General features: G+C 32.0%; 65 protein-coding genes and 2 tRNA genes (2 of these 67 only partly in view). 44 read left to right on the top strand and 23 right to left on the bottom strand.

Annotation, left to right across the window (positions count from 1 at the left end; translation table 11 throughout):
- Positions 1-1,999 carry the 3' portion of a hypothetical protein gene (locus V9L05_RS18275; RefSeq protein ID WP_338813296.1) on the top strand. The gene continues 1,682 nt to the left of window position 1, outside the view, so 1,999 of the gene's 3,681 nt are visible here — the last part of the coding sequence; the start codon falls outside the window, past its left edge; it ends in the stop codon at positions 1,997-1,999.
- A 22-nt stretch (positions 2,000-2,021) separates the two neighbouring features.
- Here the strand turns inward: V9L05_RS18275 and V9L05_RS18270 are convergent, their stop codons facing one another.
- The 7 genes from V9L05_RS18270 to V9L05_RS18240 all read right to left on the bottom strand — a co-directional run bounded on the left by V9L05_RS18270 (position 2,022) and on the right by V9L05_RS18240 (position 13,787).
- Positions 2,022-3,095: a reverse transcriptase family protein gene (locus V9L05_RS18270; protein WP_338813295.1), complete on the bottom strand. Its 1,074-nt coding sequence runs from the start codon at positions 3,093-3,095 to the stop codon at positions 2,022-2,024.
- Positions 3,096-3,287: 192 nt separating this feature from the next.
- Positions 3,288-3,602: a hypothetical protein gene (locus V9L05_RS18265; protein WP_338813293.1), complete on the bottom strand. Its 315-nt coding sequence runs from the start codon at positions 3,600-3,602 to the stop codon at positions 3,288-3,290.
- Complete coding sequence (locus tag V9L05_RS18260; RefSeq protein WP_338813291.1) at positions 3,599-4,531, bottom strand: hypothetical protein; 933 nt, start codon at positions 4,529-4,531, stop codon at positions 3,599-3,601. The genes V9L05_RS18265 and V9L05_RS18260 overlap by 4 nt, the downstream gene beginning before the upstream one ends.
- Positions 4,532-4,671: 140 nt before the next feature.
- Positions 4,672-4,929, bottom strand: coding sequence for a hypothetical protein (locus tag V9L05_RS18255; RefSeq protein WP_338813290.1), 258 nt, complete (start codon positions 4,927-4,929; stop codon positions 4,672-4,674).
- Positions 4,930-4,980: 51 nt separating this feature from the next.
- Entirely contained in the window at positions 4,981-5,202 is a 222-nt protein-coding gene (locus tag V9L05_RS18250) for a hypothetical protein (protein WP_338813288.1), read from the bottom strand.
- A gap of 143 nt (positions 5,203-5,345) precedes the next feature.
- On the bottom strand, positions 5,346-9,137 hold the full coding sequence (locus V9L05_RS18245; RefSeq protein ID WP_338813286.1) for an ATP-binding protein: 3,792 nt from the start codon (positions 9,135-9,137) through the stop codon (positions 5,346-5,348).
- Between the two features lie 405 nt (positions 9,138-9,542).
- A complete protein-coding gene (locus V9L05_RS18240; protein ID WP_338813285.1) occupies positions 9,543-13,787 on the bottom strand; it encodes a hypothetical protein in 4,245 nt (1,414 codons plus the stop codon).
- Positions 13,788-13,934: 147 nt separating this feature from the next.
- Between V9L05_RS18240 and V9L05_RS18235 the strand changes: the two genes are divergently transcribed.
- The 4 genes from V9L05_RS18235 to V9L05_RS18220 all read left to right on the top strand — a co-directional run bounded on the left by V9L05_RS18235 (position 13,935) and on the right by V9L05_RS18220 (position 18,500).
- A complete protein-coding gene (locus tag V9L05_RS18235) occupies positions 13,935-14,993 on the top strand; it encodes a hypothetical protein (protein ID WP_338813284.1) in 1,059 nt (352 codons plus the stop codon).
- Positions 14,994-15,045: 52 nt separating this feature from the next.
- Positions 15,046-15,243 carry an OmpA family protein gene (locus tag V9L05_RS18230; protein WP_338813283.1) on the top strand — a complete coding sequence of 66 codons (198 nt, stop codon included), beginning with the start codon at positions 15,046-15,048 and terminating at the stop codon, positions 15,241-15,243.
- A gap of 211 nt (positions 15,244-15,454) precedes the next feature.
- On the top strand, positions 15,455-15,988 hold the full coding sequence (locus V9L05_RS18225) for a hypothetical protein (RefSeq protein WP_338813282.1): 534 nt from the start codon (positions 15,455-15,457) through the stop codon (positions 15,986-15,988).
- Between the two features lie 10 nt (positions 15,989-15,998).
- Positions 15,999-18,500, top strand: coding sequence for an ATP-binding protein (locus V9L05_RS18220; protein ID WP_338813281.1), 2,502 nt, complete (start codon positions 15,999-16,001; stop codon positions 18,498-18,500).
- Positions 18,501-18,608: 108 nt separating this feature from the next.
- On the opposite strand, the gene V9L05_RS18215 is transcribed toward V9L05_RS18220, so the two are convergent.
- The 7 genes from V9L05_RS18215 to V9L05_RS18185 form a co-directional block, all read right to left on the bottom strand.
- Positions 18,609-21,602: a DEAD/DEAH box helicase family protein gene (locus V9L05_RS18215; protein ID WP_338813280.1), complete on the bottom strand. Its 2,994-nt coding sequence runs from the start codon at positions 21,600-21,602 to the stop codon at positions 18,609-18,611.
- A gap of 10 nt (positions 21,603-21,612) precedes the next feature.
- Positions 21,613-23,298: a DUF262 domain-containing HNH endonuclease family protein gene (locus V9L05_RS18210; RefSeq protein WP_338813279.1), complete on the bottom strand. Its 1,686-nt coding sequence runs from the start codon at positions 23,296-23,298 to the stop codon at positions 21,613-21,615.
- Positions 23,295-24,551 (bottom strand): restriction endonuclease subunit S, encoded by a 1,257-nt coding sequence (locus V9L05_RS18205; RefSeq protein WP_338813278.1) that lies wholly within the window; start codon positions 24,549-24,551, stop codon positions 23,295-23,297. The genes V9L05_RS18210 and V9L05_RS18205 overlap by 4 nt, the downstream gene beginning before the upstream one ends.
- Positions 24,551-26,350, bottom strand: a complete 1,800-nt coding sequence (locus tag V9L05_RS18200; protein ID WP_338813277.1) for a class I SAM-dependent DNA methyltransferase — start codon at positions 26,348-26,350, stop codon at positions 24,551-24,553. The genes V9L05_RS18205 and V9L05_RS18200 overlap by 1 nt, the downstream gene beginning before the upstream one ends.
- 322 nt (positions 26,351-26,672) lie before the next feature.
- Complete coding sequence (locus V9L05_RS18195; protein WP_338813276.1) at positions 26,673-27,467, bottom strand: cation transporter; 795 nt, start codon at positions 27,465-27,467, stop codon at positions 26,673-26,675.
- 449 nt (positions 27,468-27,916) lie between these two features.
- On the bottom strand, positions 27,917-28,588 hold the full coding sequence (locus V9L05_RS18190; RefSeq protein ID WP_338813275.1) for a DUF4145 domain-containing protein: 672 nt from the start codon (positions 28,586-28,588) through the stop codon (positions 27,917-27,919).
- A gap of 214 nt (positions 28,589-28,802) precedes the next feature.
- Positions 28,803-29,225, bottom strand: a complete 423-nt coding sequence (locus tag V9L05_RS18185; protein WP_338813274.1) for a hypothetical protein — start codon at positions 29,223-29,225, stop codon at positions 28,803-28,805.
- A gap of 149 nt (positions 29,226-29,374) precedes the next feature.
- On the opposite strand from V9L05_RS18185, the gene V9L05_RS18180 reads away from it, so the two are divergent.
- The 34 genes from V9L05_RS18180 (at position 29,375) to V9L05_RS18015 (ending at position 49,516) form a co-directional block, all read left to right on the top strand.
- Positions 29,375-29,872 (top strand): hypothetical protein, encoded by a 498-nt coding sequence (locus V9L05_RS18180; RefSeq protein ID WP_338813273.1) that lies wholly within the window; start codon positions 29,375-29,377, stop codon positions 29,870-29,872.
- Positions 29,859-30,050 carry a hypothetical protein gene (locus tag V9L05_RS18175; protein ID WP_338813272.1) on the top strand — a complete coding sequence of 64 codons (192 nt, stop codon included), beginning with the start codon at positions 29,859-29,861 and terminating at the stop codon, positions 30,048-30,050. Before V9L05_RS18180 ends, V9L05_RS18175 begins: the two co-directional genes overlap by 14 nt.
- 13 nt (positions 30,051-30,063) lie before the next feature.
- Positions 30,064-30,570: a hypothetical protein gene (locus V9L05_RS18170; RefSeq protein WP_338813271.1), complete on the top strand. Its 507-nt coding sequence runs from the start codon at positions 30,064-30,066 to the stop codon at positions 30,568-30,570.
- 209 nt (positions 30,571-30,779) lie between these two features.
- Positions 30,780-31,010 (top strand): hypothetical protein, encoded by a 231-nt coding sequence (locus V9L05_RS18165; protein WP_338813270.1) that lies wholly within the window; start codon positions 30,780-30,782, stop codon positions 31,008-31,010.
- Between the two features lie 73 nt (positions 31,011-31,083).
- The gene (locus V9L05_RS18160; RefSeq protein ID WP_338813269.1) at positions 31,084-31,461 is read left to right on the top strand and encodes a hypothetical protein; all 378 of its coding nucleotides are present in this window, start codon (positions 31,084-31,086) and stop codon (positions 31,459-31,461) included.
- 85 nt (positions 31,462-31,546) lie between these two features.
- Positions 31,547-31,620: transfer RNA gene (locus tag V9L05_RS18155), tRNA-Arg, on the top strand.
- 123 nt (positions 31,621-31,743) lie between these two features.
- A tRNA-Met gene (locus V9L05_RS18150) sits at positions 31,744-31,817 on the top strand.
- Between the two features lie 38 nt (positions 31,818-31,855).
- Positions 31,856-32,140: a hypothetical protein gene (locus tag V9L05_RS18145; RefSeq protein ID WP_338813268.1), complete on the top strand. Its 285-nt coding sequence runs from the start codon at positions 31,856-31,858 to the stop codon at positions 32,138-32,140.
- Between the two features lie 127 nt (positions 32,141-32,267).
- On the top strand, positions 32,268-32,558 hold the full coding sequence (locus V9L05_RS18140) for a hypothetical protein (protein ID WP_338813267.1): 291 nt from the start codon (positions 32,268-32,270) through the stop codon (positions 32,556-32,558).
- On the top strand, positions 32,533-32,823 hold the full coding sequence (locus V9L05_RS18135; protein WP_338813266.1) for a hypothetical protein: 291 nt from the start codon (positions 32,533-32,535) through the stop codon (positions 32,821-32,823). The genes V9L05_RS18140 and V9L05_RS18135 overlap by 26 nt, the downstream gene beginning before the upstream one ends.
- A 71-nt stretch (positions 32,824-32,894) precedes the next feature.
- Positions 32,895-33,545, top strand: a complete 651-nt coding sequence (locus tag V9L05_RS18130; RefSeq protein ID WP_338813265.1) for a hypothetical protein — start codon at positions 32,895-32,897, stop codon at positions 33,543-33,545.
- Between the two features lie 142 nt (positions 33,546-33,687).
- Entirely contained in the window at positions 33,688-34,230 is a 543-nt protein-coding gene (locus V9L05_RS18125; RefSeq protein WP_338813264.1) for a hypothetical protein, read from the top strand.
- Positions 34,231-34,252: 22 nt separating this feature from the next.
- Complete coding sequence (locus V9L05_RS18120) at positions 34,253-35,173, top strand: PD-(D/E)XK nuclease-like domain-containing protein (RefSeq protein WP_338813262.1); 921 nt, start codon at positions 34,253-34,255, stop codon at positions 35,171-35,173.
- Between the two features lie 67 nt (positions 35,174-35,240).
- Positions 35,241-35,543 (top strand): hypothetical protein, encoded by a 303-nt coding sequence (locus V9L05_RS18115; protein ID WP_338813261.1) that lies wholly within the window; start codon positions 35,241-35,243, stop codon positions 35,541-35,543.
- Positions 35,544-35,643: 100 nt separating this feature from the next.
- Complete coding sequence (locus V9L05_RS18110) at positions 35,644-36,567, top strand: hypothetical protein (RefSeq protein WP_338813260.1); 924 nt, start codon at positions 35,644-35,646, stop codon at positions 36,565-36,567.
- Positions 36,568-36,859: 292 nt separating this feature from the next.
- A complete protein-coding gene (locus tag V9L05_RS18105) occupies positions 36,860-37,594 on the top strand; it encodes a hypothetical protein (protein ID WP_338813258.1) in 735 nt (244 codons plus the stop codon).
- A gap of 337 nt (positions 37,595-37,931) precedes the next feature.
- A complete protein-coding gene (locus tag V9L05_RS18100) occupies positions 37,932-38,375 on the top strand; it encodes a hypothetical protein (protein ID WP_338813256.1) in 444 nt (147 codons plus the stop codon).
- 77 nt (positions 38,376-38,452) lie between these two features.
- Entirely contained in the window at positions 38,453-38,725 is a 273-nt protein-coding gene (locus tag V9L05_RS18095; protein WP_338813254.1) for a hypothetical protein, read from the top strand.
- 53 nt (positions 38,726-38,778) lie between these two features.
- A complete protein-coding gene (locus V9L05_RS18090) occupies positions 38,779-39,462 on the top strand; it encodes a hypothetical protein (protein ID WP_338813253.1) in 684 nt (227 codons plus the stop codon).
- Positions 39,463-39,543: 81 nt separating this feature from the next.
- On the top strand, positions 39,544-40,194 hold the full coding sequence (locus tag V9L05_RS18085; RefSeq protein ID WP_338813252.1) for a hypothetical protein: 651 nt from the start codon (positions 39,544-39,546) through the stop codon (positions 40,192-40,194).
- 97 nt (positions 40,195-40,291) lie between these two features.
- A complete protein-coding gene (locus V9L05_RS18080) occupies positions 40,292-40,930 on the top strand; it encodes a hypothetical protein (RefSeq protein ID WP_338813251.1) in 639 nt (212 codons plus the stop codon).
- 38 nt (positions 40,931-40,968) lie between these two features.
- Entirely contained in the window at positions 40,969-41,475 is a 507-nt protein-coding gene (locus V9L05_RS18075) for a hypothetical protein (RefSeq protein ID WP_338813250.1), read from the top strand.
- Between the two features lie 11 nt (positions 41,476-41,486).
- On the top strand, positions 41,487-42,146 hold the full coding sequence (locus V9L05_RS18070) for a hypothetical protein (protein WP_338813249.1): 660 nt from the start codon (positions 41,487-41,489) through the stop codon (positions 42,144-42,146).
- 34 nt (positions 42,147-42,180) lie between these two features.
- Entirely contained in the window at positions 42,181-42,810 is a 630-nt protein-coding gene (locus V9L05_RS18065) for a hypothetical protein (RefSeq protein ID WP_338813246.1), read from the top strand.
- 18 nt (positions 42,811-42,828) lie between these two features.
- The gene (locus V9L05_RS18060) at positions 42,829-43,224 is read left to right on the top strand and encodes a hypothetical protein (RefSeq protein WP_338813245.1); all 396 of its coding nucleotides are present in this window, start codon (positions 42,829-42,831) and stop codon (positions 43,222-43,224) included.
- A 29-nt stretch (positions 43,225-43,253) separates the two neighbouring features.
- Positions 43,254-43,535, top strand: a complete 282-nt coding sequence (locus V9L05_RS18055; protein ID WP_338813244.1) for a hypothetical protein — start codon at positions 43,254-43,256, stop codon at positions 43,533-43,535.
- 105 nt (positions 43,536-43,640) lie between these two features.
- Positions 43,641-43,784, top strand: coding sequence for a hypothetical protein (locus V9L05_RS18050; protein WP_338813242.1), 144 nt, complete (start codon positions 43,641-43,643; stop codon positions 43,782-43,784).
- 4 nt (positions 43,785-43,788) lie between these two features.
- A complete protein-coding gene (locus V9L05_RS18045) occupies positions 43,789-44,097 on the top strand; it encodes a hypothetical protein (protein ID WP_338813241.1) in 309 nt (102 codons plus the stop codon).
- Positions 44,094-44,513 (top strand): hypothetical protein, encoded by a 420-nt coding sequence (locus V9L05_RS18040; RefSeq protein ID WP_338813240.1) that lies wholly within the window; start codon positions 44,094-44,096, stop codon positions 44,511-44,513. Before V9L05_RS18045 ends, V9L05_RS18040 begins: the two co-directional genes overlap by 4 nt.
- A gap of 6 nt (positions 44,514-44,519) precedes the next feature.
- The gene (locus V9L05_RS18035) at positions 44,520-44,969 is read left to right on the top strand and encodes a hypothetical protein (protein ID WP_338813239.1); all 450 of its coding nucleotides are present in this window, start codon (positions 44,520-44,522) and stop codon (positions 44,967-44,969) included.
- A 229-nt stretch (positions 44,970-45,198) separates the two neighbouring features.
- Complete coding sequence (tssD, locus tag V9L05_RS18030) at positions 45,199-47,508, top strand: type VI secretion system tube protein TssD (RefSeq protein WP_338813238.1); 2,310 nt, start codon at positions 45,199-45,201, stop codon at positions 47,506-47,508.
- Between the two features lie 6 nt (positions 47,509-47,514).
- On the top strand, positions 47,515-48,111 hold the full coding sequence (locus V9L05_RS18025) for a hypothetical protein (RefSeq protein WP_338813237.1): 597 nt from the start codon (positions 47,515-47,517) through the stop codon (positions 48,109-48,111).
- Positions 48,112-48,213: 102 nt separating this feature from the next.
- Entirely contained in the window at positions 48,214-48,810 is a 597-nt protein-coding gene (locus V9L05_RS18020; RefSeq protein ID WP_338813236.1) for a hypothetical protein, read from the top strand.
- Positions 48,811-48,919: 109 nt separating this feature from the next.
- Positions 48,920-49,516 (top strand): hypothetical protein, encoded by a 597-nt coding sequence (locus V9L05_RS18015; RefSeq protein WP_338813235.1) that lies wholly within the window; start codon positions 48,920-48,922, stop codon positions 49,514-49,516.
- A 46-nt stretch (positions 49,517-49,562) separates the two neighbouring features.
- Here the strand turns inward: V9L05_RS18015 and V9L05_RS18010 are convergent, their stop codons facing one another.
- Genes V9L05_RS18010 through V9L05_RS17995 form a run of 4 tightly spaced genes read right to left on the bottom strand, consistent with a single transcriptional unit; the run spans position 49,563 to position 50,779 of the window.
- On the bottom strand, positions 49,563-49,757 hold the full coding sequence (locus V9L05_RS18010) for a hypothetical protein (RefSeq protein ID WP_338813234.1): 195 nt from the start codon (positions 49,755-49,757) through the stop codon (positions 49,563-49,565).
- Between the two features lie 5 nt (positions 49,758-49,762).
- A complete protein-coding gene (locus tag V9L05_RS18005) occupies positions 49,763-50,101 on the bottom strand; it encodes a hypothetical protein (RefSeq protein WP_338813232.1) in 339 nt (112 codons plus the stop codon).
- An 8-nt stretch (positions 50,102-50,109) separates the two neighbouring features.
- Positions 50,110-50,571, bottom strand: a complete 462-nt coding sequence (locus V9L05_RS18000) for a GIY-YIG nuclease family protein (RefSeq protein ID WP_338813231.1) — start codon at positions 50,569-50,571, stop codon at positions 50,110-50,112.
- Positions 50,555-50,779, bottom strand: coding sequence for a hypothetical protein (locus tag V9L05_RS17995; RefSeq protein WP_338813230.1), 225 nt, complete (start codon positions 50,777-50,779; stop codon positions 50,555-50,557). The genes V9L05_RS18000 and V9L05_RS17995 overlap by 17 nt, the downstream gene beginning before the upstream one ends.
- A 191-nt stretch (positions 50,780-50,970) precedes the next feature.
- Between V9L05_RS17995 and V9L05_RS17990 the strand changes: the two genes are divergently transcribed.
- From V9L05_RS17990 to V9L05_RS17970, 5 genes are all read left to right on the top strand, one after another.
- Positions 50,971-51,654 (top strand): hypothetical protein, encoded by a 684-nt coding sequence (locus V9L05_RS17990; protein WP_338813229.1) that lies wholly within the window; start codon positions 50,971-50,973, stop codon positions 51,652-51,654.
- A 37-nt stretch (positions 51,655-51,691) separates the two neighbouring features.
- Positions 51,692-52,429, top strand: a complete 738-nt coding sequence (locus tag V9L05_RS17985; protein ID WP_338813228.1) for a hypothetical protein — start codon at positions 51,692-51,694, stop codon at positions 52,427-52,429.
- A gap of 75 nt (positions 52,430-52,504) precedes the next feature.
- Positions 52,505-52,828 (top strand): hypothetical protein, encoded by a 324-nt coding sequence (locus V9L05_RS17980; RefSeq protein WP_338813227.1) that lies wholly within the window; start codon positions 52,505-52,507, stop codon positions 52,826-52,828.
- 1 nt (position 52,829) lies between these two features.
- Positions 52,830-53,201: a hypothetical protein gene (locus V9L05_RS17975; RefSeq protein WP_338813226.1), complete on the top strand. Its 372-nt coding sequence runs from the start codon at positions 52,830-52,832 to the stop codon at positions 53,199-53,201.
- A gap of 18 nt (positions 53,202-53,219) precedes the next feature.
- Complete coding sequence (locus V9L05_RS17970; protein ID WP_338813224.1) at positions 53,220-53,801, top strand: 3'-5' exonuclease; 582 nt, start codon at positions 53,220-53,222, stop codon at positions 53,799-53,801.
- A 60-nt stretch (positions 53,802-53,861) separates the two neighbouring features.
- Here the strand turns inward: V9L05_RS17970 and V9L05_RS17965 are convergent, their stop codons facing one another.
- The 5 genes in view from V9L05_RS17965 to V9L05_RS17945 are tightly spaced (at most 38 nt apart) and all read right to left on the bottom strand, a layout consistent with a single transcriptional unit that may run on beyond the window.
- Positions 53,862-55,280, bottom strand: coding sequence for a hypothetical protein (locus V9L05_RS17965; RefSeq protein WP_338813223.1), 1,419 nt, complete (start codon positions 55,278-55,280; stop codon positions 53,862-53,864).
- Between the two features lie 35 nt (positions 55,281-55,315).
- On the bottom strand, positions 55,316-55,711 hold the full coding sequence (locus tag V9L05_RS17960; protein WP_338813222.1) for a hypothetical protein: 396 nt from the start codon (positions 55,709-55,711) through the stop codon (positions 55,316-55,318).
- Between the two features lie 12 nt (positions 55,712-55,723).
- Positions 55,724-56,770: a hypothetical protein gene (locus V9L05_RS17955; RefSeq protein WP_338813221.1), complete on the bottom strand. Its 1,047-nt coding sequence runs from the start codon at positions 56,768-56,770 to the stop codon at positions 55,724-55,726.
- Positions 56,771-56,808: 38 nt separating this feature from the next.
- Complete coding sequence (locus tag V9L05_RS17950; RefSeq protein WP_338813220.1) at positions 56,809-57,579, bottom strand: hypothetical protein; 771 nt, start codon at positions 57,577-57,579, stop codon at positions 56,809-56,811.
- Positions 57,579-57,671: the 3' portion of a baseplate J/gp47 family protein gene (locus V9L05_RS17945; protein ID WP_338813219.1), read on the bottom strand. It continues 1,566 nt past the right edge of the window; 93 of the gene's 1,659 nt are visible here — the last part of the coding sequence; its start codon lies beyond the right edge, outside the window — the gene reads right to left on this strand; it ends in the stop codon at positions 57,579-57,581. Before V9L05_RS17945 ends, V9L05_RS17950 begins: the two co-directional genes overlap by 1 nt.

The raw sequence follows: 57,671 nt of genomic DNA, 5'->3' as shown, positions 1-57,671 counted from the left end.
TAAAAAAGTGCTATTCAAACACCCAAATTACTATGAAGCAGGAAGATATTTGTTCTTTTCTAAAAGCGAAAGTAAGCAAGAAAGACAACTAAAAATATTAAAGAAATGTGTATCTTCTTTAAACCCAACAGCTTCTAGAATAGCATCAAAAAACTATTCCTTTATTTACAGCAAAATCAAATCTAATCTACAACAACAACTATTAAAGACAGCTTTTGAAAGTCTGTATTCTATTTTTCCTGCTGTGGTAGATAATTCCTTAATGTTTATCATAGACAATAATCAAAAATTAAATGATTCACAGAATGAAAGACTTCAAACTACAATAAGGAAAGAATCTAATAGAAATTCAAAAATAAGTTGGGAGAATCAGACTATCCCCTTTCATGCAAAAATAGGTACTGTATCTTTCTTTCAACCTAAGATTGATGGGCAAGCTGCTCAGAAAGCAAAAGATATTTTAAATATAGACAAACTGCCTAGCATGTATGACGCTTGGATGTACGTTTTGAAATCAAAACGTAATGCTGTTCCAGAAAAGCATTTTAGAATATTATTACATTATTCAGAAACTTTTTTCAGAACCAAATTAGTCTATTCTATTATACAGCAACACCCTAAAATAGCTCTTGATTTATTTAAAGATGAGAATCCAACTGTTATATTTCATATTATACGAGCCAGTTTAATTAATTGGATAAAATTAGAGCCAAAAATTAAATCTAAAATAAAAAAACTAGTTAGTTTATCGCTTACAAAAGAGCATATAGCTATAAGAAGTTTCAATTTTCTATTCACACTTGCCACTGAACATAATTACGAGTCGATGGACTGGGATGAAGTAGTAGAAGAAGAAAAAAAAGAAATTTGGCAGGTATGGTCAGAATGGTTTATTATAATATCTAATAGCTTGCCTCTTAGTATATTTGGAAATCTTAATACAGCAAGATTTGGGAACTCAATGAATGTAGCTTTCAACTATTTAGATATAAAACAAGGGGTAAAAGTAATAAATATTTGGTATGACAATATCATGTGGCGTTTAAAAAATGGATATGTACTGGATTCGTGGGAACTTGGAATAGCTGATAATCTTATGCAGCTTACAAAAAAAGATTGGAAAAGTAGAAAAAGTATATTTCCAAAATTAATAAGTAGTAAGAATACAAGCTTTCTGCTTTCAAATTTGCGATGGATACTATCTTACTGGGAGGATTTAGACACCTCTGAAAAGGATAAAATATTGGCTTTAATTAAAGAAGAAAGAATAGATAGTAGATGGATAAAAAGTTTAGCACTAACATGTTATACACCTCCTAAAGAAATTGTAAACACTATATTGGGAGATGAAAATATATTTGAGACTGATATTGAAATATTCTTATCTAAATTTTCAGATAGGTTACTAAGAGATTGTCTAATTACTTATTGTGGTTTCTCAAATATAATCTCATATTTAGGAATAGGTCATCAGAATAGAAAGTTTTGGAATGAGGTAATCCTCTATATAATACAGCATAGACATGTTGTTGCCTTTGATATCTGTTTACAATATTTTGTTAATGGTGGTGTTAATGGTTTTTCATCCTTTGATTTTAATTATGAAAAGGTATATAAAATTTGGAAAACAGTTTGTAAATCTTCTGTTGATAATAGGGATTTGGCAATGTCATTAATTAATAATACTACAGACTGCACTTGTGTTATTTCCACTACTGCCAACTTATGGGATATTTTGATTTATAGTTATAAAGAGGTAGATAAGTCTAATGAATTAATTAAAATTCTACAAGAAAATTTACAGTTTATGTGCTTTAATAACCCTGATGACACTATATTAGTAATAATGCGATTTGATGAAATACTAAATAAAAATAAAGAAGAAGATAGTCAAATTTTCTTTTCAAGGTGGGTTAGTGAAGAAAGACTAGAAAAAAGATTAAAAAAGACATGGCACCTGTTTGACTCTGAAGTGCAAGACTGGGGTGATGAAGTATAGGTACTCTTTAAAAAGTGTAAGGCTAACCTTCTACTGAATATTCCTTCTCTATCTCATACAAATGATCCTTGTATCCAATAAACTCTTCATCTTTTGGATTGATGGTTAGTACATAATTTACTCTTCCTAATAAATGCTTGAGATATTTGTAGGAGTCTATTTGAGTTTCATCTCTTTGATTTCTGCGTTGTACGTGTTCTTGTAAGCCAAATTTTTTGACATAGAACATTTCATTTCTAATATCATTTCGTTTTTTTCTGGGAACTTGTGCCTTTTGGTTAACTACAATTCCTGTAACTATTTGTTGGGTTTGATTAGTTTGTACTTTGGTTTTAGCAGGGTTTATTTTCAGGCTTACTTTATTTACCTCACTATCTATAAAAAGTAATAACTTTTCATACTCAAAACGAGCATCATTTGAAGAGAATGTTAAATCATCAGCATATCTAGTATATGCGAGATTATTAATTTTGCAATATTCTCCAACTTTATTATCAAAATCAGAAAGAAAAATATTAGATAAATACGGACTAGTTGGAGAGCCTTGAGGAAGCCTGTTATATAAGCAACATATTTTTGCAAATAAATTAGATAATAAATTAGAATAACCTAAGTTTTTGAATATTGCTTCTACGCTTTCAAGACGTATAGAATCAAAAAAATTCTCTAAATCAATAGATATAACAAGTTTCTTTTTAGAGTGAATTTTTACATTTTGTAGAATACTAACACCTCGTAAATATGCAGTAGCATATACACTAACTTGAACATTTTCAAGGATGTTTTTTAATATCCAAAATTGAATTTCTTTTAAGCTAGGTAAAGGCTCGTGGATTATACGACCTGCACCATTTTTTTTAGGAATACTAAATCGTCTATAAAAATAAGGAATTGAAGAGCTGTGACGACTTACTCTTTTTAGATAACTTTTGCGATAACCTACAAGTCCAGAAAAATGAGTTGTATTATAAATAACAGGCACTTGATTAGCAAATAACTTTTCTGAATAGGAAAGGCATCTACTTATATCAGTTTCTGAGTAATTATTTTCCTTTGCTTTTTCTACAAAAATCTTTTTGTATTCTTCAAAATTCATTACTAGTAAATATCTTTAATTGGGTGTAAAGAATAAAACCTCACACCCAAATTAGGAATAAAGCAGTTATCAAGATTTCTTCACCCCAAGTGAAAAGAAATCTTGATAACTGCTTCAGCTTGAAATAATATTCACTTACGCAATGATGACTCATCATTTCGCCAACCGAAGTTGGAATATCTTTCAAATAAGCTAAAAGAATAACTCTCTTTGTGAAGGTAAATATACAAAATCTATATCTATTTTATCTATTTGACTAGCAATTTCTGGCTCTATCCATTTATTAATTCCTTTTCTACCTTGTTTATCGATTATTTCCTTAATATTATTCTCACCTTGAGAAGTAATAAAAATCTTATCATCTTTTTCAATGGCATTACCTTTTTCTACCTCATTTAAGAGCAGTTCTAGTATTTGTGTATAAGAATAACCAAGCTCTAAAAGAGGATTTAGATCTCCATTGAATTTAATTATTTTTAAGATTATAATTTGTATATCGTTGTTCATTTTTTTAAGTATAATGAATATCTAGGAAAAGGAGCTGGTTTTTCATTAGTTTCCCACCAGTATACAGGGAAAGTATTATTTGGAGGACGATGTGCCAAAACGATTAATGACTCAGTTTTTTTATATCCCATAGCATAACTATTAGGAACTTTCAATGCAAGTTCCATATCTTTCATTAATTCAAGTTTTATATCTAAATTTTCCCCTTCATATTTGTCACTTATTCCTTTTTTTAAAACTATATCAGCAAAGGTTACTATACCTATTTCATCTTGAATAAATTTTAAACCTTGTTCTTGAGCAGCAATACAAACTATTTTGATATTTTTGTCCAGTATCTTTTTATTATTTGCTATTGCATTTTTTGGGTCTTGAAAATAACTAATTATCTCTCTACAAGTTTTAATTGCTGTGTCTCCAGAGCCTATAAAATCATCTATTAGAAGTAAGAAATCTTTAGTATTATCAAACTTGCTCATAATTACTTTAAAGTTATCTTCAATCTCTAATGAAACCTTATCACTAATAAATGAACAATCAAATCTCTTTAAGGCTCCATGTAAATACTCAGAGCTTTTAGAACCTGAACGTATTTCATAGTATTTATCTCCAACTTTTGCAAAGGGACTAATTAAAGGATAAATGTAAATATTACTGGCATCTGATACATCTACCTTTTCTAGAAAATTCATTATTGAGTAACAAATCAGCTCTTCAAACTCTTTAGCATCTATAATGCGTATGTCCTCCGAAAGCTCTAGAAAAAAATCTATTTGTTGTTTTTGTTTTAGAGTAGCAATCCTTGTACAAAATCTATCAAAACGTGTTGGCTTTTTATAATCAGAACTTTCTTTTGTCGCCCAATTCTTTGAATTAAAGAGTTTCTTTACTCTAAACAAGCTACTTATATCTTCTAGTCGTTCATACATTTTTAAATACGCTGTTAATTAAAGTATTAAAAACAAATCAATAGTACAGACTTGTACTCTTTTGAAAATTAATATTTACTTCCCCATAGCCTTCTCCAAAAGCCCCTGCGTAAATTCCAACTGCTTTTTCAAAAACTCATTTACTTATAAATTATAACAACAGTCGTATTAGGCTCATCTACATCAAACTCTTCATAATCCATTTCGTAATGCCCTATCGGTGCGTTTGATATGATAGTAGTTTCTTTTATTATATCGTAAAATTTATCATCTAAAAAAATGGTTGTGTTGCCATGAATAACAAACTCTAAGACAGGAATACTGATAGATTTTTGATAACCAAAACAAGCAGTTGTAATTGCTAGTACAATAATGAAAGTGATAAGGTATTTTTTCATTGGGTGTAAATTAGTGAGGTTTGTTAGTCAGAAAGAAACTAAATATACCAATTATTTTTTCAAAAAATCATAAAGAACCAAAGTTTCATTCTGCGTAAATTCCTTATGAACAGCCACAATGTCTTGAAGTTCTTTATTAAACTCAATAGAGCTTTTACCTTCTAGTTTCGTGAGAATACGGACTTGTAACTCAAGACTAGTTCTTAACAGAGTTTGATTCATTTTTAATAATTCAACAATGAGTTGGTTTGCGTCTACTTCTTTTTCAGGCATAGGTGGATTAAATAATAATGTGTCTATATAGTAAACTAACAAGTAACGAATTTGTGAAGTGCTACGCAAATTATTTTTTGATGTAAAAAAACACTAACTTTTTTTGGGTTGGTGGTTTTGGTATAAATTAGTTGATTTTTTCTCTAGTTTCTCTCACTAATTGCGTACTCTTGTAACCTCATAAATTCAATACTAGGTTTTTCACTTGATACTTCATAGACTCTAGCAATAAGAAATGTATTTGCTTTTTCCATTAAGTCTAATTCGTTTCCGTGTAAGGAAATATTTTGATTAGTCTTACTGTTATTTGTTGTTTTGCTACGTATAAAAGTATTTTTATTTGACTCCATAACTTTAAAATCGTGATTGAATGTAGTATCTTCATTGATATTTCTCCAAATGACTTCTACATCAGCACCTACTTTGAATCCTTCTTTGGTTTCTTCTAATACACTTTGATTGTATTTTTCTGAATATATTTCTTTTAGCTTTTTGAATACTTCTAATTCTCCCTTCTTTTTCAAGTCTTCTTCTGAAATTTTTGATGTAGATCTTGTAGGAAGATTTTCAAATTCAGGTGTTGATGGATTTAAAATCTCATCAGGAATCAATGAAGTATCAAATCCTTGCTCTTTAAGGTATTCAAGTCCTTCATTGAAGGATTCAATCAGTAATACCATCAAAATACGTTCTGTATATCGAATACCTAAAAATGTAACCAATAGTTCTACTAAGCTATCTAAGACTCTAGAACTACTCCATCTTCCAACATAGTAAAATATATCACCTTCTGCCCAAGAGCTGCGTTTTTGAATATCACCTTCATCTCCATAGGACAAAGAAATTGCGGTGGTTTCAAAAAAACGAATAGTTGAAAGTTTTTGAGTTATTGCTTCATACTCGCTCTTCCATTCTTTACGATTTTTTGATTTCACTACAGACACCAATGTAATTAAAGGTGAAATATGTTGTAGTTTCTTTTTGAGGTCTGTTAATTCAACTTTACTATTAGAAATAATAGGAATAACCTTATCAATAATTTTAACACCTAAAAGACTCAAAAAATCGATAGTTTTAGTATCTTCTGTTTGTGGATAAACTAACTTATCACTTTTAAATCCTTTGATAGAAACTAATTGCAGTTCGTGAGGTGGATAGAAATTACCATCTCTAGCAAGTATTTTATTTGATTTACTCCATTCTTTTATCTCCTCTTGATCATCACTATGTAAGCTCATTGAGGCTAGAGTATCATAAATTAATTTTATACGGTCTTGATTTTCTGCTTTATCAGCTTTTGTATCTTTCCAAATTTTAGAAAGAATTTGTAAGTAATCATCTAGCTCTAATTTATCTTTAATTTTTAGATATTGCTGCCAATCAGAAGGAACTGTTACTTCAGAGGTAAATACAGGCAAGTACTTACCTGCCAAAATTGAAATATTTGGTATTGAATTACTATAAACTTTTGACGCTCGTAAACAAGTCTTCTGGTTTGTTGGGATACAATTATAGTCTTCAATAAACCACTCAGAATAACTTGGTAAAGCATTTCCTGTTCTTGCTCCAGAAGAACCTTCAAACCCCCAAAAACCTCTTGCTTGTATATTAATTTGGTTTGGCGAATATTTACTAAAAACTTTTTTCCAAAAGATAGCAGCAAAGGTGTAATTTTGAGTAAGCTCAATGAACGTAATTTTTGTAAGTTTATACTCATAAAAACGCCAATTTGGATAACCCTTAGGGTTTTCATAATCATAAAAATAATTAATTGCAAACTGGTGTACATGAACTAGATCCTCTTTATTACTTTTAAGATTAACAATTGAGATATCTTCATTTACTTTAATTTTAATGAAAAACGTTTTCCACTCACTTTTCAAATCTCTGCCTTCAAAGTAATCTTCTGAAACATAAAAATCATGTTGGTAGTCATTCTCTAGCTTTAATTCAGGATCATAAAAATCAGATAGGTACGCACTACTAGCAGGAATTAATGTTTTTTTCTTTGTCAATAATTTTAGACTCTGCAATTTATCATAATGCCATTGCTTTAATAACCCTTTTTTATGAGCATTAAATATATACTTAACTACTTTAAGACTATTTTTTTCAGTTACAAAATCATCTTGTGCAATGATTGTATTTTCTATAAAACTCAAGTCTGAAGGCTCTTTAACACCTAATTGCTCAATCCACTTCTTAATATTTGCATCAGCATTGATTTGAGAAACAACACTTTCGTGGATGATACTCATGTCTGCCGAAAACTCACTTGAAAACTCAACAGCAGGAAAATAAATATGGACAGGCTTTCTTAGCTCCTCCTTTTCATCAAAAATAAAATTAGTTTGTTCTAGTGTTTTATTCCAAATATTATCTCTGTCAGTTCCATGACTATTTTGGACTTTCTCATATAGGAAAGAAATTAACTTAAAGTTCTCACTTACTTTGTGTTCTTCTTTAAAAATTGATGAATTAAAAAAGTCTGTCAAATCATCTATACTAAACATTTCAACGCCTAACTTACTTAAAACGGAAATTGGCTCAAGATAAGGTACAAAAGAAGATATAGAAAAACTTGTGTTTTTCCTATGATTAAGATAATTGACAACTGTTTGAGGATTAATACACTCCGAAATATCAGTTTTGTCTAATACAGCTTCTTTTACTTTTAATAAATCTCCATTTATATTTGGAATAAAGGCTGTACTTTGGAGAGCAGTACTAAAACCTTTGTTAAAACTTTGTTCTAATAATGAACTACCAAGCTGATGTGGTAAAATCGTTAGAACCTGTTTTTTATATTTACTATTTTTATGAGCAAGTGTAGCCACCCAAGAAAGAAATTTAATTGGAATTTGCTCAAAAAGCCATTGATTCCAAAATGTGTCTTGATGTAAATGTTCCCTTCCTGCATCTGTTAAAAAACTTGCATTTACCAAAAAAGGTAAGTCGTAATTTATAGACGTTGGTAAGTAAGTAAATATTAACCTGTTTGCTTTATCAATACTTTTTAATGTGCCGTTTTCAATTTGTAGTGCAAAAGAAATTTCTGTTTTTTGTGCTTCTTTTAGTTTTTTTGGTGATTTATCATCGCTGTTTATTTTAACTCGCACATCTTTTGGTATTGAAAACTGTTCAGTTTTAATCAACCAATCACTAAGTTTTTTTCCATTTAGTTTTAAGGTAGTAACCTCTCCTATTATATCTTTTTCAAGTATAGTTTTTTTATCAGTATTGATAGAAATCATAACCTTCTTGCTACGTAAGAATAATGCGATCTGACTTTGTGAAAATAAATCATTTAAAGCATTTTTTAATAATTCTATGTTGGTGTAACGTATAATTGTCGATACGCTATATTCTTGAAAAATAGATAGGTTTTGTAGCTCTTTTGGTAAATCTGCCCAAAGTGGAATGATTTGCCAAGGCATTTTTAGATTTGTATCTTTCTTTTTGAATTTTCTTTCTTCTTGCCATTCGCTGTGAACACTCCAAGACTTATTCCAGTGGTTATCCCAGTGTTGTTTATCAAATTTAAAACAAAACTCTCCACTTTTAATCATCACAAAATTTGAGTGAGAAAAAACAGACTTAAAACCAATTCCTTTGAATCCAGTCTTATTGTTGTCTTCTGATTTTGTTCCATCTCCAGCACTTGATATACTTTCGATATCAATTTCTGAGAATGGTTCTCCTTTATGAGATACAATAATGTAGTCATCGATAAAATCTATATTAATATCAAGTTCACCACTTGCACTACTCGCATCATCAGCATTTTGCAAAAGTTCATAAACGAATCTTTTCTCATCAGTATAAATGTCTTTTGATAATAAGTCAAGAGAATTAGCTTGACTAATAGCCTGCTCTGGAGTCAAATAATTTGTATTACTCTGAGAGAGTTTTTCTATAAATAGTTGAGCTTTCATTTTTTTAGGGTGTTTTCGTCAAAATATCACATGATTTATCAAGTATATCTATGTTTTTTGCCAATAAAGAAGAAAAATATTATTCATAAACTTCTCCTTTCTCCTTAATGTCAAAAAACACCAAAATATGACACGATTTGCGTAAAAAAAGTTAATTAATTTTTAAGTGATTGACTTTTAGTGAGTTGTAAAATTAAGTTTTTGATATTTTTGTTAAAAATTATTAATAATAAAACAATCTATTATATTTATATAATTAAACAAACAATACATTTGGATTCCCATAAACATGCATTGCTGCCCATCCTGTGGGAGTATAAAAACCATAGTGTTCATTGTACCCATTCTGTGAAACATGAACATTTGCATTATATAAAGACTTTATAATGTTTAAGTGTAAACATTTTATCCTGTTATGACTTTTTGAAAAACTTGATAATTTCTCTCAAATGAGTTTTCTTCAAAAAACTCTTCTCTTGCTTCGTCTGTCTGAAATCGCACATTTCTTTCACCCCAAATGACTTGAACAAGCTTCATTTTATGCTTTTTAGTAAATTTATCTATCAAATCTTTGCGTATATAGGTAAAATTATGAGTATCTTTTTTATCAGAATAATGTATATTTTTAGATGCTAATACTCCAGCCTTATCCAATAAATCAAATGACTGTGCTTGACCAACTAATTCTAAATGTTCAGCTAATTCTTTTGATACCAAATTAGTATGACCTGCTTTATTCAAAATAGAGTGATGATTCTCCCAATTATATTGCATTACAGGCATTAGTACTTCAAAATCTACAGTTTCATCAAACTCTATTCTCATCTCCTCAGGATATTCGTTATGAATTTGAAGTGTATCACCTTCAAGATTAAATGATGGTTTAGGATAATACCCTTCTTCACCTCTCTTAATAATTTTTTCACTTGTTTTTATAGTAAAACTTAATGTCGTACTATTACTTACCACATTCCCAAAGAGATACATTTCTCCAGCATAAGTATAGTAGTTTTCTATAACCTCAGGCAACCAACGCCCTCCAAGATATTGCTTACTTAATTTATCAACAAATTCATTATAATCTTTATTTTTCACTAGAAAACTTCTAGTAAAGCTAAATATCTCTCTTTCTGAAGAGTTATCTCGCTGACTAATATGCCCATCCAAACATACCCATTCGTTATTATTTACGTCTTTAAATTGAAGAGATTTTTCTATATTGACTGGAATTGTTGTTTGTGCATACCATTCTTTTAGTGGCATTTCTCTGTCTTCTAAGAAGTCATCTTTAATAAAATTTTCAGACTTGCTAGTTTCTGGAAAACTCGGATCTATATCTGCGTATGGAAATCTAGCATCTTGTTCATCTTTTTCTAACAAATTCAAATCATCTCGTAAACCAGCATTTTCAAAATAAGCAATCCAAGAGTATTTTTTACCATATCTCTCAGTCTTTGTTTCACTACTTTCTTCATAATAACCTTCATCCTCTATTTCTCCATCTACTTCCCCAAATTCTTTTTCAGTCCAACCCAAATTATAAATTCGCCAATATGCTTGCCTTCTTACTTTTTGCTTCTCAGGTGGATCTGAATAAGAATGTCCACCTTTTACAATGCTCCCTAAGGTGTAATTGTTAAAATCCATTTGTATAGGGCTTGAGCTATGAAAGCCTATTTTATCATATTCTACTTCACCAAGCTCTCTAATACCACCAAATGTATAAGGAGGTCTTATGTTTTTAATCTCACACTCTTTTAATAAATTAGGGTAATAAATTAAACAAACCTCAATTATCTGTCTAGCATAATCCCTAGCAAGTATATGTGTCATAGAGTAAGAAGCTGTCTCTGAAAAAACATGGTCATAAATACTTTTACCAATAGATGGTAAATAATCCTTATGGTTCATATATAAAGAGGTGTGTTCTGCCATAGCAACACCATATAATGAAGCAAGAGTTCTTTCCCAAATATAAGGGTCGTTAATTTTTAAAGAGTAAAGTACTAAATCGCTAAATTTTTGTGGATATTTTCTTCCATAATAATATAAAGCTCTAGTAGCTTTATCTCGTAAGGGTCTGTTTGTACTTGATAAACACCACATTACTAGATAAGATCTAAGATGTTGCTTCTGCTCAGTAATTTGATTATTAACTGATTTACATTCTTCTTCAAACTTTTGTATAATCTCATCGATATAAAATATCTCTTTTCTTACGTATTCAGTCCAAGTTAAATCTCTTGTACTTATCGTCATTTTATAAAGCAAATCCGAAAGAAAATTGATGTTTAGAGGGTGATCAATAGAATCTACTGTCTGTAAAAATAAAGCAAAAAAAACCTTTTTGTTATTATCATCTTTATTAAACAAATCCTCTACAGTTGTTTTGTCGATATCTTTGATTTTATCAGCTGGAAGTTTAAATAAAGATATAATTGATTGGCTAAAACAGTACTTAAACTTTATATTTTTTCTTTTGCCTATTAGTTCATGGAATGAGCTATTCTGTTCTTTTCTAAGAAGAATAGCTAAAGAAGGAACAATATCATCAAAAAAGGCATGTCTCTGAGCTTCTAACTCTATTTTATTAACAAAATCAGGAGTTATGAAATAATCTAACTTTTGTTCATTCACTAATTTTTTAGCAATAAGATACCCAGCCATGGTATCATAAGTAAAGCCTATACTTTCTTCTTTTATTCTGTTATCTTGATTTACGAGCAATCCTTCATTAATGAGTACCTCAGCTCTAGAAGTATTCTTATCATAAGGCTGCCCATTATCTACAATATCATAAAAATCATCTATAGGCACTCCTCTCATGTCGTTCTCCCATAAATAAGTTGCTATTTTGAGAAGGCTTTTCACTATGAAGTCTTCATTACGTCTAAAAAAAGTATGACTTTGGATTACCCTACTATTGACCTGTTTTAGATATTTGTCAAAAATATCGAATCTTGATTCTTCTTCAATATTGACATCCAGCCATTTATCTACTTGTCTTTTTGGATTTTTTATCTCACAAAATATTTTTAAAAATATAGGGTCGCTAAATTTTTCTAGAGTAGAATTAGATATGTCAGACTTTATTTTGTATTTGAGAAAGTAGTTTTCTACAGCCTTTTTTATTGTAACATCATTACTAAACCCATTTATACGAATAAAATTTTCTTGAGATGCTTCCCAAATCCTTTCTTTATAAGATGTTCTACAAGTAGTGATAAGAAATAAATTGTTGTAACTTTTTATCTTCACTATAAACGAGTTAAGGTCTTTTTCCCAAATATCTGAAAAATGACTATTATTTCTAGTTTCATTTAAACCATCAATTATAATCGGAACTTTTTTCTTTATGATTCCTCCATAAACATTGATGGCTGATAAGAAATCTTCAAATGTAAATTGTGTGTTGATATCAAGTATATCTCTTATTGCTTCAGATATTAAGTTTTTATTAGAAAATTTGTCTCCAGTAATAAAAACAGCAGGTTCATTATTGTTAATTTTACTGTATGCTATATCACAAGATAGATGTGTTTTTCCTTTACCTGCGTCTGCTATAAAATGAATAAAATGATTCTTCTTATTCCCACTAAAATAGTTGTAAAAAAAACGTTCATAACTTCTAATGAAATCTGATAAAAGAGAATGAATATTAATTGTTTCTTGATATATATATTTATCCTTAAACACAGAATAATCAACTGTTTTTAGGTAATCAACCATATTTTTTATCAAAACCTCCAAGCTTAATTGATCTAGTTCTTTCTCTTTGTAGTTGATAATAGAGTTTTTTATAATTTCAATTTTTTCTAGTGCAATTAAAATATATTTATTAAAGTTAAGGCATGTATAACCATAATTAGAGCGAAGTTGATTTTCCTTATCACTAATCATTACTTCATTCATGAACAGATATATAGAATTTTCTATTTCGTCTTGTCTTCGAATCAATTCTTTTTGAAAATCACTCAGTACTTCAAGGTACGATATATTGAATAATGAAAGGTCTATTATTGATTTTGTATATTTATCTATTGTATGTAAATCCGTATCATACTTATCTTTTACTTTTTCAAAATTCTCATAAAATTTTTTCTTGAACCAATCTTGGTTTAAATTAAGATTTCCAAAGAAGAAGTTTCTAATGCCTGTATTTTGAGGTTTTTGTAAAAATAATAGTAATTCTGCCTTTCCCCAAGGTTCTAATTTTACTTTTTGTTCTTGTGGGATGCTCTTAGGTAGCTCATCTTTAAACCAATCCATCTCACCATCTCGAATGTCTCCTTTTTTAGAAACATTCTTATGTGTCAGGTCTGTTTTTAGACAGAGTATCCATTTTGTAAGATTAGGATAATTTCTACAAGCAGTTTCTAGCGAGTCACTAATCTGTTTTTTTCGACTACTAGTATTCAACCTTCCATTATCTCCAAAATATTTACACTGCCATCCCCAAACTTCTCCATTTTCTAATTCTAAATAAAACTCTACTCCACCATCTCCCCCACTTCCATCAATGGCACTTAATGATCCTAAGTGTCCATACTCTTGAGCTGCAATCTGATAACATAATTGCTCAAAGCAATTTGCTGTTTTTCCTTCATAAGGTAATAGTTTGTCAAAATCTATATCTTGTATGGTAACCATATAATATTAAGAGTATGTTTATGCAAATAGTATCTCTAATTTAAATAAAAAATATGAATTTAGCAGTCTGATTATTTACAAGCTCTTTTTTTTAGAAAACATTTCTATCTACTATGCGTAACTTAATCTAACATCAAACTAATTTTTATGAAAAAATACTGTTATTCTTGTATTAGAGAGCTTCTTCCAAAAGAAGAGGTTGATATTGAAATGCAAAAAGAAAAAAAGCATGATCATGGAGAGCATATTATTCCAAATGGTATAGGAGGTAAATTAGTTTCTACAGGTATTTTATGTAATTATTGTGGAGGTAAGTACGGTATTGGTATAGATAAAGCATTAAATGAATGTTGCGAGTCTTTTGTATATCTATCTAATACAGATAGAGATAGAAAAGATGCTAGACCTCTTAAAGTAGAGTATAAAGATGGAAGCATAGATAGGGTAGATATTGATGGAAATCGAACGAAAGTCCTGAAGGGAGCTCCAGCTATACCACTAAATGCTGATGGACTGCCTGATTTCTCCATAGAAGTAAAAAGTAAACAAGAAAGAGAAGCTATGCAAGGTCGCATAAAAAAAGACTTTCCTGATATTAATATAAAATCAACTCCTCAGCTAATATATGATTCATCTACTGGAAAAATAGGATATCCTTGGTGTGAAGATGCTTATAAAGGTGTAGCTAAAATAGCAGTAGGCTTTTTTATGTCTAAAGGAGGTTGTAGAACAGATATACAAGGTTTTATCCCTTATTTGGACAAACCTGTGGATTACGAATTTAGACCTGTAGCTCTTTACTATCCTAGTAGCTTGAATACTGATAGTTTAGGCATAAGTCATACTATTATCTTGCAAAGCGATAGAAAAAATAAAACTCTGTTTTGTTACATAAAGCTGTTTAATACTCTAGGCTTTTTAGTTTGCCTTAATGATGGGGGTTATGAAGGTAAAGATATAAATGAGTGTTATAACTATAATTTATTAGATAGAAAAGAAGAGGCATTATCTCTTTGTTTTGATAATGAAGAAGCACAATCTTTTCTTAGAGATATTGCATTTGACTATTGCAATGGGAATAATTATTTATTTAGAGATGATATGAAACAAAAATTTGAAGAAGAGCTAAAGAAGTTTGAAAAAATAATTGATGAGAAAAAACCTAACCCAAAGTTAGATTCAGAATTTAGAGAGTTAGATTGGTAAATTTTAAGATAATACCTTTTCATAAAGTATACAGAGAGTTTAAGCTACCATAATGTACAATACAAATTTATGCAGCACTATTGATTCAGAAGGTAGGGCAGATTTAAACTTAGAGCTTTCAGTACGTCGTTCGGATTATATTAAAACACTACTTGTAAATCAAGGTGTTGCTTCAGAAAGAATTATTAGTGAAGGACAAGGACAAAAGTTTTTGATTGTTCCTTTTTCTAAAATTCTTTTATTCAAATAAACCCATCAAAAAAATATCAATACCTACCATAACGACTCATTCCACCACCAAAATATTGATTTTTAAGATAATTATTTTTTCTTTTGAAAATTCTGAAAAATTAAGTACTATTACAGACAAAAAAATTTCTTTTTATAGGTTTCATTTGAAAATTTTAGTAAATGAAAATAATAATAAGATATTTAAAACACTAAAAACATAAGCGATAAATATGGAACAAGTACAGATAATTGCAGAAGAACTAAGTGCTAAAGAACTATTTGAGTATTTAGTAGCACAAGGGGAAATTACAGATGTTGAATATGAGTTACAACCAAAGCCAAAAGGAACATTAATAGCAGATGCTATCTTGCTTGCATTAATTGGAGGTGGTATTAGTGTAATAACAGCTATAATAGTTGCGTTATTTGGTATATGGAAAAAGAAAATAGAAACAGAGGGTAAAATTAAAATAGCTAAAATAGAAACAGAGGGTAAAATTAAAATAGCTAAAATAGAAACAGAGGGTAAAATTAAAATAGCTAAAATAGAAATAGAAGCTAAAATTGAAATAGCTAGAAATGAAATAGAAGCTAAAATTGAAATAGCTAGAAATGAAATAGAAGCTAAAATTGAAAGTGCTAATGTTACTCTTAAACCAAAATCTGGACAAGAGATAGTAATTCCATATGGAACACCACCTGATAAAATTGATGAGTTGATAGCTAAAGTAAAAAAAATGGATTACATTGCCTTAACATCCTAAATAATATTTCATGCAAGATAAAATTAAAATTCTTATAGTAACATCAGATCCAGTAAATCTTTCTGATAGTAAAATAAGGACAGAAAAATTTTTAAGTGCTATTCAAAATGGTCTATCTAGGGCTGAAAAAAGCAGTTTATTTGAGATTGAAACAGCTATGGCATCAAGTTTTAGCAATTTTGCAGAAGCTGTAGAAAAATTTAAACCTGATATTTTACATCTTGTAGGACATGGTAGTAAACTATCCTTTGTTTTTGAAGAAGACAAGGAAGAAGCAGAAAATATATCTTATAAAAATCTTACAAAATTTTTACATCAGTACTATCTAAATATTAAGATTGTGATTCTTTCTGCTTGTGATTCTCTTGATTTTGCACAAAAGATAACTGAGAAAATAGATTATGCAATTGGCTTTAATGGCTTCCTGAAAATTGAAGATGCCATTTTATATACTGAGAAAATGTATTTTTATTTAGCTTCAGAAAATACAGTTATACAATCGTCACAAAAAACAGAATCATTTTTGAAGACCAAAGGGATCGCTCATATACAAGAACTTGTACAACGAAATGGTGCAGACCCCTATTCAATTTATAGTACTTCTAAAGCTATAAAACATACCAAGTACTGTCTAGCTTCTCTTCCTACTCAAGATATATTCGAAGGCAGAGAAAAAGAATTACAAAAACTTAATGAAAATCTTTTTGAAAACCATCATACACACGTTGTGAGTGTAAAAGGAATTGGTGGTGTAGGTAAATCAGCTTTAGTTAGAGAATATTTCATTCGTAAGCACACAGACTTTGATTTCGCTATATTTCTTGAAGGACAAATAGATATCTTTAGCACACTACAACATTACGCTTTATTAGATAATCTTGAATTGACTAAAAAAATTGATAGTATTCCAAAAAATAAAGACCAAAATAAAAACATACTAGAGCTTATAGAAAACACACTATTGAACCTACAAACAGATGATAAAAAAGAACAAGCTACAAAATTATTGGTAATTGATGATGTTCCTACAAACGATACTCAAATTCTTAATAGATTAGTTAAAGGAGGGTGGCTAGTTATCACTACAAGTCGTGAAAACATACGAAACACCTCAACATATGAACTATTTGAGCTTACACCAGAAGATGCTCAACATATCTTTGCACGTTATTACTCTGACAAAGAAGTTATACAATCATCCTCAGAAGATACCGAGATTATTGAAAAAATTGTTAGTAGATTGAACTATCATGTATTGGCAATAGAACTAGTAGCCAAAAATACAAATTATTTAGGATGGGATTTAGAAAAACTCAATCAAATTTTAGCAGATAAAGGATTAGATATTTCACCTTATGCTGATATAGAAATACAGCACAACAAACAAAAAAATATAGAGCATCTTTTTTCTTATTTATTAGAGATTTTTCCTTTAGATGGATTGGATAAAGATGAAATTTATTTACTGCAACAATATAGCGTGATTCCTGATGAGATAATTGACAGTTTACTATGGGAAAGTTTATTGGGCGAAACAAGTGATTATTGGCAACATATTTCTCAAAAACTGCATAAAAAAGGATGGTTAAATATGGCTAGTACTAGTAAAGAAAATGGTTTTCGTTTACATGCGTTATTGGCTGAGATTGTACGAAATAAGGCTTCTGCTGATATTAACACTATGATTAATGTTACAATCATGATAGAAGGTTTACATAAAGTAATCTCTAAGACTAATAGTTATCTTCATCAATCAAAGGAAGTGTACCAAATATATCTACCCATAGTAAAGAAGTTGAAAACCATTCTGGGAGATACAGTTATTTTATCAGACAATAGTGTGCATAAGATTATTGATATTTATAGAGATATTGGTTGGTTACTAAAAAACCGTGAGTATCATAAGTTAAGTCTTGAATATCTAGATCTAGCACTAGGAATGTCAGAACAAATAGGAGAGGTAAAAGTAGCAGAGGTAAAGGCTGCATTATGTGATGCCTTTAGAGTATATTATAAAAAGCAACCTTTGAAAAATGAGCAGGATAAATTAAACGCATTAAAATATGCAGAAGAAGCTTATGAATATTTTAAAAAAGAGAGTATAATACATAACATGCATAATGTTGGTGTTACCTTGTCTATGTGCATTGTAGATTTTGATAAATCTAGAATAAATTATGCTGAAAAAATATTAGTAGAAGCAATAGAAGATGCTAAAATTAAATCTAAATGGGAGCTAGTTGCCCAAGGTATAGCAAATATGGGATATCTACTATACTACAAAGGGAAACCTACTGTTTTAGTGATTGAAAAGTATGAAGAAGCATTAAAGATTTATGATTTGAACAAAAATAAAACTAAAGATATTCATAAAATTGACTTAAAAACTGTAGAAGGATGGCATCTCTCTCTAAAAAAACTATATGGAGACCTAGATAATATGAGTAAATCTAATTATCATAAAAACGAGGCAGAGAAAATTGAACAGGGTCTTGAAAAGGGAGATAGTTAAAGACTATTATTTTAGGATACTATTTCCCTAATCAAAGCTTAGATACCTCTATCTTTTATTATGGAAGATAGAGCTTGAGTTATTGTAAATCTGTATAGGTTTTGAAACTTACTCATTCATCTTCCTATATATTTTCTTCATCATCAATTCTTTGACTAAATCCCCAAACATTTTATCTTCAAGTATTTTCTCGAAAATATCTTGGTTCTGATCCATTCTTCCAATGAGTTTATTCATAAACATATCTTCAAAAGCATATTTAAACGTATCAAGTTTATTGGCTTTTGCTTGCGTTTGTAATTTTTCATCTTCCATTAACTCAGCTTCTATTTGATCAAAGAACAATTTATCTGCATCTTCAAATTCAGTTGCAAAACGTTCATTCAAAACAGAAACAATTTCAGATAATAGAGCTTCTTCGCCTTTTGTTCGCTTTAAGCCAGCTTCTGTTACCCCACTTAGTTCACCTTCTTCGCCTTTTAAAAGGTCTATCGAACCTTCCTTTATTTTTTCTAAACGATAATATTCCAATGCAACCTCATCTGATAATTGAAGAGTTTCTGATAAATCTCTTTTCGGTAATCGTATTTGCAACAGTTTAGCAAAAGCATAAAATTTTTCAGCATCAGCATCTACAAATGGCATTATCTGAGCTAAAAACGAATATAAGTTCGTCCAAGAACGTATAGATTTTTTAAACTCATCTTGCTTCTCTTCCTCTAGACCTTTAAATCGTTCTACAGATGGATCAGTAAATGAATAAAGATACCTTTGATTTTTAGCATTGTTCAAATTAGTGTTTGGGTGAAAATAGATATTTGCAAAATCATCAATTTCTTCTTGCCAATAGACTTGAAAATCATCTAACCTTGCTTTTAAATCATATAAATGATTGATATCTGTTTCATCTGTTACTGTTGTTATTTCGTAATAAGGTTGAAATGATTGGAAGATGGTTTCTCTATCATTTGTAAAGTCTAATACAAAAGTATCTTCCTTACCTTTACACATTCTATTTAATCTAGAAAGTGTTTGAACGGCTTTTACACCAGATAATTGTTTATCAACATACATTGTATGTAGCAATGGCTGATCAAAGCCTGTTTGATATTTATCAGCTACAATTAATATTTTATATTCCTCTTTTTCAAACATTTGAGGCAACTCGTTTTCCCTAAATCCATTTAATTCAGATTCAAGAACTCCCTCAGGATAATTATCATCCTTTAACTTCCCTGAAAAAGCTACTATTACCTTTAATTCATTTTGATAGCCTTTTACCTTTATGTATTTATTAAACTCCTCAAAATATCTTTTGGCGTGTAATCTAGAACCACAAACAACCATTGCTTTAGCTTTTCCACCAATCTTTTTAGAAACAATAGACCTAAAATGTTCTATAATAATTTCTGTTTTTTGAGCTAAATTATGAGGGTGCAAAGACACATATTTACCAATAGCTTTGGCAGCTTTTTTCTTATTGAATCGTGGATCGTCTTCTATAGCTTTGGTTAGCTTAAAGTACAGTTCATAGGTTGTGTAATTCTTTAATACATCCAAAATAAACCCCTCTTCTATAGCTTGACGCATAGAGTACAAGTGAAAAGGTTTTGGATTGCCTTCCTCGTCTTTAGCTCCAAAAACTTGCAATGTTTTATACTTTGGCGTAGCAGTAAAAGCAAAAAATGAAATATTTGCTTGCCTTCCTCTTGACAAAGCTGACTTCTCAATACAGCTATTTACTATATCTTGACCTAAAATATCTTCATCAGATTCTAAATAAGCTTCTTGTGTAGCATCATTATCAACTACCCCTAAAACTTCTTTCATTTTTTTACTGGCTTCTCCTCCTTGTGAACTATGCGCCTCGTCAATAACAACAGCATATTTACGGTCTGGAACTTCTCCAACTTTATCAATCACATAAGGAAACTTTTGAAGTGTAGTAATGATAATATTTGTGCCATTACTAATTGCATCTGCCAACTGTGTGCTATCTTTATCAATTTTTTGAACAACACCTTGTTTGTGTTCAAATTGATAAATAGTATTTTGTAACTGTTGATCTAAAACTTTTCGATCGGTAACTACAATCACAGAATCAAAAATACGCTCATTAGACGCATTATGTAAGCTAGTTAAACCATAAGCTAACCAAGCAATAGAATTACTTTTGCCTGAGCCTGCTGAATGTTGCACCAAATAATTTTTACCTGCACCATTCTCTAAAGTATCTTTGGTTACTTTACGAACAACATCTAACTGATGGTAACGAGGGAAAATCATTTTTTCTATTCTATATACCTTACCATCATTGATAACTTCTTCTGTTTGGAGATGGATAAACTGTTGTAGAATTTGTAGCCAACTATCTTTTTGTAGAATGTAATTCCATAGATAAGATGTGCGATAATCTCCATTCTCATTAATTGGATTACCTTTTCCGTGTCCATTTCCTTTATTGAAAGGCAGCCAATAGGTTTTTGAACCCTCCAATTTAGTAGCCATATAAACTTCATCAGAATCTACTGAGAAATGCACTAAAGTCCTCTTTTTGAAAGAAAATAAAATTTCTTTTGGATCTCGTGTATCTTTATACTGGTTTTTGGCGTGATTTACATTCTGACCTGTAAACTGATTTTTGAGTTCTAAAGTTGCCACAGGTAAGCCATTTAAACCCAAGACAATATCAACTGAATTTCTATTTCTCTTACTATAATAAACTTGGCGATATACTTTTAAGCTATTCGTATTATATATTTCAACTGCATCTGGATTTAAGCCCGAAGCAGGTTTAAAAAATGCCATTTGAAAACGTACACCATAATCAACAAATCCTTTTCTCAAAACATCTAGGCAACCTCTTAAATCTAATTCTTTATATAAGCGTTGCAATACTCTATTTTCTGTATCTTTTCCGTGGATGGCAGATATTTTCTCCCACTTTTTAGGCTGTGAGCGTTGCAAAAAAGCTAATATCTCATCTCTAAAAAAGCCTAGCTCTTGACTGTAAGTAGTGGAGTCGCCAACAGTATAACCTCCGTTTTGTACTAAGGCTTGCTCTATGGCTGTTTCGAAAGTATTTTCTGTTGTGATGCTCATAATTGATATTTTATTGATAATCTACTCTCCAAGTTTTAACTGCTTGGTCTGATAGCCAATCTTGATATTTGTCAACATCTTCCAATGTCCATGTTTGATACTTAGCTACTTCACTAGCTAAACGATACGGACTATCTAAATAAACTCTTTGTTTATCCACAAAGCTTGATCGTTTGAGTTCGTCACGGTCTAGTAGAACCATATTGCCTAGTCTATCAGAAACATCATTAACCCCAACTCCAAAAGCTTCAATCCATTCTTGCTCTGGATTGTAAGGACAAATATGCTCTAAAGTAACAGCTAAGTAGTCAATATTTCTTCCAGACGATTTTTCTATTTGGGTAAGTAAAAATCGTATTTTTTTTGAAGATTTTCTACTGGGCATTTTATAGAATGAAAATATTTTTTTAAAATAATCATCATTAGGATATAATTCTTTAAATTCGTTGCTATCCTTTACTTTACTAGCTCTTTTTATACTACCATTTGAAATATTTTGAGCAATTGTATTGTACCTCTTCTCTTGTTCACTTGCAGAATGATTGCAAATCACGTTATACCTAATTGAAAGCACATAAAGATATTTAGCTGTTTTTACAAACTCTTCAGGTGTAAATTTTTGATAAGCAGCTAATAAAACAATATTTGGTTGTTTAATGCCAAATAATTTGAAAGATTCTAAATATGGCTTTACTTCTATATATTTTTGATCAATAGATTTCCACCATTCTTCATGATGATTAAGTAATGATGTATATAAAGCAGCATTTTTAGATAAACTATTCAAATAGCTTGATGCTTCTTGTGGTGTCTGATATTTTTCTCTAACCTTCTTAAATAAATCTTTTTTTGTTACAAATTCGTGTTCTGAATTAAATAAATGTCTTATAAAATCTGTGAAATTCTTTTCGCCAAGTTGAGAAATAACACTACTCCATTTTTCATCTAATTCATCTAGTTCTGAGTCTGTGACAAATCCTGTTTGAGCAATCGTAGAAAAAATGTAATTCTTTATTAAATCTGGTGTAGACAACATAACACCTCTAGCATTAAGGGTTTCAAATACTTTATAAGCATTTATACTATCTTGAACAACTATTTTAGTGAATACCAAAGATGATGTAAAATATTCTATATTTTCTGCGATAGCTAATCCATTATCTAACTCTATTTTTGAAACCAAAAACTCAAAAGCTTTTCTTATATAATTATTACTTACTGTGATCTGCGTTGGGTTTGATGGTTTTAGATTATCACATATATCTTTAAAATATGTTTTATTATTTCTATTTAGAGTTAATCTACTATCAACACTTAGTGTGATTAAACTTTTAACGCCAATATATCGCTTACTTATTACCTCTAAACGTTCTTCATTATCTTCTTTATCTTCGTCATTCTCAATGAAAGATTTAAGTTTAGACATATAAGCTAGAATCAACAATGTAAGGGTAACCATACGTTGCTGACCGTCAATTATTTCGTATTGATTTTTTTCTTTTTGCTGCAATACAATATAGCCCATATAGTGTGAACCTTCTTGCTCTAGTTCTCTTATATCATTCCATAAGTCTTCCCATTGTTCTTGCTCCCAAGAATAATCTCTTTGAAAACGAGGAACTAAATAGCGAGTGTTGCTACTCATTAAGTCAGCAAAGGTTTGACTACTAGGCTCTATATTCATTTGAGTACTCATATTACTTTTATTTTACCTGTTACCACCTCACTTATTAGAGTGGTGCGATATTCAGTTAGTAGTTTAATATATTTTTTTGCTTTAGCTATTTTGGAATCTATTCTTGCTGATTCTTTTTCTATGTGTTGGACAATTTGGGTTTGTTCCTCAAGTGTTTTAGGAATAACCAATGGAAGAGATTTAATATTATCCTTATTTAATTTTGGTTGGGCAGAAGAAAGAGCTAAATTCCTAAGTTTAGAATTTATTACACTTGAGTTCAGATAGTAAGAAATATACTCTGTATTTATGCTTACTCGAATTAAAAACATGTTAGGACCTAAAGTATGTTTACCTTCTAGATTTGGCATCAATACCACTAGACCTGCGTACGCTCCAACATTTGCTAATAAAATTTCACCACCATATAGTTCAGATTTGCTGAGAAAGTTATGAGAATGTTCAGAAACGTAAATACCATCATTCTTCAAGTTAACTCTTAAATCTGTTAGACGAACAAGTCTAGAATATCCTGAAGTTTCATACTTTACATTTTTAGCAAGAGAAGCAAAAGATCCGTTTGCTGTATAATCAGTTAAAACATCAATAATATGTCTAAATTGCTTAACCTCCCAATGCTCAGGAATATCCCCCAACCACTCAATACCACTATTTTTTAGCTTTACATCAGGATTAATACCTTTGGTAACTGCTTGGTTAATGATGCCTGTTTTTTCTTCTTGATAGAGTTTGATTAACTGTTTTTTTTCTGATATGAGTTGGTCTAAGTCAGACGTTTTTTTGTCTAGATAATTGGCTATTGCTGTTTGTTCTTTTTTTGTTGGTGGAGCTGAAAAATAAATTTCTTTTAACTGCTCTTGATTCATACTCGGAACTGCTGATCCATATTTATAGAAATCAAAATTTATCGTATTGCTTAAATAAAAGAGATATTTCGTATCAGTATTCTCTTTAGAAATTGTAAAGTATGCCGTATCAACAGCCCAAAATGGCTTATCAATAAACATTGGCTTATCAATAGTTCCTTTTCTTCCTAGAATAACTGAGGGTTTATCAAATAAAAAAGTATTGGCTCTACCAAATTCGCCTCCTGTTCCAATTATTGGATATTGTCCATCTTCATCCCACACATTTTTATGATCTCTACCATTTCCGATTAATGTTAGGTATTTCAATTTCTTAATTTCCCAATGCTCAGGAATCTCACCAATCCATTCTATACCACTGTCTTTGTAATTTTCGTATTTTTCCATTAATCTAGTATAGTTTTTTGGTTTTCTAAAGATGTTTTTTCCAAAGCCAAAATGGCTGCTTTAATTTCTTCTAAAGGACGAAGTGGTTTAAACTCATAGAAGTATTTAGTAAAGTTAATTTCATAACCTTCTTTAGTTTTTGCTTCATCTATCCACGCTTCTGGTAAATGTGGTGCTACTTCTCTAGTAAAATATTCTTTTATGGTTTGTGGGACTAGACTACCGTCTTTTTCTTTTTTAAGAAATGGTATGTTTTCGTAATCTCTTAATTTAGAATCAGCTTTGGGTTTGCTCTTAGTTTTTATCACTTTGCCATTTTCGTCTTTTTCAGGCTGCTCAACAGTAACTCGCCAATACCCAAAGTAATCATTAGGTACTATTTTAGAAAACTCGTTTTCCTCAAAATTACCATACAATTGACTTATAAAGCCAATGCCTTTAGTAGTTCCATTTTCAGGAATTTGTTTTCTTTTATTCCCTAAACTTCTATCCATTTTTTTCCAAAAACGGTTCACTTCCAGTTCCCCTTCTTTAATAAGCTCTTCATCTTTAGCACCTGTAGCGTTGATAAGTTGTACTTTACCTTTTCTTTCTTCCGCTTTTTTGTTATCTATAATCCATATATAAGTGGAAATACCTGTATTATAAAACAGTTGGTCTGGTAGTGCCACAATAGCTTCTAACCAGTCATTTTCAATAATCCATTTGCGTATCTCACTTTCTCCACTTCCAGCAGAACCAGAAAATAAAGGAGAGCCATTAAAAACAACTGCAATGCGAGTTCCAGTCGATTTCATTTTAGAAATCATGTGTTGCAAAAACAAAAAAGAACCATCGTTAATTCGTGGAAGTCCAGCACCAAAACGCCCTTGCATTCCTTTGTTTTCGTATTCTGCCTTGATTATTTTTTGAGCCTTTTTCCAATCTACTCCAAAGGGTGGATTAGATAGCATATAATCAAATTGTTCATCTTCTAAACCATCAATGGTAAAGGTGTTTCCAAACTTAATATTACTTGGATTTTGTCCTTTGATTAGCATATCTGATTTACAGATAGCATAAGATTCAGGATTTATTTCTTGTCCAAATACTTTTAAATCAGCATTTGGGTTAAACTCTTTTACATGCTGCTCTCCAACAGAAAGCATTCCTCCTGTTCCACAAGCTGGGTCATAGAGTGTTTTTACAATTCCTTCTTTGGTTAAAATATCACTATCATCATTAAATAGCATATTTACCATTAGCTTAATCACTTCACGAGGTGTAAAGTGTTCTCCTGCCGTTTCGTTGGATTGCTCTGCAAAACGTCTAATTAAATCTTCAAAGACATATCCCATTTCCATTGAACCCATATCTTTAAGGTCAATTTCTTGGAAAGCTTTGACAACACGAAACAGAATATCTGCTTTTGGGTCGTCCATTCTATCAATCTGATCATCAAAATTGAAGTATTCAATAATCTCACGAGCAGAGATCGAAAAACCATTAATGTAATTTCTTAGGTTGGCAGCAACATTATTTGCATCTGCTACAATTTTATCAAAATCAAATTGACTACGGTTATGAAAATTTAATCCAGCAGTAGCATTTAGAACTTTGTCTTTAGCAGTTTCACTACTATCTTTTACTTTAGATAAAGTATCTAATACTTTTTGTTTGTTGGGAGCTAATACACAGTCTAATCGTCTGAGAACCGTCATTGGTAAAATTACCTTTCCATAATCAGAACGCTTATAATCGCCTCTAAGTAGATTAGCTACTTCCCATATTTTATCTGCTTTTTCTTTGAAGCTATTCATTATTGTCTATTAGTAATTTGGATATATTCACACTTAAAATCTCAGCAATCTTATATTTAAAAATGTTGCTATTTTGTAGAAGGCTTTTAAAGTAGTATTACTACGCCTCCAAATCACTAAGCAATAAACAAATTTATGGAGTGCTACGCAAATTATTTTTGATATAAAAAAATACCAACTTTTTTTGAGTTGGTGGTTTTGGTATTTTTATTAGTATTTGCCAACGACGTTTAGTATATAGCAAGTAGGGGAGTAGAAAGTACTGAACTTTCGTAAACCACCGAACGCCCTATTTGCTATATACCATGTTGTAACCAGTTTTTCATTTTCCAAGTTTTAAGATCCTAATTGCCCCTTGTACAACTAAAACAAAAACAATGGTACCAATTATTAAATCAGGTAGGTTTGAGTTTAGCCAATTAACTAAAAGTCCAGCGAAAATGACTCCAAGGTTTATGATTATATCATTAGAAGTGAATATCATACTTGCTTTCATATGGGCTTCTTCTTTGCTTTTCGACATTTGAAGTAAATACAAACAAATTCCGTTTGCGATAAGTGCAAAAATCGAAACGATAATCATAGTCCAAAAATCGGGAAGTTTCTCTACTCCATAAAACCTTCTTAAAACTTCTATGAATCCGATAATTGCGAGGGTTATTTGAAAGTATCCAGCAATTTTGGCTATTCGTTTTTTTCTAATCAGCGTTCCACCGACTGCAAAAAGACTGATTCCATATACAAATGAGTCAGCAAGCATATCTAAACTATCTGCAACAAGTCCCATTGATTTTGAGATTATTCCTGTTGTCATTTCTATAAGGAAAAAAGCAAAGTTTATTGCAAGGACGCTCCAGAGTAATTTTCGCTGGTTTGCAGTTTCTTTAAATTTCGTTTGGTCAGTTTGTTCTGACGATATTTTCTTACCGCCCAAATTCAATTCAAGAACTGACTTTTCGATTTGGTCAATTTCTCCGTTATGAAAAACGGTCAGTTTTCGGTTTGGTATATCAAAATCCAAATTCGCAATACTTGAAATTCCATCCAGTTTCATTCGGATAAGGTTTTCTTCTGAGGGACAGTCCATTTTAGTGATCTCAAATATTGTTTTGTTCATTTGCGATTTTTTTAGTCTTATTGGCTATAACGAAGCAGGGATTTACGAAGTTATAAAATTTCCCTCCCTAAGGTCGGAATTTTATAACTTCGTAAATCTCGTGTTGGGTGAAGGTGTCGTAGCGTAGCGAAGGCATTTCACTCCCAACTTGTTTATAAACGCAACTGCGTTCAATTATTTTCAAAAACTTGCGTATATCCCCAAAAAAGAGAAACAAACACAATTTTATCTCTTGTCCTTTTTACTTAATGTCAAAAACCACCCAAAAATGACAACTATTTCAAAAATAATTTACAACTAACTGACTATCAATAAAATAAATTTTAAAACAGATTTAAAGATTATTAATATTTGTTAAGGATAATGCAGGATATAAAAAGCGTGCATTCCTAACACTTATCTTTGTTATCATTTGTGTTTTTCTACTAATGGTTCTCGGCTTGGTAAGTTTATGTAGCATTATTATTTCCTTTATCTTTTAGTTTTTTGAGTCGTTGAAGTAGGTTTTCATATTGGTATACAGCTTTTAAAATTTCCTTTGCAAATTCTAATGAAACTTCAATTTCTTCTTTACCAATTTCGCTAAAGGTTTGTGCTTCTATATGAGCAGCGTCATTTCCAAGAAGTCTCAATTCATTCATTCCATCCAATAACTCTTGTGGTATCAAAATTTTTCCAGCTAAGTTCTGTAGTTTTTTAAAAAGATTAGCTCCTTCAGATCCTCTTTCAATACATATCTCTTCAAGAGTCTTGCGAATCATTATTGCAGAAGCAATGAAACAAGAATTTGAGTGACACTTAATAGCCTCTTCAAAAGCATTCAAAACTCTGTCTGGAATATTCTCTTTGTCAAATGGTATTGTTTCACTTGGTGAAGTAAGCAATACATTACTGTTGTCGTCAGAAATGAAAAATAAATGTCCTTGACATTTTTCATTCGGACATTTTCTAATTCCTAAATAATTTACAGGATATTCAGTATTGTTATTCTGATATCGAGTCCAAGTATATACATCTTTAAGTCCAACTTGCAAAAAAACACCTTGGTGTCCACAATGAGGGCAACGTGTCGCAATATTTGTCGTTTTGTTACTCCCTATTCTATCTAAAGTTATTTTCATATATTACTGTTCTTAATAATGCCACCTAACTTATTTATAAACGCAACTTTATTCAAGTTTTTTTAAACTTGTATTTCTACTTAATGCAAAAAAACACCAAGACATGGTAAAGAAATCAAAAAGCTCTAATGTTAAATCACAGCACTTCTTAAAAGTATAACTATTGATATAATATAAACATAGGGTTTTTACTAATTTATTGAAGTTAGGGTTTTTACTTACTCATAGCTTTATCTAAAAGCCCTTTAAAGTATTCAACCTGTTCTTTCAAAGATTCATTTTCCCTTTTCAGAAAATCAATCTCCATATCCTTAGAAGATTCAGAACCAGAGCTACTATTTAAATTTCCCTGTGTTTGATTTACGTTCTCAAGATTTTTGGATTTACTTATTGTGTTGTTATTTGAGTTGATTTTGACATTCTCTTTTAGCATTTCACCTTCTCCAGTTAAAAGCCAAGTAGGATTTATATCTAAACTATTGTTTAACACTCTAGTAAATATACTCTCTCCTAAATCAGCTTCTCTACGAAGTTGTGTTTTTAAATATCCATTAGACAAACCCACATCCTTCTCATATCTAGTATGAGGAATATCTTTATACTCTAAATAAGAAAACAAGCGATTTATAGCCTTCATAAAAAATAGTCTATAAAATTGTAGTTTATTTTTTACAAATAGTTGTATTTGTAGAAAATTGTTTATATGTTTGTATTACCAATTCAAACGTAGCACAACACAAAACTACAAAAAGTTTTAGTGTAGTGCATAATGTACAATACAAATTTATGCAGCACTCCACAACAATCAGTAAGATTAAGCGTAGAAAACGCCAGCCAAATAAGCGATCCGAACATTTATGTATCACTTGCACGACTACTTTTAAAAAAAGTATGGAAGTAATTGCCTTTCTGCAAGGACACAAAAATGTAACAGATTTTATCAAGTCTCTTTTGGTAAATCCTGTACTTCCTAACTCAGCTCCTGCACCTCCTGCTAAAGATATTCCTTCCAAAAGACAGCACTTCTCAAAACAGAAAGGCAGCGCAGAAGATGATAAATCCCAAATTCGTTTTTACGTGTCGAAAGAAGAACGTCAGACTATCGACGAACTGACTGAAAGGGCAGAATACAAATACTACGCTGATTTTCTATTGAGTCAGATTGTGCCTGTTGTGGAAGCCAATCAAAAAATCATTGATGCCTATTTGGATTTTACAGAATTGGCGCAACAACAAACAATATCTTCCAATCCAAAAACACCAATTATTCATGACAGCAAATAGATATCGATTTCTTGAAAAGGAGGTCAATCGGTTAAGCACTGACATTTACCGACGCACCAATAACGGTCAATCTTGCAAAAAAGAAGAAGACCTTTTAAACAGCTACAAAGCTGAATTAAAAGCAGCAAGAGACAAGATAGACCGAGAGTTGAAAAAACAGAAACTTCAAAACACCTAAAAATTTTACGACTATGAAGGAATTCAACACAAATTTGATTCAAGATTATCTCAAAGAGCTACATGGGGAAGAGATAGAAATTGTATCTATTGACCCAAGTACAACCAATGTATATTCAAAATACAAAAGAGGTAATAATCCTGATGAATGCTACATACTAATCAATCATTTTGATTTAATGGCTTTCATCTACTCAAAAATGGAATTTCAAGAAACGGAAGCTCCGACTACTCTAGAGTTTAGAATTGATGGACAAGCAATTAAGGAAATGGTTTCAGAGTCACATGAGAAATTTCTAGAACTGCCTTTTGAGAGCCAAGAGTTTCAAGAAGCTTGGAAAGACTTTTTGAATTCTAGAATTGAGATGGCTGGCTCTATAAGTCTTGAAAAAACTGAAAAGATACTTAAGAGACTAAGCAAATGGGAAGAAAGAGATGCTATTGATTCTCTTGAGAAAAGTACAATTCACGGATGGTCAGATGTCTATCCTGTAAGCTATCCTGCAAAGAAAAACACCTAAAAAAAATCACCAAACTACCTATATGCTAACTAAAACACTCACTCAAACCGACTGGCTTGCTCTGTCCGATGTAGGACTGGCAACCTTCCTTTTCGGAATGCTTCTCATACTCTTTGCCATTGCCTTACTGGAATGGTGTGAGGTAAGAGCCAAAATTAAATCAACAACCAAATTTATCTATCACTCAACTTTTAAATATCACAACCCAAATGAGAGCAAACCCATATAACAACCCAACTCCTGCAAGAAAGCAACTTGCTAATGTCCGAGTAATAGCAAAAGACTTCAATTCAGACTATGCGATTATCTGCTTTGACAACGATGATGAAGCCGTTCTTCACACCAAAGCCAAAGCACGAGCAAGAATGGATTTTGGCAGCCAACTAGATGCTCAACAGCTAGAATATCAGATTCTAAGTAGAGAGACTTTAAAAGTCTAATCTCTCAATCTCATCAACAATCACCAAATTTTACCTAAAAAATCAATTCCAAAACAATCAAATAATTAAACAAATGGAAACAGAACCACAAGAATATAGAATCAAAAAGACAGACACGCTTTTTCAATTCTATGAAGAACTAGAAGCAGAAATGAATGAATGTTACTTTTCTTCGGATGATCAAGAAAACGAGAAGCGCACAAGCGAAAATATGTACACTCAACTCTTTGATGACCATTTGGCGAATAATATAAAAGAGTCGCCTAGTGACGATTTGCTGAGGGAAATTCACACCATCTGTAAAGACCCTCAAATAAATAGATTAGTAGAAGTTCAGATAGAGAAAATCATCCGAGAGGAACTCTTGAGAAGAAAAGAAGAAGCTAGACTCAAAGTGATCGAAGTGTATCACAGAATCCAACAGCCTACTCAAACGGAGCAGGTAGCATAAGAAAAAGGGGAGATACTGGGAGAGCAGGGTATCAAACCAAATTTTCCATCTAAATCAAAGGATGGTGAAAGAACTGCTCTTTTATACGCCACTAGCTCAATGGATAAGAGTATTGGTCTTCTAAACCAAAGGTTACAGGTTCGAGTCCTGTGTGGCGTACGTCTGCTTTTGTACGTTTGGCAATGTGACGACATAAATTAAACGGACAAATCCTGCTGATGAATAAGCAATAGTCTTAGTACTAACTATTGAATCGGTTAGATTCCGATGCAGGATTTTTAAGGGTCTTTAACTCAGTTGGTTAGAGTACAACACTCATAATGTTGAAGTCGCAGGTTCGAGTCCTGCAAGACCCACAAAAAACAATTTATTTACTCAATTAAAAAACTGAATAATGAAAGTCATCATAATCAACACCTCCACAGGACAATATTCACTTCCATTGGACTTGGTAGCAAAACACAGGGCTAATTACTATGTAGGAGAGGCTAATAGAGAGTCTAAAGAATACGCTGATGAAGTAGCTTACGCTATGAAAGACTCTTACGAAGGAATTGACTGGATTATAAATAACTCTGACTGGAGTGATTGGGAAGAAAGCGCAACTAAAATCAATGACGAAGTAAAATTGACAGAAGAGTTTTGGACTTGTTCTGATGACTTTGAAATTACTAGTTAAAAAAACTCAACTATTCAACCAAAAAAACAATGAAAAAGCATTTATCAAGATTATTCAACTTAGCAGCATATCGCATAATCTGTTTTTGGATACTCACTAAAATCTTCATCTCTAACCTATTACGCAAATGAACGAGCTAATCAACAACCCCATCAAGAAGTCAAAAGAACAAGTATTTACTTTTCTCTCAAGACTCAAGTCTGAAACAGGCTACCTAGAAATCAAATTTGATTTTACAGAATCAAAATTTAGAAAACTATCTGACCAAGAAGAAGGAGAGGAAGATCAAATCCTAAGTAGTCACTATAGCATACTTACTATGGTAGAAAAACTAAAGACGGAAATAAAAGAGCTAACAGGACAAGAAACTCACATTGCAGAATTTTCAATTTATGAAACACCATCAAAATCAGAATAAAATTACTCGTTGGGTACTCATCCGACATTATTGGAAGGCAATGAATAGATGGTTTCCAGTTTGGATAAGCTACCAAGAGATGAATGAAAACTCCTTCCCTCCAGCTACCGAATTTGAAAAAGAACGCTTCGGATGTTGCATCAAAACCAACCAAATAATGGCGTATGAAGAGGAAGTTTCAGACCGTTCCACAGGCTTTCAAGTCGCTTATTTAGTGCTTGAAAAAGAAGCAAAAAAAGAGCAGAAAGAAAGCCAATTATCGTAACCAATAGCACACGTTATCGTGTACAGTACTATAAAAAATATAAAACAAATAAATTAAAATATTCTTTAATTATGAAAAGTTCAATTATAAAAATAAAACAATATACTTTTTTAAATCCTTGGGAAATAGAGTATCAAATCGGAAAAGAGTATTTCGTTATGGCAATCGAAAAAGAAGAGCTAAGACAAATATTTGGAAGTGAATATCTAAATGGCGAATACGAAACTCCTCAAGACTTTTTAGAAACCGATGAAGATGTTGAAAAACTCATCACGTGGTTTCATACAGACTGGGAACACAAAGACCATATCGAACCAATGGACTTGCAATTTAGTAAGCTCTACAAGCCAAAAAAGAAGCAAGCAAAAGAGGTTACTTTCAAAACCAACTTAAAGCAAATTGGAAATACACCTGCAACGATTGAGATGACAAATCCTGCTTATGTACAGGCTATCGTAGAAAGATTGGAGCGAATGGAAAGAGAGGTTCAGAAATTAAAAGCAGAGAATAAACGAAAAGACGACATTCTTCTGACAACAAAAATGATTGAAATGAACTATCAAATTTCTGCAAAAACGATCAATCAAGCTAGAGTACACAATAGAATTGTAGGCAGAAAGATAAATGGAAAAGAGTGGGGATATGAAAGACGAGAAGTAGAAAGATACTTGGAAAATAGCAAAGGCTATTTCAAGAATCCACCACAACAATATGTATCGTAAAAATCAAAGAGGGTGAAGTCTATAAATACTTAGATGGGCTGTTGGTGGTGTCTAGCCAACTGGAGGTTCGAATCCTTCCATCCTCTCAAAACTAAAATCAGTTTTAATTCAATTTTTATCAATTCAACTTTATTTCAAAACTATGGACAATCAAGAATTAGAAACAACAGAAACAGCAGTATCAACAGAAGTGCAACAAGAGCAAGCAACTGAAAGCATACTTCCTACCACTAATATTTCAATGGAAGCAAGAAGTGTAGACGACATTGCAAATGATTTACTCGAACTCAAATCACAACGTTTAGACGTAGCTACTCGCTCTTGGTCACCATTGAATGTTGGAGAAAAGAAGATGATGCTTTTTTTAGGAGGAGGGGTAGCAAAAATGCCAAGTAAAGACGATCCTTCAGTTACAGTCAATGTACCTTATGTAGAATTCTTAGAAGCCTACAAAGACACAGATGAAAAACCTTCACTTCGTAAATGGCGCATGACAACGACTCGTATTACAAACATGTTTCTACAAATGGAAGGAAACAAAGAGGAAGGCTTCACAAGCCTAAGCTACAAATATGCTACTCAAACAGGATGGGAGATTGAATTTATAGGACTTGTTCCCTCAAAGAAGAATGCAGATCGCAAAATTATGGACTTTGCCATCCGAGTACCTCAAGCTAGTAAGTAGAACCTTTTAAAACTCTTTATTTATGACATCTACACCTTTAACTCAAGTAGCTTCCCCACAGGAAGCTGCTTATCTAAAACACCAAATAGGCGAAAAGAATGGAAAGCCTGTATTCCGACTAGAGAAAAATTATGATGCTGTTCCTGCCATTCGCAATTCAGCTCTTAGTTACCTTGCCAAATCTCCGATGCACTATAAAGCATTTGTAGATGGCGAGTACAAACTAGACACAAAGCCTCTTTATATCGGTCAGCTTCTACATCTTGCTGTGCTTGAACCTCATAAAGCACATTGGGAAATGAAAATTCCTAGAAAGGGAAAAGGTATAGATGCTCGTATTAGAGAACAAGAAGAAGAAGCACAGAAAAATGGAATCTACCTCTTCAATGAGGCTGAAATGAGGATGATAGATGGTATTTTAAATACTGTTTATAAGACCCCTGAATTAATCAAAATCATCAAAGAATGCCAAGTAGAAAAATCACTCTATTGGAAATATAGAGGTCTACAATGCAAAGGCAAACTAGACTTACTTAAAAAGCACGATTATATAGCAGATTTGAAATTTGTAATCGATGCAAGACCTAGTGAATTTATTAGGAAAGCAGGTCGCAATTATGATTACGACAGACAGATGGCATTCTATAGACTTGGTGCAAGAATGTGTGGATTAGCAAAAGGACATATTGATTGTTTCTTTATCGCCATTGAAAAATCAGCTCCTTATCCAATCAGTATTATTGAAGTAACAGAATCGACTCTTAAACGAGGCGAAGAGAAATATGAAAAACTCTTTGACACTTACTTTGAAACAATTGCAAAAGGCGAATATCCTGCTTATCCATTGTTTACAAAATGGGAAACACATCAAGCTGAGCAAGTACCATTGATTGAAAACACAAAGACTTTTTCATTTGAAAACTTCCTACAACTCGCTCAATAAAAAGCACTTACAGGAGCAGTAGTTGATGGAGTAGTAATAAATTATACACCTTAAAAATAACAAAAAAATGGACATAGAAAAAATAGGAAAAACTCAACTTGAATTATCTAGCAAATTTTGGAGAAAAAGAGAACAGTCTCCATTAGCTTATACCAATGAAGATACAGTCTTATATATGGCATTGGTTTACGAGTTTGGACGAAATAATTGCAACAACCCTGTAAAGCTATCCGACAGACATTTGGATAATTTGACTAGCCTAGGAACAATTCCTATAAGTCAATCAAGAAATAATCTAAAAAACAACAATCTTATCTCTTTTAAAGAGTCTGATGGAGGTATTGAATATACCATATGCCTTGGACACTAAATAAACAACTACTCTTCACTCAATTAATTACTAATAGATAGCAACAATTTAGATGGACAATAAACGAAACATACACAGTTATATCAACCATTTTTGGCAAATGAGACGAAGCACCTTCTTTACTTCTTTAGAGTCAGATTTGTACTATGCTTTATTGCATGAGGCAAATACTCGCAGGTGGAAAGAAACCTTCTCCATTTCCAACGGGTGGCTTACAGCTAAGATAGGAACGTCTGAACCTTCCCTTATCCGTGCTAGAAATAAGCTCAAGCAATGTGGATTGATAGACTTTGTAAGTGGCAAAACAAAAAGGCAACCTTCTAAATATCGTCTTATTCCTGTGGATAACCACTCAAATAACTTTAGTAGTGATGTTAGTGCAAACGACGAGGGCTTAAATGATTTTAGTAGTGATGTTAGTAGAAACATTAGTACAAACGACGACTACTTAAATAATTTTAGTAGTGATATTAGCCAAAGCGTTAGTAGTAACGTTAGCCCAAGCGTTCGACAAGTAAAGAGTAAAGATATAAGATATAAGAATAAAGATAATACAAATACTCATGAGGATTTTTCAAAAAATAATTTTGAAGAAGAAAATTCTAAAAATGAAAATTTCGAAAAACCGACGGAAGAGAAAATTTCCAAACCTCCAGCAGAGACAGAAATTTCCCCTTCCAAAAAAGTTGCGCCAAAAAAGGTTTCCCAAAAAACGCAGGAGGCGAAGGTCGATGCCTTGGAATTGCCTTTTGAAAGCGAGGAGTTCCGAGAAAACTGGCTTGGCTTCCGACAAGTCCGAAAGGAAATGAGGAAACCTGTCACACCGACGGCAGCCAAAATGATTTTCAAAAAGCTAAAACCCTTTGGTGAAAAAATAGCTATAAAAGCCCTTGAGGACAGCATAAGCAACAATTGGCAGGGTGTATTCCCTAAAAATGATGATCAAGAGCGAAGTTACTCAGCACCAAAAAATAATTTAAAACCACCAAAAATAGACTTGAGAAATGCAGACTACACCCTCTAATTTGCAGGTTAAAAAGCCGAATCCATCGCTCATCGGAAGAGCTTTCGATATGGATTGGTTCTGCAAAGTAGCCTCTCAAATTATCGGCAGGAGCTACGAAATTGATGAAGATAACCTTCAAGCTGTCAAGCTCTTATGGGATTATTTTTTCAATCCTAGAAAGTTTGACAATGAGAATCCAAACTATGCTTCAGGCAAAGGCTGGCTTGTCATCGGCAATCCAGGCACAGGCAAAACTGACCTGCTTAAAACTTTTCAAAAAATCGTTCAGCAGTACCAAAAAATAAGGTTTTTGAGTATCAAGCTATGGGATATTGCTGGAAATTACCAAGCCAAAGGCGATGCAGGAATACACCACGACAGGCGAAACTGGCTTTTTGACGAACTGGGTTTGGAAAGATGCCGAGAGGTCAAGCATTACGGACAACCTGTGGACATTGACGATGAGATTATCAGAACTCGCTATGAATTTTTCTTGGCAGGTTCAATTACTCACTTCACAAGCAATTTGGACAAAAAAATGCTTGAAGAACGCTACGATGTGAGAGCAAATAGCCGATTGAGTCAAATGTGTAATATCCTAATCCTAGCAGGAAAAGACCGTAGGGTAACAGCACGACCACGCAGAGAGGAAGACGAAATTGTCATAGAAAATACCCAAGAGCAGATTGAAAAAACAAGGAAAGAGACCTTGAAGTACATCCAAATTGCCAAAGAAACACAAGTTTTCCCTCCCAGTGAATACACATTAGCAATTTGGTATGACACGCTAGAGGCAGAACAAAAATTAGAAATTTCAAAGCAGCAGCGTTGGGAGCAGCTCTTGATGGCAAGACAGCAAATCTATCAGCAAAACAATGTCGGTAGAGTCAAAATTTTATTCCATTCACAAGGCAAAACCAAGGAGTGGGAAGACTTTCAAACAAGACACAAAGAGCGAGTTCAAATTAAGGAAAATTTGTTCGAACGGCTGTCTATCACGAAAGCAAAAGCTAATTCTATCAAAAAATATTACCTAGAAAGCTAAAATTATGACCACCAACGAACGAACGCAAGAAAAACAAGGGTTTATAACCCTGATAAAATTGAAGCCTTATTTGACCCTATTTTCTACACCATCACAAATGAAGAAGTAGAGGTAGAAGGAAGTTTTGAAGGAATAGAAAATGAATATTTCATTGAATCAGCAGGAGTCAAAATTCTACTCAAAGAAGCTGTCAATACGATGTTGGCAAAGTCAAAATTGGCGAAAGATTTTATTGGACTTTTTGAAAGAAACTCGCAAATGAGAATCTATCAAAAGAGCTATTTTAAAAATCGTAGAAAGATGGATTTGGCAAACTCAAAAAAGGCAGAAAATACAAATGACAATTTTATCGAAGTCTGCCGTCCGACTTACAAGGTACTCAAGAAATTTAATCAAGACTAAAATAAACAATCACCAATTACCCAAACAAGTTATGCAAAATCAAAAACCACAACCAAAAGACTTTGGCTATGTAGAAGGCACTATCGAAGAAGAAGCTGGATGGATGCTAGAAGAAGGGGAGGAAGAGTATCACAAAGCTCTTCAAAGATGGAATTTCACTCAAGAGGAGAATAAAGAAGACATTCTTGAAAGAATTACGGTAAGTGCTGACGTGACAATAAAATGCACTTGTTACTGTCCTCATTGTAGAAAAAATAATGAAGTATTGCAAGAGGTAGGAGAATGTTTAGACAGCTCTTTTTATGCTGAAGATATACAAGTGGAAATTATTTGCAAGCACTGTAATGAAATGTTTTATATAGACAGGGTTTCTCAATAGTCATTTCAATTTTTATCATATCAAATCACCCAAATTCATCTAATCAAGATTAAAATCACCAAAAAAAACCTAAAAAAATGAACACATCAATCATCAACTCCATAGAGCAAAAAAGTCCAACTAGCTATGAAGTAAAATTACAAGGAGAGTATAAAACCTATGTAGTTTCCACTACTTACTCACCAAGCATAGCAAGTAAAAAAGCAGGAGATACAATCTGTTATACCAAGAAAGGAAAGTTTATCAATGTCATTTCTTTCAAAGACATAGCCATAGGCATTGCTTCAGATATTTTGAAAGAAGTGACAGAAACAGCTTTTAAAATCATTCTTAAAAAGATTTTTAAATAAACGTATTTCAAATCAAACCAAATTTATTTTATCACTATCAAATTTTCAATTTTATGTTAGCTAGAGAACTAAAAACTCGCTTTAAAAAGAAAACCAATGAGTTCATCTTTTTTATCCAGGCGCAAACCATCAAAGGAAATTCATACACCTGTCAAATTACCAATGAGGAGGATATGAAAAAATTCAAACGATTCTGTGAGGATCTAATGCCACTTATTTTGGCAGATAATCAGTTTCCACAACTGCCCTTTGAGAACGATTCCTTAATCGTTGGTATAAAGTTTAGCGAAGGAAAAGACAGAGAAACACAAGAGCTTATTCAGCTTGTCCAATTTACCATCAATTATCATGTGGATGATAAATCTGTCAATGGAAAGACTGTTCCAAACACTATCAAAATCCCACTTATCAATCGTGATTACAATGAGCTGCCTGACCAAATGGTAAGAATGATTGAAAACTTAAAAAAGTTTTTGAGTTCCATTGCAGAGAAGTCGTGTAAAAGTGAGTATCGTCAAGGGACTATTTTTGACAATAACGACTACAAAGTCGAAATCAAAACCTCTAATTCTCCTTTTGATGAAGTAGAAAAAGCTACTCAAGAAATTACAGGTTCGGCAGCTCCCCAAGAGCAAATTGAAGGAATGAAAGCAGCAGCAAACGAAAGAGTGAAAGAACGCCAAGCTGAAGCTGAGAAGTTGGGAGTTCCTGTTGAAATTAGAGAGGAGGAGCTTTAATATGAAAACTTACCATTGCCAAGCCATCAATACTTGGCGATGGTAGATTTAAAAAACAATCACCAAATAAACCTAAAAACTATGTTCAAATCATTGATAAGCAAAAACACAACACAAGCCAAAATAGAACAAACAGAAGGCTACTTAATCCTTCCTATTGTAATAGGAATATTGAAAGGTGTTTTGAAAAATGACATCATAGCCTCATCTCCAAAATTGATGATGGCAGTAGAGAAGGTTATTAAAGAGATGGAAAATGATAAGAAAATCGCTCATCGTGTTGCTCACTTGGATGATGAATTTTTATCAAATGGAGAAGCAAAAAAATGGTCAAAAACGATAACTCAATCTATTAGAGAATTATCAAAAAAAGGGATCAAAGAAATTGTGTTGCTTCTAAATCCGAAAGATACAAACATTCCTCTTACAGATGATGAGTATGCCTCTATCGTAAATCAAGCTTACACAGTCTATCTATTCTGCCCTACCAAAAAGCAGATAGAAATTTACAGAAAGCAAATTGAAAGTTTTGATGAGTATGTGGAGGATGGTAGAATAATTCTTATCCACTCACAAGATTTAGATTTTTTCTTACAAATACCAAGTGTAGGTTATTTCTATTCCCCAAAAGAGGTTCAGTTATCTAGTGTGAATAATCAAAAAAGACTTACTACAACTGCTGAAGCGCAACGAGTGATTGAGCAGAACTTGCCGAGTATTCGACTTGTCTAAAAGACCTTAAACTCATTGAAAATCAATTTTTACACACTCAATTTTATACAACTGAAATATGAACTTTACATATAGCAATTTCCCAATTATAAAATTTATGGAATCTGATAAAGGTTGGGATTCCTTTTTAGATAACTGCTTTTATTTTACTAATTCTTTTTTAGAAAATTCCCTAGTTGTTTTTGATGACAAAAATGGCTTAGAAACTATATATAAAAATGTAAATGATTTTAGAGGTATTTTTTTAACTAAAATGGACGGTACTCATTTGGAGATGGTTATCGATTGTTTTAGAATAAATGAAAAACTTGTGTTCCATTATAAGTTTTATGGAGAAGGGACTTTGTTTGCAGGTGGAGAATTTATTATTCTTCCAATTGAAGCAGAGATAAAGTTATCCTCAACTGTTAAATTAACTGTAAATGAGATTGAGATTATAAAAGGCGTGATGGCTTTAATATTCTTTTATCAAAACGCAGAGATAAAAACTGATGAGGTTTCTAAAAGCTCTAAACAATCTAATTCAAAAACTAATCATTTTACTGAATTTAAAACTGATGTGAAAATTTTGAATAATAATTGGTTTACTACTGTAATAAATAATAATGCTTTTAATGTTAAAGGTCATTTAGCTTGGAGAGCTTGTGGTAAAGGAAAGCAAGATAGAAAGCTAGTCTGGATTGATGAGTTTTCTAAGACAGGGTATGTGAGAAAAGCAGGGGTTTTAAATAAATAAAAATCAAATTCAAAAACACCAAATTACCTAAAAACAAAATGAAAACAAATCAAGAAAATTTCAAAATCGTAGATATTAACGATTTAGCTGATATATGTGGATTCTTCAATGGAGAAACACCTGTTAATAATGGATATGGTTGTAATCATCCAGACGTGGAAGACTCAGAAATTGTAAGAATAGTAGATGGAGAGGAATTTAGAGTTGGTAATGAAGAACTTAGATATAAGATTCTAAAAGTAGCCTTACGCAAAAAATATGGTAGTTACCAAAATATTGAAAAGGCATTAGCGACTGAGGAAGGAAAACTATACGCAGGAAAAATTAGAAATGAATTATGTTATGATGATTCATTTATTGAGAAATTTGGATGCAAGATTATAGGTAAATGCTACTCGTTCAGTTGCCCAATCGCTAATAGGTGTGATGTACAGGATTTAAGAGAATACGAATCAGATTTTCTTTCAGATTATGAAGATGAGGAGGGCGACTATCGTACAGACTTTATGCTTGTAACCGACCCTGAACTTATTGAAAAGCTATAAAATCAACACTTATGAAAACACCAAAACCAAGACACAAAACTAAAATAGATGGTGTAGGGTCTCAATCTTACTCAAGAGTAAAAAAACAGACTACTACTGTCAATTTCACACCATCTACATTCATTGACCTGCCAAGAATTATAGATGAATCTATTAGAATTGCTCTTGTAGAAATGAATCATCGTATTTCTAAACGTATGCTTGACTTCTTCTATGGAAAGACTTACAAAGAGTTGAAAAACAAACCTAGATTGATGTTTATTCTTACCGAACGCTTAAAGGAGATGAGTATAAAGCTAGATAAGTTCAAACAAGCAGAAACAGAGCTTGAAACTTACGGAGCTAAGATGATCAGAAATTCAAAATATAATTCAGTTGAAAAACTCATAAGTTTCTACCAAGGCTTCGCAACACAACTCTATGAATTTATCAAAACAAATAAAGAAATTAAACAGGAAGACATCGCCCTGGTAGTAGAGTGTAAATGCTGTAAAAAGTATCTGAATCTACACGCTATCAAAGAGTTTATCAATTACGATTCGTACCGTAAAATTCAATATTTGATTGACAAAAAGAATTGCCATATCAAAATAGTAAACCGAAGAGAAACAAAGAGAAAATTTGGCAGGTGCAAGGCGCACATTCAAACTATACAACATACTTTATTTTAATCATCAAATTACCCACTATAACCCACTATTCATTATGAGCCATAACTTATCACTAACTCAAGCAAAAATAGACCTAATTAGCGAAATATTAAGCAACCTCAAGTCAGTAGAATACGAAGATAACCCAACAAAAACCTACTTGGAAGGAAGAGAAACAGAAAATGACAGGTGTGCTGTTCTTCTCCAACAAAAGAAGATGGCTCTACTTGATTTAAGCTACCAAGAGAAGACAAGAGGACTAGAACGTTTTCCACTTCTATTTGCTAAACACTTCCCACAAAGTCATAAAAAAGCAGGAAAAGAAACCAATTTTGCTAGAAAAATACGAACAGGGCAAAAGATACATACACTTCGTAGAGACTATGCGTATTGGTCAGCTGCCGTTCGAAAGGTGCAAGATGGAGAAGGATATATTTCACTAACCGAATGGGAGCAGAACAAAACAGAAACCCAATCGGAGATTCTATTTTTAGATGCTGCTTGTAAGATTGGTTTGCAGAAAGTTCGTTACAGCAACGGCAAGTTTTATTTGAATAGAGTACGATTATGTGTAGATCAACTTGCTGAAAATGATGGAATGCTAACGAGTGATTTTTTACGGTTTTTCAAGACTTATGGGCATTCTGAACTGGCATTGATACATTTTACTGAGTTTAGATATTAAAAACAAACTCAAAATAAAATGGAACAAGACAGATTCATGTACGCCAATACTTCTGAAAATATGCAAGTCATCTATGCTATTCACAAGAAGAATGGACTCAAAGTGATTGAAACCTTTATTGATTTTATGCCAAGTCACAAGCTAAGACTTTTCTCTTATGATATTCTATTCATCAGAAAAGTAACAGAGAAAGATTTGGCAGTCATCAAAAAAATAGACGAGCAGGATAGAAAACAAGGTTTTGAGATAACACGATTTATACAGCGTTTTTGGTGTCATAAATACAAAACCTTGTCAGCTCTCATTGATGATGACAAAGACTTGGTAGATCAGCAAACACTCAATCAAATTAAAGAAAAACTAAAAAATCATTTTATCAAGCTCAATAAAAATCAAATGGAGCTTTTTGTTTAATCTTAAAATCCCAAATTAATTAATTCAAAATGAAAACAGCTATCGAATTCCTTCAAGACAATATCCCTTCGCCTACCTATAAACCCAATTATGCTGAAATTGCTCTTCTGATGGAGAAGTATGTTGAGTATGTTAATAACGATCCGTTGAAAGATGTATTTAAGGAAGATTTCTTTAATGCAATAACTCCTAACCATACTAGAGTAAATGATGATAGATACAGAAGTAAAAGTGGTTGGGATAAAAAGTCTATCAAAAAAGTCATTAAAGGTAGGATTATTTATTATGCTCCAAAGGATGATCTAGCTTAAAATCATAAATCCAATAAACAAATGAAACTATTCGATGACACGCCATTCAAACATAAAAACGCAGATAAAACCTGCCGTACCTGCAAATTTAGGCAACGCTGGCAGATGGGTTTATCTACAATTCAATATTGTGGAATAACCTCAAGTAACCGAACTGAAAATGGACTTCTAAAAATAAGAGCAAAGGATAGAGCTTGTCCTAAGTATGAGGAGAAGGAAGGTAAAATTGAAATCAAATCTAAATACTAAAGTTATGAATATAGAACAATCACTAGTAGATCAAATCAATAAAAATTTAGCCGAAAATAAAGAGAAGCCTAAAAATATAACCTCAGCTTGGAGTAAAGGAGATAAAGTTAGAGTTGTAAAAAGTATTCATATAAACACTCAGGCTATTCAAAATTATTTAGGACAGATATGTATTGTTGAGTCAGTTACATTAAACAATATTTTTCAAGGCACGCCTTGTTACACGTATTGGTTAAGGTTAGGCAACAATATTGAACCATTTGAAGAATGGGAATTAGATTATCGTTTCAAATCACACAAAACAAACTCATGAACATCAAACAACACTACGAAGCCTTTTTTGACCCCAATGAAATGGGACTTATAGAAAAAGATTATATGTACATTGAATGGGCAGAATCCCTTCTTGAAGATTACAAAGCTGAAAAAGCTAAAGCAGAACCCACTCATCAACAACTTCTTGTCTTTGAAGAACAAGCCAGAAATGAAATAATTGAGAAATGGAAAGAAATTGAAATAATTAAGCCTAGAAGCAAAAAAGATGGTTTCACAAAGCCAAATTTTATATCACATATTTTTAGAAACGGTTTCGGCTCTGCTATAAATTTCCTTTTCGAACACAGAAAGAAAAATGATAAGGAGTTTGCTGAAGCTATAAAACTATCTGATACAGAAATTCAAGATATGATTGATGAAGCTCTTGAGAAAAATAAACCTAAAAACAAATAAAACAAAATGGAAGAGAAAATATTTTATTTATCAATGCTCACATTTTTAGTTACTTCTTGCATTTGGTATTTAAATAAAATGTGGCAAATAGATAATTCAAAAAAAGAAAAAATCTACTTAGAAAAAGAACTACGAAAATCAGAAGAGTATAGGAGGCGAGAACTAGATGATGTTTCACGCTTTTATAATGAAAAAATAGACTTTATGAAAACACAAGCGAGAGAGGTTTATGGAGTTCCCAAAATGCAAAATCCTCCTCTACCTCCTCCAAAAAAAGACAAGAAGTTCAAAAAACAAGAACTCGTAAATTTAGAATTAAAAGATTCTATTACTGGAGATTTGCTTGATACAGTCAAATGTAAGTGTGGTTCATATTATTCAAGAGATACATACGCAATACATGGCTGTCCAAATTGCAAGCAATCAATCGTAAATAAAAAAATAATCTCAGACTAAAAAGAAAAAGATGGTTAAAAAAGAGTTCAACTTATAATTTTGGAGAATACACTTGCTTATTCCAATATGAAATATTTTCCAGCTTTGTGTAATTGAACTATTCAAATACCTGTTTTTACAAAATGTTAAAAGAGTGTTTTTTGTTTAATAAATTTGTACATATATTTTTTTAAGGTACATTTGTAATCTACAGTTTAAAATAATCACTATTTAATCTCTTGGTATTTTTATGAGTTTGATTGCCAAAATGTATGTAGAAGACAAGGAAATTAATATCCTTGACTTCAAATTTCGTTTTACACGAGCCGTTAATGAACACGGCTTTCCGATGGGAAAACCTAGAGGAACAATATTTGAAATTATTTTTGAAACTACCTCTGACCAAAGTTTTATGGCGTGGTCTGTTGCTACTGATATGACTAAACACGTCAAAATAGTAGTTTCTCCAGTAACAGCAACAAGTAAAAGTCGTATCATAGAACTCTATGATGTACATTGTGTCCATTTCAAGAATAATTTTAATGGTCAAAATGGAGAACCGATGACGACACTTGTTCATCTTACTCCTGCAATAATGATAGACGATGGCTACAAAATAGTAAACCATTATTGGAAGAAAACAGATTTAGATGCAAAAGCTCCTGTTACTACTCTGAATGATGACCAAGAACCTAGTATTATGTTCTTAGATTGGATTCATGAGGATACAGATGAATCTTTATCAGAAGTGAGTTATGGTTCAGGTGCATCTCTGAAAGTTCAAGTCAATAATCCGAAAGGAAACGAAGCTAAAATTAGTGTTCAAAAAGAAGATGGTAGCGACTTTGAAAACGGCAAAAAAGAATTAATTGCTACGGCTTTTTTAGATGGCAATGGTTTTGGTAAAATCTCTACTCTGAATTTTCTAGGCAAATGGGCATCAGAAAATGAAGAACTAGACTTTGACAACTTGATTGCCTATGTAGAACATGCAGGTATCAAAAAGAGCAGTCCTAAGCTGAAAGTAAAGAAGCCAAAAGTAAAATTTGAATGGCAAAACCCAACTGATGGCACTCGTTTGGAAGAAGTAGATTATGGTGAGCGAGTTAATCTAGCTTTAGAAGTAAAGGATGGCAAAGAAGGAGCATGTGTAGAAGTAAAGATTACTAAGAAGGACGGAACAGAATTCGAATCAGGAATGAAAGAACGTGTCTTTGATGTAAAGTTGGATGCTACTGGAAAAGCTGTTGTTAAAGACATTTTGATGGAAAAAATCTGGATGGACACCAACCATACCGATACAGATTGCCTTATCGCTAGAGCAAGTGTAGATGGTATAATGAGCAATAAGAAAAGTAAAGCTCTTGACTTGATTCGCCTACCAGAAGTAATTGTAGATTTCAGACCTGCTAAGGACTACAATGGTGAATTTGGCTTTGATTACATGAGAGATACGCATAAAAAGGATTTTGTTTCCTATGAAGAGATTTTAGGTAGTTATATCACCAAAAATGGAGTAGATGAATTTAATAAAGACAAAACTACAGCAAGAGGTGTACAATATCACTCACTCAAAAACAATGTACTAGGTTTTATTAGATTACAAGATCAACGCACTGATGAGCAAGGCAATGATGTAGGTAATCCAGTAACTTGGTATAAAGATGAAGTAGGAAACGAAAAAGAATACATTCAAAGCTATTTAGCTATGTATAGTGGAGATACTATAGATTTGAGTGTACAAGTAGAAACACTAGCACACGGAAATGACTTGACTATTGAATATGACACCACTTTGTTTCGTTTGAATACCTCTATTATTCCTAAAAATGGAGGTAGAAAGCGTATTGATAAACACTTACAACTAACTTGTTTACAAGAATTTAGTGATGAAAAACATCTTACAGTAAAGTACAAAGACAGAACACTAGGGCAGCTCAATATACTACCCAACGATAAATCTCATCGTTTTAGAAAAGATGTTGTATTTGTAAAAGTGAAAACCAATTTAACAGGAACAGGTAGATTTAAAGAAGGAGATAGTACAGATGAAGATATATTGTTGCGACGCTACCTTCGCCAAGCCTTCATACGTTTGGATTTAGCACCTACTATTAATTTAGATTTGAGAAATGACAATACCTTTAATACAAGTTTTGCTGATACCAGAAATGGTCTCATTAATAGAACCAATGGTATACATGCTTATCTAGCAGGAAAAATATCAGCACAGTATAATAACTATTTGAAGGTATATTTTATTGATGAAGAATGTCCTAAGATAGAAAATGGTGTTAAAATTGGTCTAGTAGTAGGAAAAGCAGAAAGTTTCTCTGCAAAAGATGTTATCATTTTTAAAGGACATAACAAGAAAACTACCTCTCACGAAACCATGCATGCTATGGGATTACGTCATCCTTTTGATAATGCAAGCACTTACATCTTTGAGAAAAATCATACTCAAAATATTATGGACTATTCCCACAATGTAGGTATCGATTGTATCTATACGTGGCAATGGCAGTGGCAGATTTTACAACCTAGTGCTTTACCTGAATAATTGACTATGAAATATCTTTTAATTTTTATTGCTACTTTATTAACTACAAGCTGTATGGTAACTAAACAAGAATATCGAATCAATATCTTATCTGAATCAAAGTCTAGTGACACCTTTGATATAGAAAAATTTAATCGATTAGAAAAAGGGGGAGAATATCGTGATACATTAAAGGATGGTACTATTGTTCGTAGAATATCTTCTGATATAGATTTTGCAGAATTTGAAACTCCTCCTCCTCCATCTATACTAGAAATTTTTAGGAGTTTTTACCTCAATGGAAAACTTAAATCCAAAGGATTGTATTACCCAAACGATGTTGAGTTAGGTGTTTGGCAAGAGTATGATGAAGAAGGTAATCTAATCAAAGAAGAAGACTACGACGAAGACTACGAGTATTCTTTTGAAGATTTACTTAAGTTTATTTATCGTCGGGATATTGATTTGTTTGATGAATATACTTCTATCCGTCGCTCTGACGGAATATGGAAAGTAGCGTATGTACAAGGAAAAGGTTATCCTAAACATATTCACGATGTTACTATTGATGGTAAGACAGGAAAAATTATTTCTGACCACAAAAACGAGTTTTCTATAGAATGATTATAGAGTTTTATTTTATCTTTAAAAAGCTATCTTTTCTTGTAAGAGATAGCTTTTTATTAATTATTGACTTATACAACCTAATTTTTAGTTGAATAGACTATGAAAAAACTTATTTTTTATTTTATTTTAACTACACTAATTTCTAGTTGTATGAGTCAGAAAGTTTATATAAATACCTTAGCAGAATCTAAGTCTAGTGACACCTTTGATATAGAAAAATTTAATCGATTAGAAAAAGGGGGAGAATATCGTGATACACTAAAGGATGGTACTATCATCCGTAGAATGTCTTCTGATACAGATTTTTCAGAGTTTGAAAATCCCCCTCCTCCTTCTATATTGAGAGTGTATAGAAGTTTTCATCTTAATGGGAAACTTAAAATGAAGGGGATAAGTTTTCCAAACAGTGTAGCGTTAGGCGTTTGGCGAGAATATGATAAGGAAGGAAACTTAATCAAAGAAGAAAATCATGATGAGGGTTATGAGTATTCTTTTGAAGATATAGTTAGTTTTATGCGCCTTCGCAATGTTGATTTGTTTCATAGATATACAGATATTATGAGGAACAAAGGAGTATGGAATCTCGTGTATGTAAAAGGGGAAAGCTATCCTAAACATATCTATAACATTAAAATTGATGGAAAGACAGGTAAGATAATAAGTAAAACTAAAAACGTGTTCCAAGAAGGTTCATAACAAAAAATAACTGGCTTATTTGAGAATTATATAAAACCAATATGATTTTTAAACAAGCCTTTTTATTGAGCTTTAATGTTTATAGTATGATTTTTAGCAGAATAAACCAATGAAACAGCTTATTTTTTTATTTATTTTAACCACACTAATTTCTAGTTGTATAAGCCAAAAAGTTTATATAAACATACTAGAAGAATCAAAGACTACTGACACTTTTGATATAGAACAGTTTGAAGAAAAAAAAATAGGCTCTCAATATTATGATACTTTAGATGATGGTACTATTGTTCGTAGAATGTCTTCTGATATAGATTTTGTAGAGTATGAAACTCCCCCCTCCCCTAATCTATTGGAAGTATATAGAAGTTTTTATCTCAACGGAAATCTCAAACGTAAGGGAATCTATTACTCAAATGATGTAGCTTTAGGAGTTTGGCGAGATTATGATAAAGAAGGTAACCTTATCAAAGAAGAAAACTACGATGAAGGCTACGAATACTCTTTTGAAGATGTAGTTAAGTTTTTGCGTTTGAGAGGAGCAGACTTACACGATGAAAGGACTTCTATCAGACGTTTTGACGGCATTTGGGAATTAGCCTATGTTAAAGACAAAGATGAAAAAAGTTTCTATTATAGTTATTCCCTAGATGGAAAGACTGGAAAAGTGCTAGAACATAGCAAGAATAATTATTTTATTGAAGGATAGTAATTTTATTCTTTAAAAAGCTATCTTTTCTTGTAAGAGATAGCTTTTACATTTTTTTATAATTCCCTATATCAGATAATTTTTCTGAAATAGATTTTTCATAATCATCAAGCTGTTCCTGTGTAAGGAAAATATAGATAAACTTAGTATTGACTTCGCTATGATTATCTTCTAGAGTTCCATTTACAGCATACGCTACAAGCACTTCCACTCTGTATTGATACGTTTTTTCTGTTTTCATACAACTTACTTTTCAGTTAATAAAAATTTATCCAACACTCCAGCTTCTTCAAATTTATCCAAAGCAACTAAAGAGATATAAACAGGAAGAGGAATAAGAGCGCAGGTTCTTTCAGATGTTTTACTAGCAATCTCCATAAGTTGTTTATACTCATATTTATCAAAGACTTCTTGCAATACTTCATTATTATAAGCCAAAAAACAAATATCATAACCGTCTTTGACAGGATTTTCTGTTGCTGCTTTATTCTCAATTACATAGTTACTTGTCAAGAACTCTATAAATCCATAGAGCTTTTTATTTCCTTCAAAAATTGATTTAAAATGATTGAATATTGTTTTCATCGTGTTGTTTATTTTACATTCAAAACTTCCCACTCCCACTTCCGATTTATAAAGGCTCGTTCAAACTTTTTACGATTAAATTCCGACTGCTCGTAACACAAAACTGAAAATATCCAGTCTTCCATTTTACCATTTCTTGAACGCCTACGAATAGCACGATTGACGTGCGATTTGCAGTAAATGGCAGTCAGGTGTTCAAGCGCACGAGCAGTCAGATTATTTGTTTCTCCAAAATAAATGGATTGTGTTGGCTTGTGGAAAAGCATATAATTTCCTCCTGCTGACCTTTCAAAGATTGTATTGTTTCTATTTATGGGTTTTGTTATACCTTCCATACATAGAACAGAGAAGCTAATTTTTTCACAACGATTAATGAAATAAATTAACTCTTTATGAAAATTATCTTTTAACTCAACATGATAATGCTGCGATAAAGAAGGATGAGTTCCTATTTTAAGCAATACTTTCATAGCCACTCAAATTTATATCTTGCCCATAGGTTTTTGGATTAACACCCATAGCTTCAAGACCTTTCCGTATAATATCTTCTACTATATCAGACTTTGACTTTTTAGTCTTTTTTATCTTTTCTACACCATGCATTACTTCAAGACAATCAGATATATCTTTAGGTACAGTAACAGAAAGGTTTTCTCTAGTTTTTTTAGTTGCTTCCATAATTATTAAATAATGTGATAATAAATAATGTGATATTATTTATTAAATATTACGATAATTTCAATAAAACTCGTTTTTGTTAAAAATATTTCAATAAAAATACTATTATTTTTTCATATTTGCAATAATTAATTTATATTTGTTAATGCCAATTAAAAAACTAATTCACTCAATGACAAACAGATACAACTATGGAAAACATCGCAAATTCGAAATATAGAATTGATAATATGAACTTTTTTGCTACCACTACAGCAGGAAATACTTATGTAATAATTCTTACTGTATTAGTAAATACAGTTGGTTATATGTTTTTCTTCAAAATGATTTTTACGGATAGAATTGCAGAATATGATGCACAGATGGCAAACTGGTTACCGTATGTGATAGGCTTTGTTTTTTCACTTGTAATGTCTTCTGGTAGTTACTTTTCTATTATAAATGGATATGAAAGATTAGGAAAAGTATTGTTTTGGTTAAGTATTGTTTTGAGTATTTCTACTTATGCAATGATGTTATTGACAGATATTCCTTCTTTTTCAAAATTAGTAGCAGATGCTAGTGGTGCTATGATTGAAAAGTGGTCTTTTGGGAAAGAAGAAATGAAATTCATTCTAAAATGTTTTGCTGTCTTTGTACTAGCAGTTACACCAGACTTTGTTGCAAAAGAAATTTCAAAAGAAGTTTCTGAAAAGTATAAGACAGATAAGTATATGGAAGCTTTAGGCTTGCAATTAGCAGCGCATCAAGAACTTAGAATAGAAAGAGAAATGCAAAATTTAGCCAAATCAAGTTCTTCAACTGAAGATGAAGAACTGAAAAGAATGCAAGACTTAATGAAAGCATTAGGCAGAAAACAACGTATTCCAAATTAAAATTATCCTTAGTAAACTAAAAAACACCTATTAAAAAATGGAAAATCAAAACACCAATCCAAACTCAGTAGCTCAAACAGATAGCTCTTCAAGAGTTACTGAATTATTGAGCTTGCATTTCAAATCTTCGTCAAGCACGAAGACTGCTTTAAGCTTCCTCAAAGTGTTGGCTATCTTGTTTATAGCTTCCTTTCTTTGGTCAAACATTGCTGAAAGCTCGCTTCAATTTACTTTCCCTATTGTAGCCCTACTTTACATAGTCTTTGTTTTTGGTCAGATTATCATTAAAGAAAATGATATTAAGCTAAAAAACGCAGATGAGATTGCTAAACTTCTACAAGTTTCAATCTTTGAAAGTAACGAGCTAGAGGAAGAATTAGCTAGCTATAAGCAAGCTCATCAAAACAATAAGCTAGTTGTGAAGGAGTGGGAGCAAGCTCATAGCTACCTCAAAGCCGAAAACAGCAACCTCAAAGAAAATTATAGCAAGCTCCAAGATAGCTATGATACCATAAATGGTAGGTGCAACATTGCCGAGAAAAATGCAGCTAGGTACAAAAAGGAGATAGATGATTCTGAAAATATCATCAAAAAAGCCAAAACAGAAGCATTTATTCAAGGAATTGTAGAGTATGAAGAACTCGTTACGCTCAAACGCTCCATTCCTCATATAAAAGATGAGGAAGCTAGAAGAGTGAAAGAAGCTAGGCAAGAAGTCTTGGAAGCAAGGATTGACCAAGCTAAAGTTATTCACGAGCAAGCTCAAAAAAATTAGAGTAAGCAATTAGAAAGGCTGTGAAGTTTTTTGCAGTCTTTATTATTCTGTTTTTATTCAATTAACAATTAAACTATGAAACTAAATTATATAAGAATTGAGAAAGATAAAGTCTTTCCTCTAATCATTGGGTTGCTGACTCTCATCGCTTTTTTATATTTAGTATATGACACTACCGAAACGCATATCCAAGAAGTAACTGTTGTTGAGAAAAATATCAATAAATGGTATCCGAATGGTAAAGCTGTTTGTGGTTATCTTTTTAATGGTGGAAATGGCGAATGGCATCTTGTTACAGAAAATCCAGAGAAGGATTATAATTATTTAGAAGTAGGAAAAACCTATTTAGTAGTTACTAATAATCGATTGGGAATTAAGGAAATTCTTAAAAAGAGATAATATGAAACTACTATCAAAAATTACTGATTTTATATTTAGTGATAAAGCAGAAACACGCAAGTGGCATTGGAATAATCCTTTCGAAAAAGGAACTGATAGTTTCGAATTGTATCAAAAGGGCAATGATAATTATTTTAAGTATTTGAGGAATGAAATGCCATCAACTGTTTATGTAGTAGAAGTGTGGATAGACGGTTATAAGTTTAACCAAAGTAATTCCAATAGATTCTACTCAAGGCTAGTCTATACAGATAAAGAAGAAGCTGCTTTAATAGCTATTCAAACAGCAAAAGCTAAAAACTTAGATATTGAAGATTATAGAATAATGCTTTCTATAAACGGACATGACCAAATGGAAATACCTATTTATTAATAAAACCAACAAACACCTATGGAAAAATTATTCTTCTATGATCTTGAGACAACAGGCGTAAAATACTGGAAAAATGGAATCCATCAAATCTCTGGTGCAATCGTTATTGATGGAAAAGTAAAAGAGCGTTTTAATTTTAGAGTGAAACCTTATAAAGATGCCCTGATAGAGGAAGAAGCTCTCAAGATAGCGAATGTTACGAAAGAGGATTTAGAAACAGATGTGTATGAGCCTTTTGAAACTGTCTATAAAAAACTAACTCAAATGCTGACCAAATATGTAAATAAGTTTGATAAAAAGGATAAATTCCACTTAGTCGGTTACAACAATGCAAGTTTTGATAACGCATTTCTAAGAGCTTTTTTCGTTCAAAACGGAGATAAATATTTTGGCAGCTTGTTTTGGGCTGATTCTATTGATTGCTACGTTTTGGCGAGTAACTTTTTCAGAAAAGAAAGAGCTAGTTTTGAGAACTTCAAACAAATGACAGTCGCTAAAAAACTCGGTATTGAAGTAGATGAGACAAAACTTCACGATGCTGAATATGATATAGATTTGTGTATGCAAATTTATGAGAGTGTAAGCAGGGAAAACTTATGAGTAAAAACAAAGAAAAACTCCTTTCGAAAGCTAAATTTTGAAAGGAGTTTTTTCTTTGATCTAAGCTCCAAACACTGTCCAATGCCCTGACTCAATTTGAAAATGTTCTTTTTGAATATAGGCTGTATTGGCTTGTCGTATAATTTCAAAACCGAGCTGAGAAGGAACAGAGCTTGCTTGCAACATTTGCTCCTCTATGTTATTAAAATTAGGTTGTATACTTACCCTCCAAGTAAATGTATCTCCTGCTTCAGCTGCTATAACAAGGTCAATTACTGGAAGTAAAATCTCATCCCCAATGACTGTTCCATCATCCAAATTAAACTTGTGAAAAAGACTGTACTCAACTTCATTATTTTTCACCAATTCGATCCTAATAAATCCATTTGGATTAGGTTGTCCAGAGCTGTGTTTTAACCAAGATGATGAATCATTTGGAATACTAGGGTATACTCTAAATGGCAGTATGGTATCAGCATTCGTATTTATATCTGCATAATCCACATCTTGAAAACATACCAGTTTTAAAGTATCTAAAAGAAAATTATAGTCCTTTGTTTGAGGAGCTATCCATTCTCTATTATTTATCCAATAAGTCGCCCCAACAGGTAGATTAGTTTGTGTATTAAATTCTAAAACATTGTGATCCCTTTGCTCAGGCGTGTTTACATTCCAAACTTCTGCATTTGGTAAATATTGTGCTTCCAGTATTCTGACTTCCATCGTTCCAGGACCTGAATTGTCTACCACGATTCCTTGTGCTAAATCTCTCCATTCAGTATCTGCTTCTCCAAACCATTTCCATTCAATATAAACCCCATCAAATTGCATTACAGGACGATAATACTCTCTCCAATCAATCATCGTTTGATTTAGGGCATCAAAATTACTTTGCAACGTAGTAAAACTCTGCTGCAAAGTATTGAAATTCTCTTGTAGAATATTGTGCTGCTCTTGTAGATTATTATTCCCAAGCTCTGGAAGTTGAGGACGAGTATAAATTATACCATTTGCATCCAATGTAGAGGTATTTGCAGGAAGATAAAGCTCCCCAATAATTACTTGGAAATTGGAATTTGTAAGTGTTGGAACGGTTGGAGTTACATTTGGAGTTCCTTCGATGATAAAATATTCAGCTTCTATCCCACCTGCAATTTCCTCATATTTATGCTCACAAATTACCAAATCAATTCTTGGGTTTGCTGCTGTATTTGCGCTTACTTGTAAGATAATAGGTTCATCTTCAGTTATCAAAACACCCTGTTTTGAACGAACTACTCCTATTTTAGAAGAAATTGTTCCATCTTTTTTGGCATAAGAAAACCCTCTAGTATCGTGATTTAATTCTAAAAATAAATTATTTGTTGGAGAAAAATCAAAACCACGATACAGCCCTGGTGGAATAAGTCCTACCAAAAACTCATTAAATTGAAAACTTATGTCATCACTTAAATATTCTATATGTCTTTTTTGTGCCATTATACTATCAATTTTATACGATCCTTCTTTTTGATTTAATTGTTTTCTATATACACAAATGGACTAGTAATAATGCCATATTTACGCTTTAATGACTGTTGCATTAATTCTAAACATTGTTTTAGTGTATATTCATCCGACAGATTTAGCCAAAGCTGCATCTCTGAAATATAGACTGGATTACCATTTACGTCATACTTTGGTGATTGGAGATTTGTATAAACGGGTATCTTATTTTCATTGGATACTCTTAGCTTATCAGGAGATTTTAGTCCTTGTGGAGTTGTTTCTGTAATTGTATCTATCAATAACTCTATAATTATTTCATTCGATAAAATATCTAAATGTATAAATGTTATACAAGCTGTTATTTTCACATCCTCTGTATCTTTTATTACAACAGGAGGATAAATTTCTTTTAAGTGATTCATTGTATTGTTGTTTTAAGGGCGATTTACAAGACCTAAATTATATAAGACATCTGATAATTCTGCATTAGTTGGGTTAGCAGATAAAATTTGTTGTGGGATTGGAGTTGCTCCATAAAAACCTAACTTACCGTTTTTAGCTTCTATCATTTTTTTGAGAATAGGGTTTGTACCTGTTTGCTTTACCCAGTTATATATATGCACTCCTGCACCTTCTTTTCCTTTTCCACCTACATCCGTTTTTGGTCTTCCATCCTTTATTTCTACATAATTTGTTAAAGGAGTGTTATCGTCTGAATTGGTAGGCTCAGGGTCTGCATATCCTTCTAATAGTAAAGGAAGTCCAGATTCTAGCCTATTTATGATAGAATTCGAAACTATTATTTTTTTTGTAATATAGATAGTATTAGAATCTACTAACACAACATTAGTCCCTAAAATCCTAAGTGCAATACCCACCTTTCCATCTAAGAGTAAGTATTCATTTGAGAATCCGAACCCTAAATTCGCACTTGTTTTTGATTGCATCTTTTCTGCGTAAACTGTACCGTTGGCATCGACCCCTAAAATTTCTGTATTAGAAGTATTTTTTACAGAAAAAATACGCCCTGCACTACTACTTGCTTTTATAAAAAAAGCACCCACTATATTCAGTGCCTGTGCTATCCAAGTAAATAAATTTGAGCCTGAGAATTTCCCATTTGCATCTTTAACTTGTATACTTCCTTCTACTCCTTCAGGAGTTGCAGTAGGTAAAAACAAATCAAAGTCAGCACTTACATCAGGATCATCTCCACTGCTTACAACATCACTCAGTTTAATGTATAGCGCATCCTCAAATTTGACAACATCATTTTTTTTATAATCTGTATTCTCATCAAACTCTCCTTTCCAAGCGAAGCCTAAGCCTTGAATATTTATCCATTCAATACCATTCCATATAAACCCTGCTTTTTCGCTCGTGAGTAAGTTTATGGTTTTTATCCAAAGTACATTTTTGTGTGGAGGTTCAGTTGGCTCTAGCCAAATACCTACCACTTGCCCTAAATTAGTTTCTGCCATTATTGTATCAATTTATCGTTATTCTTATTTTATCACTATCAAACTGTCCTTAAAAATAGTTCTCCATTTCTTATCTCAAAACGATTTGCATCAGCTCCCTGTGCGATTAATTCTCCTTCATTATTTATTACAAATTCTACATCATAAAGAGATAGGTTTTCATAATACAAATTCGTTTCAAAGATTCTGAAACGAATCAAACTAGAAAGCGCATCCTCTTTATTATAAAGTAGTGCTGTAAGTCGTGCATTGATCGGCTCATTAAATTCTATCACTTCTCCAACTGCTCGCATAATCTCAGCTGTTAATTCCATACTGCCAGTCAGACGAAGCTCATATCCTGAGCAGCTCTGACAACGCCCTCCACTATCCAAACGACGAATCGGATCATCCAAGGTAAGAGGAGAATCTAAAGAAGAAATTACCCAAGATTCTACAATATCAACACTCTCAAAACCGAGCATTCTGAGTGGCACTTCATAACCTAGTTTTGTTCCTCTAATTTTATAGAGTTGAAAAGCTATTTTTAAGACCTTTCGTCGTAAATCAATTCCATTTGTCAGTCGCATTGTCATTCCGATAGTTGTTTTGAAAAGTGCAACAAACCTATCGTACATCGTATCAGCAAGCATCGTATTTTCTATCAACGAATCTAATAAAGGCTCAATATTCTCATCAATATCTTCTCCCACAATTTCGTTATACCGTTCAAACTCGCCTTTGCCATTCTCATCAACCTCCCCCTGCTTATCCAAAATATCATAAGCCGTTCCAAACCAAGACCATATATTTTCACTCCAATACCCCATTATATTCCTCCTTCCGAATCTATAAGAACATCATTTGCGTAAGCGAGTACGATAGAAGGTTCTTCAATGAGTAAATTTTTTGAATAAGGGTA

Source organism: Bernardetia sp. Wsw4-3y2, assembly GCF_037126295.1.
Lineage (GTDB): Bacteria > Bacteroidota > Bacteroidia > Cytophagales > Bernardetiaceae > Bernardetia.
This window is presented reverse-complemented; position numbering and strand designations above follow the sequence as displayed.

What these genes read in the sequence shown, in the direction of transcription:
- V9L05_RS18270 (WP_338813295.1), bottom strand. Translation starts at nt 3,095, where the DNA reads ATGAATTTTGAAGAATACAAAAAGATTTTTGTAGAAAAAGCAAAGGAA.
- V9L05_RS18265 (WP_338813293.1), bottom strand. Translation starts at nt 3,602, where the DNA reads ATGAACAACGATATACAAATTATAATCTTAAAAATAATTAAATTCAAT.
- V9L05_RS18260 (WP_338813291.1), bottom strand. Translation starts at nt 4,531, where the DNA reads ATGTATGAACGACTAGAAGATATAAGTAGCTTGTTTAGAGTAAAGAAA.
- V9L05_RS18255 (WP_338813290.1), bottom strand. Translation starts at nt 4,929, where the DNA reads ATGAAAAAATACCTTATCACTTTCATTATTGTACTAGCAATTACAACT.
- V9L05_RS18250 (WP_338813288.1), bottom strand. Translation starts at nt 5,202, where the DNA reads ATGCCTGAAAAAGAAGTAGACGCAAACCAACTCATTGTTGAATTATTA.
- V9L05_RS18245 (WP_338813286.1), bottom strand. Translation starts at nt 9,137, where the DNA reads ATGAAAGCTCAACTATTTATAGAAAAACTCTCTCAGAGTAATACAAAT.
- V9L05_RS18240 (WP_338813285.1), bottom strand. Translation starts at nt 13,787, where the DNA reads ATGGTTACCATACAAGATATAGATTTTGACAAACTATTACCTTATGAA.
- V9L05_RS18235 (WP_338813284.1), top strand. Translation starts at nt 13,935, where the DNA reads ATGAAAAAATACTGTTATTCTTGTATTAGAGAGCTTCTTCCAAAAGAA.
- V9L05_RS18230 (WP_338813283.1), top strand. Translation starts at nt 15,046, where the DNA reads ATGTACAATACAAATTTATGCAGCACTATTGATTCAGAAGGTAGGGCA.
- V9L05_RS18225 (WP_338813282.1), top strand. Translation starts at nt 15,455, where the DNA reads ATGGAACAAGTACAGATAATTGCAGAAGAACTAAGTGCTAAAGAACTA.
- V9L05_RS18220 (WP_338813281.1), top strand. Translation starts at nt 15,999, where the DNA reads ATGCAAGATAAAATTAAAATTCTTATAGTAACATCAGATCCAGTAAAT.
- V9L05_RS18215 (WP_338813280.1), bottom strand. Translation starts at nt 21,602, where the DNA reads ATGAGCATCACAACAGAAAATACTTTCGAAACAGCCATAGAGCAAGCC.
- V9L05_RS18210 (WP_338813279.1), bottom strand. Translation starts at nt 23,298, where the DNA reads ATGAGTACTCAAATGAATATAGAGCCTAGTAGTCAAACCTTTGCTGAC.
- V9L05_RS18205 (WP_338813278.1), bottom strand. Translation starts at nt 24,551, where the DNA reads ATGGAAAAATACGAAAATTACAAAGACAGTGGTATAGAATGGATTGGT.
- V9L05_RS18200 (WP_338813277.1), bottom strand. Translation starts at nt 26,350, where the DNA reads ATGAATAGCTTCAAAGAAAAAGCAGATAAAATATGGGAAGTAGCTAAT.
- V9L05_RS18195 (WP_338813276.1), bottom strand. Translation starts at nt 27,467, where the DNA reads ATGAACAAAACAATATTTGAGATCACTAAAATGGACTGTCCCTCAGAA.
- V9L05_RS18190 (WP_338813275.1), bottom strand. Translation starts at nt 28,588, where the DNA reads ATGAAAATAACTTTAGATAGAATAGGGAGTAACAAAACGACAAATATT.
- V9L05_RS18185 (WP_338813274.1), bottom strand. Translation starts at nt 29,225, where the DNA reads ATGAAGGCTATAAATCGCTTGTTTTCTTATTTAGAGTATAAAGATATT.
- V9L05_RS18180 (WP_338813273.1), top strand. Translation starts at nt 29,375, where the DNA reads ATGCAGCACTCCACAACAATCAGTAAGATTAAGCGTAGAAAACGCCAG.
- V9L05_RS18175 (WP_338813272.1), top strand. Translation starts at nt 29,859, where the DNA reads ATGACAGCAAATAGATATCGATTTCTTGAAAAGGAGGTCAATCGGTTA.
- V9L05_RS18170 (WP_338813271.1), top strand. Translation starts at nt 30,064, where the DNA reads ATGAAGGAATTCAACACAAATTTGATTCAAGATTATCTCAAAGAGCTA.
- V9L05_RS18165 (WP_338813270.1), top strand. Translation starts at nt 30,780, where the DNA reads ATGAGAGCAAACCCATATAACAACCCAACTCCTGCAAGAAAGCAACTT.
- V9L05_RS18160 (WP_338813269.1), top strand. Translation starts at nt 31,084, where the DNA reads ATGGAAACAGAACCACAAGAATATAGAATCAAAAAGACAGACACGCTT.
- V9L05_RS18145 (WP_338813268.1), top strand. Translation starts at nt 31,856, where the DNA reads ATGAAAGTCATCATAATCAACACCTCCACAGGACAATATTCACTTCCA.
- V9L05_RS18140 (WP_338813267.1), top strand. Translation starts at nt 32,268, where the DNA reads ATGAACGAGCTAATCAACAACCCCATCAAGAAGTCAAAAGAACAAGTA.
- V9L05_RS18135 (WP_338813266.1), top strand. Translation starts at nt 32,533, where the DNA reads ATGAAACACCATCAAAATCAGAATAAAATTACTCGTTGGGTACTCATC.
- V9L05_RS18130 (WP_338813265.1), top strand. Translation starts at nt 32,895, where the DNA reads ATGAAAAGTTCAATTATAAAAATAAAACAATATACTTTTTTAAATCCT.
- V9L05_RS18125 (WP_338813264.1), top strand. Translation starts at nt 33,688, where the DNA reads ATGGACAATCAAGAATTAGAAACAACAGAAACAGCAGTATCAACAGAA.
- V9L05_RS18120 (WP_338813262.1), top strand. Translation starts at nt 34,253, where the DNA reads ATGACATCTACACCTTTAACTCAAGTAGCTTCCCCACAGGAAGCTGCT.
- V9L05_RS18115 (WP_338813261.1), top strand. Translation starts at nt 35,241, where the DNA reads ATGGACATAGAAAAAATAGGAAAAACTCAACTTGAATTATCTAGCAAA.
- V9L05_RS18110 (WP_338813260.1), top strand. Translation starts at nt 35,644, where the DNA reads ATGAGACGAAGCACCTTCTTTACTTCTTTAGAGTCAGATTTGTACTAT.
- V9L05_RS18100 (WP_338813256.1), top strand. Translation starts at nt 37,932, where the DNA reads ATGACAATTTTATCGAAGTCTGCCGTCCGACTTACAAGGTACTCAAGA.
- V9L05_RS18095 (WP_338813254.1), top strand. Translation starts at nt 38,453, where the DNA reads ATGAACACATCAATCATCAACTCCATAGAGCAAAAAAGTCCAACTAGC.
- V9L05_RS18090 (WP_338813253.1), top strand. Translation starts at nt 38,779, where the DNA reads ATGTTAGCTAGAGAACTAAAAACTCGCTTTAAAAAGAAAACCAATGAG.
- V9L05_RS18085 (WP_338813252.1), top strand. Translation starts at nt 39,544, where the DNA reads ATGTTCAAATCATTGATAAGCAAAAACACAACACAAGCCAAAATAGAA.
- V9L05_RS18080 (WP_338813251.1), top strand. Translation starts at nt 40,292, where the DNA reads ATGGAATCTGATAAAGGTTGGGATTCCTTTTTAGATAACTGCTTTTAT.
- V9L05_RS18075 (WP_338813250.1), top strand. Translation starts at nt 40,969, where the DNA reads ATGAAAACAAATCAAGAAAATTTCAAAATCGTAGATATTAACGATTTA.
- V9L05_RS18070 (WP_338813249.1), top strand. Translation starts at nt 41,487, where the DNA reads ATGAAAACACCAAAACCAAGACACAAAACTAAAATAGATGGTGTAGGG.
- V9L05_RS18065 (WP_338813246.1), top strand. Translation starts at nt 42,181, where the DNA reads ATGAGCCATAACTTATCACTAACTCAAGCAAAAATAGACCTAATTAGC.
- V9L05_RS18060 (WP_338813245.1), top strand. Translation starts at nt 42,829, where the DNA reads ATGGAACAAGACAGATTCATGTACGCCAATACTTCTGAAAATATGCAA.
- V9L05_RS18055 (WP_338813244.1), top strand. Translation starts at nt 43,254, where the DNA reads ATGAAAACAGCTATCGAATTCCTTCAAGACAATATCCCTTCGCCTACC.
- V9L05_RS18050 (WP_338813242.1), top strand. Translation starts at nt 43,641, where the DNA reads ATGGGTTTATCTACAATTCAATATTGTGGAATAACCTCAAGTAACCGA.
- V9L05_RS18045 (WP_338813241.1), top strand. Translation starts at nt 43,789, where the DNA reads ATGAATATAGAACAATCACTAGTAGATCAAATCAATAAAAATTTAGCC.
- V9L05_RS18040 (WP_338813240.1), top strand. Translation starts at nt 44,094, where the DNA reads ATGAACATCAAACAACACTACGAAGCCTTTTTTGACCCCAATGAAATG.
- V9L05_RS18035 (WP_338813239.1), top strand. Translation starts at nt 44,520, where the DNA reads ATGGAAGAGAAAATATTTTATTTATCAATGCTCACATTTTTAGTTACT.
- tssD (WP_338813238.1), top strand. Translation starts at nt 45,199, where the DNA reads ATGAGTTTGATTGCCAAAATGTATGTAGAAGACAAGGAAATTAATATC.
- V9L05_RS18025 (WP_338813237.1), top strand. Translation starts at nt 47,515, where the DNA reads ATGAAATATCTTTTAATTTTTATTGCTACTTTATTAACTACAAGCTGT.
- V9L05_RS18020 (WP_338813236.1), top strand. Translation starts at nt 48,214, where the DNA reads ATGAAAAAACTTATTTTTTATTTTATTTTAACTACACTAATTTCTAGT.
- V9L05_RS18015 (WP_338813235.1), top strand. Translation starts at nt 48,920, where the DNA reads ATGAAACAGCTTATTTTTTTATTTATTTTAACCACACTAATTTCTAGT.
- V9L05_RS18010 (WP_338813234.1), bottom strand. Translation starts at nt 49,757, where the DNA reads ATGAAAACAGAAAAAACGTATCAATACAGAGTGGAAGTGCTTGTAGCG.
- V9L05_RS18005 (WP_338813232.1), bottom strand. Translation starts at nt 50,101, where the DNA reads ATGAAAACAATATTCAATCATTTTAAATCAATTTTTGAAGGAAATAAA.
- V9L05_RS18000 (WP_338813231.1), bottom strand. Translation starts at nt 50,571, where the DNA reads ATGAAAGTATTGCTTAAAATAGGAACTCATCCTTCTTTATCGCAGCAT.
- V9L05_RS17995 (WP_338813230.1), bottom strand. Translation starts at nt 50,779, where the DNA reads ATGGAAGCAACTAAAAAAACTAGAGAAAACCTTTCTGTTACTGTACCT.
- V9L05_RS17990 (WP_338813229.1), top strand. Translation starts at nt 50,971, where the DNA reads ATGGAAAACATCGCAAATTCGAAATATAGAATTGATAATATGAACTTT.
- V9L05_RS17985 (WP_338813228.1), top strand. Translation starts at nt 51,692, where the DNA reads ATGGAAAATCAAAACACCAATCCAAACTCAGTAGCTCAAACAGATAGC.
- V9L05_RS17980 (WP_338813227.1), top strand. Translation starts at nt 52,505, where the DNA reads ATGAAACTAAATTATATAAGAATTGAGAAAGATAAAGTCTTTCCTCTA.
- V9L05_RS17975 (WP_338813226.1), top strand. Translation starts at nt 52,830, where the DNA reads ATGAAACTACTATCAAAAATTACTGATTTTATATTTAGTGATAAAGCA.
- V9L05_RS17970 (WP_338813224.1), top strand. Translation starts at nt 53,220, where the DNA reads ATGGAAAAATTATTCTTCTATGATCTTGAGACAACAGGCGTAAAATAC.
- V9L05_RS17965 (WP_338813223.1), bottom strand. Translation starts at nt 55,280, where the DNA reads ATGGCACAAAAAAGACATATAGAATATTTAAGTGATGACATAAGTTTT.
- V9L05_RS17960 (WP_338813222.1), bottom strand. Translation starts at nt 55,711, where the DNA reads ATGAATCACTTAAAAGAAATTTATCCTCCTGTTGTAATAAAAGATACA.
- V9L05_RS17955 (WP_338813221.1), bottom strand. Translation starts at nt 56,770, where the DNA reads ATGGCAGAAACTAATTTAGGGCAAGTGGTAGGTATTTGGCTAGAGCCA.
- V9L05_RS17950 (WP_338813220.1), bottom strand. Translation starts at nt 57,579, where the DNA reads ATGGGGTATTGGAGTGAAAATATATGGTCTTGGTTTGGAACGGCTTAT.